A 56,439-nucleotide genomic window follows, 5' to 3' on the forward strand; every position below is an offset into this window, starting at 1 on the left:
GGATGATGGCGTCGGCCTGGCCGGCGACGGCGGCCGGGCCGGTGGCGGCCAGCATCCCCTCCGCCGCCAGCTCGGCGACCGGGCCGGGGCTGCGGCTGGTCACCACCGGTTCGGCACCGGCGCGGGCCAGGGCGCGGACCATCGGCTTGCCCATCAGGCCGAGGCCGATGAAGCCGACGCGCCGGCCCGTAAGGTCGGGCCGGGCGGTCGTGTCGGGGGTGGTCTGGTCAGACATGGAACCGCTCACAGGGGCTTGGGTCACTGGCGGGGATCACAGGCGGGCGTGGCGGGCGCGGGCACCGCGCTCGATGGCGGCGGCGCACAGCCGGTCGACGCCCAGCCGGTGCCGGATCAGCTCCAGCATGCGCAGTTCCTCCTGCGACGCCTTGGGGTCGGCGGCGGCGATGTCGCAGGCGACGGCGTAGCCGGTTTCGCGCAGCTTGGGCGGCAGCGCCTGTTCGATGATGGTCAGGACGGTGTCCAGCCCGTCGTTGTCGGTCAGCATGGCCGTGCATTCGCGGGTCGCCGCCATCACCTGGTCGCTGCTGAAGTCGCGGAAGATCGGCAGGTAACGGACATTCTCGCCGATCGCTTCGAGTTCCGCGTCGGTCATGTCGCCATCGCAGGCCGACACCAGGACCATGACGTAGATGAGCGCGCTGTGGTGGTCGATCATGGGCTTTCTCGTTGGGCGGGATCGCGTGGCTCCGGAACCGGACCGTCCCCCCGTTGCGCCAATCTCGAACGACGCCCGTCCGGCGTCAAGGGTGCCATGCCCTGAGCGGAGGGGTCGGCGGCTCGACGGAACGGTTGGCACCCCCTATTGTCGCGCGCCATGAACGTCGTCCTCAACGTCGCCTTTCCCGTTTTCGCCATCATCCTGGCCGGTTTCCTGTCGGGAAAGTCGAAGCTGCTGGGACCGGCCTCCTCGGAAGCGCTGAACAAGTTCGTCTACTGGATGGCGCTGCCGCCGGTGCTGTTCCTGGGCACCGCGCGGCGGTCGATCCCGGAGATCTTCAACGGCCCCTTCATCGGCGCCTTCCTGGGCTCGATGCTGGCGGTCTACGCGCTGGGCGCCGTCCTCGGCCGCCTGCTGCACCGCGAGCGCACGCAGATCCAGTGCATGCAGGGGCTGAACGCCAGCTTCTCCAACACCGGCTACATGGGCATCCCGCTGTTCCTGGCCGCCTTCGGTCCCGACCATCTGGCCCCCACCATCCTGGCGACCGTCATCATGAGCGCCATCATGGTCGGCATCGCGGTGATCTGGCTGGAGTTCGCCAACAGCCACGGCAACGGGCTGGCCAAGGCGTTGCGCGACGTCGGCCGGGCGCTGGCGAAGAATCCGCTGATCCTGTCGACGGCGGCCGGCATCGCCTGGTCGGCGCTGCTGCCCGGCGTCGCGGTGCCCAAGCCGATCGCCACCTTCTGCGAGCTGATGGGCTCCCCCGCCGGTCCCTGCGCGCTGTTCGCCATCGGCCTGTTCCTGGCGACGCAACGCCTGACGGCCGGACTGGCCGAGGCGGGATGGATCAGCGCGCTGAAACTGCTGCTCCAACCGGCGCTGGCCTGGGCGCTGACGCAGACCCTGTTCCCGATGGACCCGTTCTGGACCGGCAGCGCCGTGATCCTGGCGGCGCTGCCGACCGGGGCGCTGACCTTCGTGGTGGCGACCCAGTACCAGACCTATGTCGAGCGCACCTCGTCCGCCATCCTGGTGTCGACGGTGCTGAGCGTGGTGACGCTGTCGGGGCTGCTGGCGGTGTATGCGCCGGGGGGGTAATGAGAAATTACGAAATAGCTTCTTGGAACGCCTCTTTAAATGAGATTTCGCTAGTTTGAAGAAGTGCTGTTGCTATCATTTTTTTCTTCTCCATCACTCGGAGAGAATTCATGTAGTCTTCAGCTGTGTCAATATACCAACTTACAAGTGGTGACTCGATTTTGTGCATTTCAATTGCTTTGTCAAAGCTATTCCGGGCGTTTGCCTCGTAATCTTTTCCTCCGAAGTTTAGATAGGTCCGGCCGAGCATCACGTAAGCATATGAAGGAACTTGCAGAGTTGGCGATTTAGATGGATCCGACCGGATTTCGATAAGAGTGTTGATCCACTCAATTAGTTCTCCGAATAATGCGAGTCTCTGGCATATGTTGTATGCTTCTGAAAGAACCACCTCGGGATGGTCAGCGTTGAGATTGATAACTAGGCGTCTAACATCCGCTATGTCTATTGGGGTACCAGAGGTAACTCGGGCTCTAAGTAAACGGGCTTCATTGGATGGTGATGGACTTTTTTTGAAAGAAATTTCGATCAGATCTTTTGACAAACCTGGAAGGGATAGCTTCGACGCCATTGCTGATGCGTTAAAATAAAAATTTGCATCGTAAAGATCTGTATAAGGAATTTCTTTTGCCTTTCTGAGTATAGTAATGAAGTTTCTTCTTGATTTTTCATCAATATTATCAATATCTTCTTCAAAGTCCAAGCGTCCGGCTAGATCGAATTCATCAATCTCGTAGCTTGTATATTCTTTTATCTTTTCGCCGAACACGTCCTCAAATTTTTTGATCGACTGCTCTGCCTGAGCGGCTTGCTCAAGGATCGCATCTAGCCTCTTGGCCCCGCTTCCAGACTCCTGCAGGCTCTTGGCTATCAACTCATCAACCCTTGAAGATATGGTTTCTTTGATATTTCCTGTAATGTCGGCAATGGTCTTATAGCCGAGGAAGCCCGCTGCTGCGGCAAAAGCAAGGAACAAGAAAGCTGCAATTTGTAGTGAGAAAAAAACGTCATCAGTCTTTTTTTGTTTTGCTTCGAATAATTCTTTTGTATCGGAAAATCTATCAGAAATTGATTTATTTATTATATTCAACTGATTAGTAACCTCTGAAATCCTGGAATTGACGTAAGGCTCGCTTGCAAAGATATTTTTTTCTGCCGCCGCCGGCTGTGGTATTTCTTTGGAGACGGTTATAGGCGCATCGGCGCTAGAAAATGCTACATTTATTGGAGAAAGAAGCGTTAGTGCTGCGATAAGAGAAAGTTGGCATATACGTTTGATTTGACTTGTGTTCAGGAAGACGAGCATTTTTCTCTCCAATGCAACACAACTTTAAAGAGTGGGTTGTTCAAACTTAATTATATGCAAACTCAGAGAGAAAAAAAATGCCGAACGCATCTTCTAAGATAAAAAGTTAGCCGTCTCCTCCACCGCCTGCTTCAGCCCGACCCGGCGCATTTCCACCCCCTCCGGGAAGGCGCCGGCCAGGCGGCTCGGCATCATCGGGTCGAGCAGGACGAAGACGCCGGTGTCGTCGGCGCGGCGGACCAGACGGCCGAACGCCTGCTTCAGCCGCAGCCGCGTGATCATGTCCTCGTAGCGGCGGCGGCCGAAGGCGTCGCGGCGGGCCCGGTGCAGGATGTCGGGGCGCGGCCACGGCACGCGGTCGAAGACGATCAGGCGCAAGCTACGGCCCGGCACGTCCACCCCGTCGCGCACCGCGTCGGTGCCGAGCAGGCAGGCGTGCTCCTCGCCGCGGAAGATGTCGATCAGGGTGGAGACGTCGAGCGGGTCGACATGCTGGGCGTAGAGCGGGATGCCGACCGCGTCCAGCGGCTCGGCGATGCGGTCGCGCACGGCGCGCAGGCGGCTGATCGCGGTGAACAGGCCGAGCCCGCCGCCGCCCGCCGCCAGGAACAGCGATTTGTAGGCCGCCGACACCTGCCCCAGATCGTCCTTGCGCACGTCGTTGACGACGAAGACGCGGGTGCGGTTCGGGTAGTCGAAGGGGGAGGGGACCTGCGCCCGGATCGCCGGGGCCGGCAGGTGGCTGGCGCCGCAGCGGTCCTCCGCCGCGCGCCAGTCCTGGCCGACGTCGCCGGTGCCGTCGGTCAGCGTGGCGGAGGTCACCACCATGCCGTGGGCCGGCCCGGCCAGCGCCTCGGCGAAGGGAACGGTCGGGTCGACCCAGTGGCGGTACAGCCCGACATCGACGTCGCGGCCGTCGATGCGCTCCACCGCGAACCAGTCGACGAAGTGCGACGGCGTCTCGGTCGGCAGGGTGCGCAGCATGGCGCGCCACGCCTCCACCGTCAGGGTGCCGCGGCGGTGCAGGCTGCGCGACATCGCGTCGATGCGGCGGCGCTGGTCGGAGTCGAGTTCGGCCGCCTCGTCCTCCAGCCGCTGGCCCAGCCGGCGGGCCAGCGCCGCCAGCGGTTCGGACAGGCGGACCAGCGCCTGCTCCAGCTCGGTCGCGGCGTCGAGCAGCCCGTCCACCGGATAGGCCCGGTCGGCCTCCAGGCTGTAGGGGCCGCCCTGGCCGGCGGTGCGGGCGTAGACCTGCTGGCGCGCCAGCAGCAGGAAGCGTTCGGTCGGCCCCTGCGGGTTGTCGGCGGCCAGCCGGGCCGACCAGCCGTCGCCGGGCAGCACGCGGGCGCCGATCAGCACGTCGTCGAGGTGGCGCAACGCCTCCTCGTCGTTGGCGACGATGTCCTCCAGCCGGCGCTTCAGGCCGCGGGCGCGGCTGCGCCCGGTTTCCTCGGCGCCGAGCAGCCAGCGCCGCAGCTCCTGCGTCTCGCGGCCGGTCAGATGGCCGGCGAAGGCGCTGTCAGCGGCGTCGAAGACATGGTGGCCCTCGTCGAAGACGTAGCGGCTGGGCAGCGTCGGTTCCTCGCCGCCGCCCAGCGCCGCCTGCACCATCACCAGCGCGTGGTTGGCGATGACGATGTCGGCCTTGCGGGCGCGGCGCACGCTCTTCTCGATGTAGCAGCGGGCGTAATGGTCGCAGGCGGAATAGATGCACTCGCCGCGGCGGTCGGCGAGGCCCAGCGTCGGCCCGCGCCCGGCGATGTCGACCAGCCAGCCGGGGAAGTCGCCGCCGGTCATGTCGCCGTCGCGCGTCGCCGCCGCCCAGCGCGCCATCAGCCCGACGCCGACGGCGTTGTGCGGCTGGAACGGCATGGCGCGCACCGCCTCCTCCAGGTTCAGCAGGCAGAGGTAGTTCTCGCGCCCCTTGCGCAGCACCACCTTGCGCGTCTTGGTCGCCGGGTCGGGATAGAGCCGGTCCAGCTCCGCGTCGATCTGGTGCTGGAGGTTGCGGGTGTAGGTGGAGATCCACACCGTGCCGCCGTTCTTCTCCGCCCACACCGTCGCCGGGGCGAGGTAGCCCAGCGTCTTGCCGACGCCGGTCCCCGCCTCCGCCAGCACGACATTCGGCGTGTCGGGCAACTGGCGCGGCGCGAAGGCGGCCGACACGGCGCTGGAATAGTCCGCCTGCTGCGGCCGCGGTTCCGCCACCTTGCCCGGCACGCTGGTCGACAGCATGACGGCCAAGCGGCGGCGCGCCTCGTCCGGATCGACCGGGTTCTGGGCCGGGGGCGGCAGCGGCGCGCCCTCCTCCCACTCCTTGATGCGGGTCCAGACGCGCAGGCCGGAGCGGGCGGCGCCCTTGTCCGGCCCCTCGGGCTTGCCGAGCGCGGCCAGCACCGCCGGCGCCCACAGCCAGCCGGCGCGCCCCATCTCCCAGGCGAAGGCGACCGGGTCGGAGGCTTCCTCCCGCCCGCCGGGGGTCGGGGGGGCGCCAAGGTCGCCCAGCAGCCGGCGCACCGCGCGTTGCAGCGCCAGCGCGTCGGCCTCGTGGCCGTCGGGGATGGGCAGGTCCAGCGCCTCGGCCAGCCCGCGCGGGGTGGGGACGCAGAAGCGGGCGGGGTGGACGAAGGCGAACAGCTCCAGCACGTCGAAGGCCGGGAAGCTCTCGATCCCCAGCCGGCGGGCGAAGGCGCGGGCGTGGCAGACCAGCGGCGGCTGGCGGCGCACCTTCGATGCGGCGGCGGCCAGCGACAGCTCCTCTACCTCGCCGTCCAGCGTCAGGGCCACGACCCGGCGTGCGCCGGCCACCATGGCGGGCGCGTCGTCGAGGCGGTGGAGCGGCGAGGGGGCGGCGGTCGTGTCCATCGGCCGCACTATAGGATGGCGGCCGGTGGCAAAGCGAGCGCCGCTTGTTGACGGAAAAGGCCGGCACCCCCATTGAGGGGCATCGGGGAAGCGCGGCGGAGGCGGGACGGTGCGAGGGGTGACTGTGCGGACGCTGTTGCGGTGGGCGCTGGTCGGGGCGGCGGCGCTGGTCGCCGTCACGGTGCTGTGGGCGGCGCTCTACCGGTTCGTGCCGCCGCCGGCGACGCCGCTGATGCTGATCCGCGCCGCTGCCGGCTCCGGGCTGGAGCGCGACTGGACGCCGCTGGACCGCATCGCGCCGGCCCTGGTCGACGCGGTGATCGCTTCGGAGGACACCGGATTCTGCGGGCATGGCGGCTTCGACTGGGCCGCCATCGAGGACGCCTTCGACGAGAACGAGGAGGGCAAGCGCCTGCGCGGCGGCAGCACCATCAGCCAGCAGACCGCCAAGAACGCCTTCCTGTGGCCCGATCGCAGCTGGACCCGCAAGGGGGCGGAAACCTGGTTCACCCTGCTGATCGAAAGCCTGTGGTCGAAGCGCCGCATCCTGGAGGTCTATCTGAACATCGTCGAGTGGGACGACGGCGTCTATGGCGCCGAGGCGGCGGCCCGCCACCACTTCCACAAATCGGCCGCCGCCCTGACCCGGCGCGAGGCGGCGTTGCTGGCGGTGGTGCTGCCCAGCCCGCGCCGCTGGTCGCCGACCCGGCCGGGCAGCTACGTCGCCCGCCGCGCCGGGGTGATCGAGCAGCGCATGGCGGTGGTGCGGCGCGACCGGCTGGACGACTGCGTGCGCTGAGCCGGGAACCCTGGAGGCGGCAGGGGGGCGCGGCATCGCGCTGCACGGATTCTTAACGGCCGTGAGCGTACACTGGTCCCGAGCCCCCGCCGGTTCGGAGGAGTCCGACCATGGCCCTGCACCGCACCCTCTATGGCGCACCGCCGCCTCCCGACCCGCTGCGCGAAGCGCTGGCGCCGCACCACGCGCCCCATCCCGAACCCGCGCACCCGACCCGCCTGCTGGTCATCGTCCTGATCGCGCTGCTCACCCTGGCCGGGCTGGCCTATGGCGGCGGCATCGCCGTCGACCGCATCCTGGAGCAGCGGCGGGTCGTCGCGCTGATGGGGCCGAAGGCGCGTCTGGCGACCCTGCCGGAGCTGGAGGTGCCGCTGGGCGGGGCCCGCGCCGTGGAGATGCGGGTGTCGCTGGTGCTGGCGCCGAAGGTGGAGGCCGACCGGATCCTGCGCTACCAGGACCGCATCGCCGACCGCCTGTTCCAGACCGTGTCCGAGGCGGGGACGGAGCGGCTGACCGGCACCGGCTCCGCCGCCTTCCTGAAGCAGACGGTCCGCGACGCGGTGCGGCGCGAGGCCGGCGACGGGCTGATCCGCGACATTTACATCGAACGCATGGTCGTCAAGTGAGGAACGCGGGGCTCGCTTGGCGAAGGTCCTTGTGTTGTGCGGCGCAATAGCCTATCTAAGGCGTCTTGTTCGCTGGAGGCTCGCGCGTCTCTTGAGCGAGACGCGCTGATTGCGCAACGACGACCGCCCCGAATGTTCAGGGGTGGCACTAGTCGCTGCATCGGATAGACGCCTCTCCCTCTATCGACCTCCTCCCGGCGAGTCCGCCGGTGTAACCCACGCTCGCCATCCGGGCGCGCGGGGCTATGCCGTCCTGCTTTGAGAAGGTTGATCCGCTTGTCGTTTTCCGAACTCGGTCTGCACCCGCTCCTCCTGAAGGCCCTCGAGGCGTTCGAATACACCACCCCGACCCCGGTCCAGCTCGCCGCGATTCCGCCGGCGCTGCAGGGCCGCGACATCCTCGCCACCGCCGAAACCGGCACCGGCAAGACCGCGGCCTTCATGCTGCCGGCCCTGACCCGCACCGCCGAGATGCCGCTGGAAGGCTCCGCCACCCCGCGCGTCCTGGTGCTGGCCCCGACCCGCGAACTGGCCAAGCAGGTCACCGACGCCGCCCGCAAGTACGCGAAGTTCATGAAGCTGAACATCGTGGACGTGGTCGGCGGCATGCCCTACCGCGAGCAGCTCCGCCTGCTGTCGCGTCCGGTCGACGTGCTGGTCGCCACCCCCGGCCGCCTGCTCGACCATGTGTCGCGCCGCCGCATCGATCTGGATTCGGTCGAGGTTCTGATCCTCGACGAGGCCGACCGCATGCTGGACATGGGCTTCCTCGACGACGTCGAGACCATCGCCAAGTGCTGCCCGCCGACCCGCCAGACGCTGCTGTTCACCGCGACGCTCGACCGTCGCATGACCGGTCTGGCCAACAACCTGCTGCGCAATCCGGAGCGTGTGGCCGTCGAAAGCCAGGCGACCGCGATCAACGTGGAGCAGCGTCTGCATCACACCGACGACATGGACCACAAGCGTCGCCTGCTGATGCACTTCGCCCAGCAGGAAGAAGTCGGCAAGGCGATCATCTTCGCCGCCACCAAGCGTGATGCCGACACGCTGGCCGAGGAGCTGAGCGCCGCCGGCCATTCCGCCGCCGCCCTGCACGGCGACATGGACCAGACCAAGCGCAACCGCACGCTCCAGCGTCTGCGCACCGGCCAGGTCCGCCTGCTGGTGGCGACCGACGTCGCCGCCCGCGGCATCGACGTGCGTGACATCACCCACGTCATCAACTTCGACCTGCCGCGCTCGGCGGAGGACTATGTCCACCGCATCGGCCGCACCGGCCGCGCCGGCGCCTCGGGCATCGCGATCTCCTTCGCCGCCCGCGCCGACCGCGAGACGCTGTTCCGCATCGAGCGTTACACGAAGGCGACGCTGGAGATCCACGTGATCCCCGGCCTGGAGCCGCAGCGCCCGTTCACCAGTGGCGGCGCCCGTCCGCCGAGCCGCAACGGTGGCCGTCCCACCGGCAACGGTCCCAAGCCGTGGCACCGCAACGCCGGTGGCGAGAGCAAGGGCCCGCACGCTCCCCGCGGTCCGCGGCCGGAGTACAGCCGTGGCGAGGGCCGTCCGGACCATGGCCACGCCCGCCGCGACTCCCAGGGCGGCAAGCCCGCCGCCCGCGCCAAGAGCTGGTAAGGGCAACCCATAGGGCGCGCCGACAGGCTCGCCCGCCCGGGGTTTGAGGTTTGAACGAAAAACGCCCTCCCTCATCGGCCTTGCGGCCGGTGGGGGAGGGCGTTTTTCGTTCCGCGTCTCTGGAGTGAAGGGGCGGAGTGAAGGGGCGGAGTGAAGGGGCGCGGCTTACTGGAACGCGATCTTCGCGTTGTCGCCGGGATCGGGCGCCTGGCCGGTCAGCTTGGCCTTCACATAGCCGTAGGCGTAGACCATCGTGCTCGACGGGCTGTCCCAATATTCGGCCTGATCGACGACGACCTTCAGCAGGGCGATCTCCGGATCGTCGGGCCCCTGGGGGAACCACGTCGTCATGATGTCGCGCCACAGGAAGCGGATCTTGTCCCTGTCGCGCACGACCTCCGCCACGCCGGAGGCGGAGACGTAATCCTGCTTGTCCGGGTTGGCGTAGGCGAGGTTGACCCGCCAGTGGCGGTCGATCTCCGCCACCTTTTCGGAATGGGCGCGGGTGAAGAACCACAGGGTTCCGTCCTCGAACCCCGCGTGGGACAGGGTCGCCATCGGACGGGAGTTCAGCCGGCCGTTGTCGTCCAGCGTCGTCATCATCGCGACCTGGACCGACTTCATCATGTCCCAAAGTTTCTTGACGTCCTCGTGCCCCGGGGGCGTCGTTCCGGTGTCTTGCTTGCCGGTGCTGCTGGCCATGGCCTGCCTCTCGTTCGGTAGCCCAACGGAGACTGGGGAACGCAATCGGCGGTCAGAAAGTTCCGGGCCGCGCGTTCATTCCCCCAACAGACCAGGATCCGGTCCCGCCATCCCCGTCGCCGCCGTAATGGTCGATCCGGGTCAGCGACCACGGGTCGATGCGCAGCCGCAGGGCGGCTTCCGGCGTCAAATCCAGCGCCAGCGCCAGCGCCGCCCGGATCGGGCCGGCGTGGATCACCGCCACCAGATCGCGGCCGGCGTGCGTGGCGCTCAGGCGGCGCAGCGCCGCCGCCGTCCGCTCCATCACCGTGGCGAAGCTCTCGCCGCCGGGCGGGGCGTTGCGCGCCGGGTTGCGCCAGAACCGCGCCGCGCCGTCGGGGTCCTCGGTGGCGACGGCGTCGTGCGACAGCCCCTCCCAACCACCGAAATCCTGCTCGGCCAGCGCCGTCTCGACCACCGCGGTGCCGGCCAGCGCCGGGAGCCGGCGCCACAGCGCCTGCGCCGTCTGCCGGCTGCGGCGCAGCGGGCTGGTCAGCCACAGCGCGTCGGCGGGCAGGGCGGCGGCCAGCGCGGCGGCGGTCGCCCGGTCGCTGGTGTCGGCCTCGCGGTCGCTCGACCCGCAGATGACGCCGTTCGGGTTGTGGGCCGGGGCGTGGCGGATCAGCCACCAGCGGGTGACGCGGACCGGCGAGCGGCTGAGAGCGCGGCCGCTCATCGCAGCGCCGCCACGGTCAACAGCACCGCGGTCTCCGCCACCTGCTGGGCGGTGCCGAACACGTCGCCGGTGTGCCCGCCAAGCTGCCGCCGGGCCAGCGCCGCCACCAGCCACACCGCCACCGCCGCGGCCAGGATGCTTGGCAGAAGGGCGGGCAGGACGGTCGTCGTCAGCGCCGCCGCGGCAACGGCGATGCCGAGCACCGCCGCCAGCAGCACCGTCGCCGGTGCCGGCTTGCCCTGCGCCGCCCCCAGCCCGTCGCGGCGCGCCGGCGTCAGGCCCCAGGCCATCGCCGCCAATCCGCAGCGTGACAGCGCTCCCGCCGCGACCAGCGCCGCCACCGCCATCGGTGCCGTCAGGGCGGCCAGGGCCGCGGCGCGGATCGTCACCGAGAAGACCAGGGCGAGCACGCCGTAGCTGCCGACCCGGCTGTCGCGCATGATCTCCAGCTTGCGCGCGATGTCGCGCCCGCCGCCGAAACCGTCGGCGACGTCGGCCGCCCCGTCCTCGTGCAGGCCGCCGGTCAGCCGCACCGTCGCCGCCAGCGCCAGCAGCGCCGCCACCAGCGGCGGCAGGTTCAGCGCGGACGCCAGCGCGAAGACGGCGCCGCCCGCCAGCCCGACCAGCGCCCCGACCAGCGGAAACCACCCCATCGCCCGCGCCGCCGCGCCTTCGGCGAGGGGAATGGTCAGCGGCAGGGGAACGCGCGTCAGGAACACCAGCGCCAGGGCGGCGTCATCCGCCCAGCGGAGAGGAATTCCGCGTGGCGGCTGGGGAATGGTGCGGGCGGTCGTATCGGGCATCACGTCGGGCATGGCATCGACCTACGCCCAAGCCGCGGCCGGCGCAACCCTGTCGGCGCCGGCGCCGATCGGTCCGATTCCTTGACCAAAACACTTGGTCCACCTACTTTGTCGGTTTGAACTCCCCCTGATCACCGTTGAGCACCCATGGCCCGTCTTCCGATCCTCGTCGCCCCGCATCCGGTCCTGAAGCGCAAGGCGCAACCCGTCGCCGCGGTGGATGCGCGCGTCGCCACGCTGATGGACGACATGGTCGAAACCATGTACGACGCCGCCGGCATCGGGCTGGCCGCCCCGCAGGTCGGTGTGCTCGACCGCGTCATCGTGGTCGACGTCCATGAAAAGGGTGACCCGCCCAACCCGATTCGCCTCGCCAACCCGGAGATCGTCTGGTCGTCGGAGGAGAAGTCGGTGTGCGAGGAAGGCTGCCTGTCGGTGCCGGAGCAGTACGCCGAAGTGACGCGCCCGCAGCGCATCCGCGTCCGCTACCTCGATGAAAAGAACCAGCCGCAGGAACTGGAGGCCGACGGCATGCTGGCCACCTGCATCCAGCACGAGATCGACCATCTCGACGGCGTGCTGTTCGTCGATTACCTGTCGATGCTGAAGCGCAACATGATCCTGCGCAAGGTGCAGAAGCTGAAGGGCCAGAAGGCGACGGCCTGACCCTCGCCTGATTTACGGATAAAGGCTTCGCATCCATGACCCCGCTCCGTCTCGTCTTCATGGGCACGCCCGACTTCGCCGTGCCCAGCCTCGCCGCGCTGATCGAGGCGGGGCACCGGGTCGTCTGCGTCTACAGCCAGCCGCCGCGCCCGGCCGGCCGCGGACAGCAGGTGCAGGCCTCGCCGGTCCAGCGCTTCGCCGAGCAGCACGGCATCCCGGTGCGCCATCCCAAGAGCCTGCGCAACGCCGAGGCGCAGGCGGAGTTCGCCGCGCTGGACGCCGATGTCGCGGTGGTCGCTGCCTATGGCCTGATCCTGCCGCAGCCGGTGCTGGACGCGCCGCGCCTGGGCTGCGTCAACGTCCATGGCTCGCTGCTGCCGCGCTGGCGCGGGGCGGCGCCGATCCAGCGCGCCATCCTGGCCGGCGACGCCGAAACCGGGATCACCATCATGCAGATGGACGTCGGGCTCGACACCGGCGCCATGCTGTCGAAAGAAGCGGTGGCGATCACCCCCGCCACCACCGCCACCAGCCTGCACGACGAGTTGGCGGCGCTCGGCGCCCGCATGGTCGTCCCGGCGCTGGCGGGGCTGGCCGCCGGCACGCTCACCGCGGTGCCGCAGCCGGAGGAGGGCGTGACCTACGCCGCCAAGCTGACGCGCGAGGACGGCCGGCTCGACTGGACCCAGCCGGCGGCCTTCGTCGAGCGGCAGGTGCGGGCGCTGACCCCCTGGCCCGGCTGCTGGTTTGATGCGGCGGCCGGTGAGCGCATCAAGGTGCTGGCGGCGGAGCCGGTGCCCGGCCGGTCCGGCGTGCCCGGCACGCTGCTGGACGGCGGCGACCTGACCGTGGCCTGCGCCGATGGCGCGGTGCGGCTGACCCGGGTGCAGCGGCCAGGCAAGGCGCCGGTCGACGGCGCCGCCTTCCTGCGCGGCTTCGCGCTCGGCGTCGGCCAGCCGGTGTCGGCCGAAGCCGTCGCGGACTGACCGCCGTGCAGCGCTGGAAACTGACCGTCGAGTATGACGGCCGTCCCTTCGTCGGCTGGCAGCGCCAGGACAACGGCCCCTCGGTGCAGCAGAACTTGGAGGAGGCGGTGCAGCGCCTGTCGGGCGAAACCGTGCGCGTCCATGGCTCCGGCCGGACCGACGCCGGGGTGCACGCGCTGGGGCAGGTCTGCCATTTCGACCTGGAGCGGCCCTTCACCGGGCTGAAGCTGCGCGACGCCCTGAACTTCCACCTGAAGCCGGCCCCCATCGCCGTGCTGGAGGTGGAGCCGGCGGCGGACGATTTCCACGCCCGCCTGACCTCGACCGGCCGCGCCTATGTCTACCGCATCGTCAACCGGCGGGCGCCGCTGGCGCTGGAATCCGGCCGGGCGTGGCACGTCACCCGGCCGCTGAACGCCGAGGCGATGCACGAGGCGGCGCAGCTGCTGGTCGGCCAGCATGATTTCACCAGTTTCCGCGCCTCACTCTGTCAGGCGAAATCGCCGGTGAAGACGCTCGACCGGCTCGACGTGGAGCGCGAGGGCGAGGAGATCCGCGTCCACGCCGCCGCGCGCTCCTTCCTGCACCACCAGGTCCGCAACATGGTCGGCACGCTGGAACTGGTCGGCGCCGGAAAATGGACCGCCGACGACCTGCGCCGCGCGCTGGACGCCCGCGACCGCGCCAAGGCCGGCCCGACCTGCCCGCCGGACGGGCTCTATTTCGTCGCGGCGCGTTACTGAGCGGTTCCCTCCAGCAGCGCCCGTTCCGCCGCGAAGACCGCCACCAGATGGTCGATGACCACCCGCACCCGCGGCACCGCGCGGCGGTCGCGGTGGACCAGCAGCCACGCCTCGCGCGACAGCGGCGGCCCGATCAGCGGGCGGCGCTCCAGCCCGGCGATGCCGTCCGCCAGCAGGCAGGGCAGCAGCGCGAGACCGAAACCCGCCACCGCCGCGGCGGCCTGACCCTGGACGCTGTTGGAGCGGAAGGCGACCCGCCGGCCGCCGCCATGGCGGGCCAGCCACAGCGCCTCCGGCAGTTCCGCCATCGATTCGTCGTAGGCGATCAGCGTGTCGGGGGCGTCCGGCGCGCCGTAGAGGCCATAACCCAGCGTGGCGAGCCGTCGCCCGACCAGATCGCCACGCTGCGGCCGGGCCAGCCGGATCGCCAGGTCGGCCTCGCGCCGGGCGAGGCTGAGCGCGCGGTTGTCGGCGATGACCTCCAGCTCCAACCCGGGATGGGCGGCGCGCAGCGGGCCCAGCCGCGGGATGACGAAGCGGTCGGCCAGCGCCTGGGTCATGGTCAGCCGCAAATTGCCGGTCAGCCCGGTGTCGGCGCCCGCGCGGCGGCGGATCGCCTGGGCGCGGTCGTCCATCGCCTCGGCCAGCGCGCGGACGCTCTCGCCCTCCTCGGTCAGGGCGTAGCCGTCGGGCCGGCGTTCCATCAGCGTGCGGCCGAGCGTCTGTTCCAGCGCCGCCAGCCGCCGCCCGACGGTGGCGTGGCTCAGCCGCAGGGCGCGGGCCGCCGCCGACAGGCTGCCGGCGCGCGCCAGCTCCAGGAAGACGCGGAGGTCGTCCCAGTCCAGTGGGGTGGAGCCTGTGAAATTCTGAACAGTCATGGTGCAAGGATAGCGAATGGCCGTCCATCGGTGAACCGGGCAGGATCACCGCATCGACACCACCGACCGGAGCGTTCCGCCATGACCGACCACCCGCCCCAAACGCTGCGCCAGATCGTCGGCGCGCCGCAGCACCCGAGCCCGCTCGACAAGGCGGTGCTGGTGCTGATCGACCTTCAGCGCGAATACACCGACGGTGCCCTGCGCCTGTCGGGCGTCGACGCGGCGGTGGAGCGGGCGGCGGCCTTGCTGGACCTCGCGCGGGCCAACCGCGTGCCGGTGATCCACATCGTGCATCACACCGCGCCCGGCGCGCCGCTGTTCGACCCGGCCGGCCCGCTGGCGGCGATCGTCCCGGCGGTGGCGCCGCGCGAGGGCGAGCCGGTCATCGTCAAGCGCCTCGCCAACGCCTTCGCCGGCACCGACCTGGAGGCGGTGGCGCGCGACACCGGTCGGACCGAGATGATCATCGCCGGCTTCATGACCCACAACTGTGTCAGCAGCACCGCGCGCTCCGCCGTCGATCACGGCTGGCGGGTGACGGTGGTGGCGTCGGCGACCGCGACCCGCGACCTGCCCGACGGCCGGGGCGGGGTGGTGCCGGCGGCCGACATCCAGCGCGGCGTGCTGACCGGCCTGTCCGACAGCCTCGCCGTGGTGGTGGAGGATGCCGCGGCCTGGGGGTGAGGGAGGGGAGGGGGCGCGCGCCGCACGCCCCCTGCATCCTTACTTCTTCTCGGCCTTCCAGTAGTAGTTGGTGTCGAAGCTCGGCCCCCAGACCAGACCCGAGACGGTCTTGCGCTCCGCGATCATCTCGGTCTGCTGGAACATGATGACGAAGGGCGAATCGGCCAGGACCGAGCGTTGCAGCTCCTCGTACATCTGGGCGCGCTTGGCGCTGTCGCGCTCCTCCACCGCGGCGGCGGTCTTCTTCGTCAGTTCCGGGATGTCCCAGGCGTTGCGCCAAGCCAGCGGCTTGGACTTGGCGTTGTCGCTGTTGTCGGGGTTGGAGGCGAAGGTGTCGGCGTTGGAGTTCGGGTCCTGGTAGTCGGCGCCCCACTGCTGGATCATCAGTTCGTGGTTGCGGGCGCGGTATTTGGTCAGGACCTGCTTGCCGTCGCCGGGGATGATCTCGATCTTCACGCCGGCCTTGGCGGCGCTGGCCTGGATCGCTTGGGCCATGTCCTGGGTCGGGTTGGTGTTGCGGACGTCCATCGACACGGTGAAGCCGTCGGGATAGCCGGCCTTGGTCAGCAGTTCCTTCGCCTTGGCGGGATCGTACTTGTAGGGGTTCTCGTTCACCGCGCCCAGGAAGCCCTTGGGCAGGAAGGCCTGGTGGACGGCACCGATGCCGTTCATGATCGTGCTGGCCATGCCGTCGTAATCGACGAGGTACTTGAACGCCTCGCGCACCTCCGGCTTGGCCAGCGCCGGGACCTTCTGGTTCAGGCTGACATACCACAGCGTGCCCTTGGGCGCCTGGACCAGCCGGATGACGTCGCTGGCCTTCAGCGGCTCGAACTGCTCGGGCTTCAGGTTGCGCGCAACGTCGACGTCGCCCTTCTCCAGCAGCAGGCGCTGGGTCGCCGGTTCGGGGATGTGGCGGATCAGCACCCGCTTCATCTTGGGCGCGCCGCGCCAGTATTTCGGGTTGGCGTCGAAGGACAGCAGCTCGCTCGCCTTCCACTGCTTCAGAACGAACGGGCCGGAGCCGGCGGAGTTGGTCTTCAGCCAGCTGGTGCCGAAATCGCCGTCCTTCTCCTTGGTCTTCACCAGCTTGGCATCGACGATCGACGCCACGTCGGCGGTCAGGCAGTAGAGCACGAAGGTCGGGGCGTAGGCCTTGTCGGTGGTGAAGACCAGCGTGCGAGGGTCGGTCGCCCGCACCATCTGGTCGACGTTCTCCGGCGTCAGGCCGAACTGGGTCAGGATGAAGGCCGGCCCCTTGTTCAGCTTGACGGCGCGGGCAAAGGACCACGCCACGTCCTCGGCGGTCAGCGGGTTCCCGGAATGGAAGGCGATGCCGTCGCGGATCTTGAAGGTGAAGGTCTTGCCGTCGGGCGAGACGGTCCAGCTTTCGGCGACCTCGCCCTCGATCTTGCTGACGTCCTCGACGTCGAAATGGATCAGGCGGTCATAGACCTGGGCGCTGTATTCGGCGCCCGACAGCTCGAAGATCTCCGCCGGGTCGAGGCTGACGATGTCGTCGAACTGCCACGCCATCACCAGCGAGTCCTTCGGCGTTTCGGCGGCGGCCGGCGTCACGGTCATCAGGCCGGCGAGTGCGAGAGCGGCGGCGCCGAGGATCGTGTGTCCGATCAGGCCGCGCTTGAAGCTGGTCATCCCTGTGATCTCCCTGGAGGCCCGTTCGGGCGCTGTTCCCGGCCGGAATCATCCCGCCGTATTCAGCGGCCTGTCAAGCCGGCCAGGGGTCGGGGAGGCAAAAGGAAGGCGGCGGAGACGCGGGCGCTGCGGGTTGCATTTCGCCGGGAAAGCGCCTAGCTCCTAACCTCTTTCGGCATCATCCTTGCTTCAATCGGTTTTCGGCAGAAGGACACCCCGTCATGGGCTACACCGTCGCGGTCATCGGCGCCACCGGCAATGTCGGGCGTGAGATCCTGCAAACGCTGGCCGAGCGGAAGTTCCCGGCCGACAAGGTCATCGCCCTGGCCTCCGAGAAATCGATCGGCCAGGAGGTGTCCTATGGCGAGGACGACATCCTCAAGGTCCAGGACATCGCCAAGTTCGACTTCAAGGGCGTCGACATCGCGCTGTTCTCATCCGGCTCCAAGGTCTCGGCCGCCCATGTTCCGCGCGCCGCGGCGGCCGGCTGTGTGGTGATCGACAACAGCTCGCAGTTCCGCATGGACCCCGATGTGCCGCTGGTGGTGCCGGAGGTGAACCCGCAGGCGCTGGCCGGATTCCGCCAGCGCAACATCGTCGCCAACCCCAGCGGCCCGACCATCCAGATGGTGATGGCGCTGAAGCCGCTGCACGACCGTTTCGCGATTCGCCGGGTCGTGGTGTCGACCTACCAGGCGGTGTCGAGCGTCGGCGTCGGCAAGGAGGCGATGGACGAGCTGTTCACCCAGACCCGCGCCATCTTCGTCAACGATCCCATCGTCAAGAGCGTCTTCCCCAAGCAGATCGCCTTCAACGTCATCCCGCAGATCGACAGCGTCATGGAAGACGGCTCGACCCGCGAGGAGTGGAAGATGATGGTGGAGACCAAGAAGATCCTGGATCCCAAGATCAAGCTGTCCGCCACCTGCGTCCGCGTCCCGGTCTTCATCGGCAACGCCGAATCGGTCACCATCGAGACCGACGAGCCGATCACCGCCGAGGAGGCCCGCGATCTCCTGCGCGTGTTCCCCGGCCTGCAGGTGGTCGACCAGCAGACCAACGACGGTTACATCACCCCGGTCGAGGTCGCCGGCGACAACCCGGTCTTCATCAGCCGCATCCGCGAGGATTTCTCGGTCGAGAACGGCCTGTCCTTCTGGTCCGTCGCCGACAACCTGCGCAAGGGGTCCGCCCTGAACGCCGTGCAGATCGCCGAGCGGCTGGTGCGGGACCATCTGGAGGGCTGACGGCACGTGCCGGTTTGATCGGACCGCGCCCCACCTTCCCACCCGCCCGAATTGTCGGTAGGCTGAACAATCCCTCCTGACCGGGCGGTTCCGTGCTCCTCCGCGTCCTGCCGCTGTTGGCCGCTCTCCTGTTGCTGCTCACCGGGTGCGGCGTCGACGCCGACCAGGACACGCTGTGCCGCAAGCTGATCCCCGCCTTCGAGTCCGATCCGGTCACCGACGTGGCCGCGCGGACCGATCCGCAGGACAAGCGCGTCGTCCGCGTCGACTACCGCAGCGGCGGCCAGCCCCACTGGGTCGCCTGCCGCTTCGCCGGCACCGCGATGGAGGAGGGGCGGCGGACGCTGACCGCGGTGGCCACCGACCGCACCGGTTGGCTGCGCGAGATGCGCTTCGCCATGCTGCTGCAATGGGCCCGCATCAAGCCGCCCCATCTCTTTGCCGTACCGGCCGCGGAGGTGGCGCGGCCGGCGGCGACGCGCTGGACGCCGCTGCTGTTCCTGCTGCAGCAGATCGTCAACGCGGCGACGGTCGCCTGCGTCTATGGGCTGCTGGCGCTGGGCTACACGCTGGTCTACGCCATCCTCGGCCAGATCAACCTGGCGCTGGGCGAGCTGACCATGCTGGGCGCCATGCAGACCGCCATCGCCGCCGCCGGGCTGGGCATGGCCGGCTGGGCGAGCTGGCCGCCGGCGGTGCTGGCCGCCGTGCTGCTGGTGATGGGCTTCACCGCGGTGCAGGGCTGGACGATGGACCGGCTGGTGTTCCGCCGCCTGCGCGGGGTGCGCAGCCACACGCCGCTGATCGTCGCGGTCGGGCTGTCGGTCACCTACCAGGAGGGGGTGCGGCTGCTGCACGGCGCCCGCGACTGGTGGCCGGCGCCGGTGCTGGCCGATCGCCACACGCTGTTCAACGACGGCGCCTTCACCGTCACGGCGCTGTCCTCGCAACTGGCGATCCTGATGCTGACCGGCGGGCTGTACGCCTTGCTGTGGGGGATCATGCAGCGAACGGCGTTCGGCCGGGCGCACCGCGCCTGCACCGACGACGTCGCGGCGGCGGAGCTGGTCGGGGTCGACGTCAACCGCACGGTGGCGACGACCTTCGCCATCGGCGGCGGGCTGGCGGCGGCGGCCGGGGCGGTGATCGCGCTCTATTACGGTGGGGTGAACTTCTTCACCGGCTATCTCATCGGCTTCAAGGCGCTGGCCGCGGCGGTGGTCGGCGGCATCGGCTCGGTGCCGGGGGCGATGCTGGGCGGCGCCCTGCTGGGGCTGGTCGAGACCTTCTGGTCGGCCTATTTCGCCATCGCCTACAAGGACATCGTCGCCTTCGGCCTGCTGGCGCTGTTCCTGATCTACCGCCCGCAGGGCCTGATGGGGCAGCCGCGCGGCCGGGGCGACTGAACCGCCGGGAAAAGCCGCCGGGGAAAAGGACAATTCCTATTAATCCCTGCGTCGACTAGGGTGTTGCTCCCACGCGACGAGGAACAGTGATGAGCGACGGATTGAAGTGCCCGCAGTGCGGCTCCGAACATGTCTATCAGGACGGCAGCCTGTGGATCTGCCCGGAATGCGCCCATGAATGGAACCCGGAGGCCGCCGCGGGCGATGCCGGGACCGAGGGAGAGGGCGTGGTGAAGGACGCCAACGGCAACGTGCTGGCCGACGGCGACACCGTGACCGTCATCAAGGATTTGAAGGTCAAGGGCTCGTCGTTGGTCATCAAGGGCGGGACCAAGGTCAAGGGCATCCGCCTGACCGACGGCGCCAACGGCCACAACATCGCCTGCAAGATCGACGGCATCGGCGCGATGGACCTGAAGTCGGAGTTCGTGAAGAAGGCCTGACGGCATGACTGGGAAGGTCAAATTCCCAGTCATTCCCTTCGAGCCACCGTCGAAGCTCCAAGATTGCGGCAAAAAGACGCACCGACGAACTCCTCTGTATAGGAAGAGCAGGCGGGCTGTCGTTACAAACAGTTACACTGTCACCTTTTGCCGACATGCTTCCGTTACGGTTCGGGTGTCTAATTGTGACGTCGGACAGATGCTTCACAGACCCCGATGGAGGCAATGATGAAAGCGATGACGATGGCGGTGTTGGCCGCAACGATCCTGATGTCGGGCGGCGTTGCCGCCTTCGCGCAAGGCCAGGGCCAAGGCCAAGGGCCGGGAGCCGGGCTGGGAATGGCGCAGGGCCAAGGCCCGGCCAACCGGGCGGCTCGACATGAGGCGATGATGAAGGCGCTCGACGCGGATGGTGACGGCAAGGTCACGCTGGAGGAATTCCTGAACGCACCGCGTGGCAATTCCAAACAGTCGGCCGAAACCCTCAAGCAACGGCGGACGGCCCACTTCAAGCAACTCGACCGCAACGGTGACGGTGTTCTTTCGCTCGACGAACTTCCGTCGAAGCGGCCGTGAGGCAAAAGAAAAGCCGGGAGCGGATCATCTCCACCCCCGGCTTTTCCGTGCAGACCCGTTCGATCAGGCCAGATCGCGCACGTCGGCCAGATGGCCGGTCACCGCCGCCGCCACCGCCATGCCGGGGCTGACGAGGTGGGTGCGGCCGCCGCGGCCCTGGCGGCCTTCGAAGTTGCGGTTGGAGGTCGAGGCGCTGCGCTCGCCCGGAGCCAGACGGTCGGCGTTCATCGCCAGGCACATGGAGCAGCCCGGCTCGCGCCACTCGAAGCCGGCCTCGACGAAGATCTTGTCCAGACCCTCTTCCTCGGCCTGCTCCTTGACCAGCCCGGAGCCGGGGACCACCAGCGCACGCACGCCCTCGGCCACCTTGCGGCCCTTGGCGAGGTCGGCGGCGGCGCGCAGGTCTTCGATGCGGCCGTTGGTGCAGGAACCGATGAACACGGTGTCGACCTTGACGCTCGACAGCGGCTGGCCGGGGGTCAGGCCCATGTAGGCCAGCGAGCGCTCGACGGCGGCGCGCTTGCCCTCGTCGGCGATGTCGGCCGGGTTCGGCACCGTCGCGGTGATCGGCAGCACGTCTTCCGGGCTGGTGCCCCAGGTGACCTGCGGCGCGATGTCGGCGGCGTTCAGCACGACGGTGGCGTCGTAGACCGCGCCCTCGTCCGACGGCAGCGTCTTCCAGTAGGCGACGGCCTGCTCGAAGGCGCCGGCCTTCGGCGCCAGCGCGCGGCCCTGGACATAGGCGAAGGTCTTCTCGTCCGGGGCGATCAGGCCGGCGCGGGCGCCGCCTTCGATCGCCATGTTGCAGACGGTCATGCGGCCTTCCATCGACAGCTCGCGGATCGCCTGGCCGGCGAACTCGATGACGTAGCCGGTGCCGCCGGCGGTGCCGATCTTGCCGATGATCGCCAGCACGATGTCCTTGGCGGTGACGCCCGGGTTCAGCGTGCCGTCGACGCGGACCAGCATGTTCTTGGCCGGCTTCTGCAGCAGGGTCTGGGTGGCCAGCACATGCTCGACCTCCGACGTGCCGATGCCGAAGGCCAGCGCGCCGAAGGCGCCGTGGGTCGCGGTGTGGCTGTCGCCGCAGACGATGGTCGCGCCCGGCAGGGTGAAGCCCTGCTCCGGACCGACGATGTGGACGATGCCCTGGCGGACGTCGTCCATCGGGAAATAGCGGACGCCGAAGTCGCGGGCGTTCTTGTCCAGCGTCTCCACCTGGATCCGGCTCTCCTCCTCGACGATGCCCTTGGAGCGGTCGGTGGTGGGGACGTTGTGATCCGGCACGGCGAGAGTGGCTTCCGGACGCCGCACCTTGCGGCCGGCGACGCGCAGTCCCTCGAACGCCTGCGGGCTGGTCACTTCGTGGACCAGATGGCGGTCGATGTAGAGAATGCAGGTGCCGTCGTCCTGGCGATGCACGACGTGGCTGTCCCAGATCTTGTCGAACAGAGTGCGCGGCTTGGACATCGGAAAACTCTCTCTCACAGTACGGCAGGCGCAGAACAATCGGAGGCCGCACCATAGCCTTGTGTCGTCCCGGGGACAAGCATGGCGCTCCATCGGTCGCCGCAAGCCTGTCCCCCGCAATTTTGTGACCCGCTAACCCCTTACGGCAGCATCTTCCCCGGGTTCAGCAGGCCGTCGGGGTCGAGCGTCGCCTTGATGGCGCGCAACAGATCGAACTCCACCGGCCCCTTGATGACCGGCATCTCGTCCTTCTTGAAGCGGCCGACGCCGTGCTCGGCGGAGATCGAGCCGTCGAGCGCGAAGATCACCTCGTTGACGACGTGGCAGATCTCGTCCCAGCGGTCGAGGTAGGCCTTGGTGTCGGCCCCCACCGGCTGGCTGAGGTTGAAGTGGATGTTGCCGTCGCCGACATGGCCGAACGGCGTCGGGCGGATGCCGGGGCAGGCGGCCAGCACCGCCGCCTCCGCCCGCTCGATGAACTCGGCGACGCGGGAGACGGGGATGGAGACGTCGTTCTTGATCGAGCCGCCCTCGAACTTCTGCGCCTCGACGATCGCCTCGCGGATGAACCAGAGCTGCTTGGACTGGGCGTCCGACTGGGCCAGCGTGGCGTCGGTCGCCAGCTCCGCCTCGAACGCCTCGCCCAGCGCGGTTTCCACCGCCTCCTGGAAGGCGTCGGACTTGGTGCCGGCGGTCAGCTCGGTCAGGACGTACCAGGGCGACGGCTCCGACAGCGGGTCGATGGTGCCGGCGACGTGCTTCAGCGCGAACTCCAGGCAGCGGCGCGACATCAGCTCGAAGGCCGACACGGCGTCGCCCGAGGCGGAGCGCAGCCGGGCCAGCAGCTCGATCGCGGCGGCCGGGCTGGGCACGGCGACGAAGGCGGTGACCGACTGGCGCGGCCGCGGGAACAGCTTCAGCACCGCGGCGGTGACGATGCCGAGCGTGCCCTCCGCCCCGATGAACAGGTCCTTCAGGTCGTAGCCGGTGTTGTTCTTGCGCAGCCGGCGCATGCCGTCCCAGACGCGGCCGTCGGCCAGCACGACCTCGAGCCCCAGCACCAGATCGCGGGTGTTGCCGTAGCGCAGCACGTTGATGCCGCCGGCGTTGGTGGAGATCAGGCCGCCGATCTGCGCCGTGCCCTCCGCCCCCAGGCTCAACGGGAACAGCCGGTCGGCCTCGGCGGCGGCGTCCTGGACGGCGGTCAGCACGACGCCGGCGTCCACCGTCATGGTGTAGTTCAGCGTGTCGACGTCGCGGATGCGGTTCATGCGCGACAGGCTGAGCACGATCTCGCGCCCTTCCTCGTAGGGGATCGAGCCGCCGACGAGGCTGGTGTTGCCGCCCTGCGGCACGATCGGGATGCCGGCCGCGGCGCAGATTTTGACGACGGCCGCGACTTCCTCGGTGTTGGCCGGGCGGACGACCGCCGGGCTGTTGCCCTTGAAGCGCCCGCGCCATTCCGACAGGTAGGGCGCCATGTCGGCGGCGTCGGTCAGGATGCCGGACGGGCCGACGATGGCGCGGATCTGGTCGAGAGCGGCGGCGATGTTGGTCATGGCGCGGGGTCCGGCGGATGGTGTCGTGCAAGCGCGACACTTCTACAATCTCGCGGCCCCCATTTCCATGCACCTGTTGCGCAGGGCAGCCGTCGCGCGGTGGTTTATCCCCGCGGCGCCGCCGCCCGGCGCAGGCGGTCGTTGATCGCCAGGCCCAGCCCGACCTCCGGGATTGGCATCACCGCGATGCGCGTGGCGCCGCTGTGGTCGAGCTGGCGCAGGTGGGCGAACAGGTTGGCGGCGGCCTCGTTCAGGTCGCCTTCCAGGCTCAGGTTCAGCCGCGTCGTGCCGCCGAAGACGAAGCGGTCGGGGCCGAAGGTCAGGAACGCCTCGTCCGCCTCGGCCGACGTGGCGTTCAGCCGCACGGCGGCGCTGGGGGCGTAGTGGCTTTCCAGCTGGCCCGGCGATTTCGGCGCGGTCGGGTCGCCGGCCGACAGGCGGATCGGGCCGATCAGCCGCTCCATCTCGTCGGGCAGCACGGCGCCGGGGCGCAGCAGCACCGCCTCCGGCCCGGTCAGGTCGATGACGGTGGACTCCAGCCCGACCGGGCACTTGCCGCCGGTGACGATGGCGTCGACGCGGTCGCCCAGGCTTTCCAGCACATGCTGCGGCGTGGTCGGGCTGACGGCGCCGGAACGGTTGGCGCTGGGCGCGGCGATCGGCGTCCCGGCGGCGCGCAGGATCGCCTGGGCGATGGGGTGGCCAGGCACGCGGATGGCGATGCTGTCCAGCCCGGCGCTGACCAGCAGCGACAGGGCGGAGTTCGCCGGGCGCGGCAGCACCATGGTCAGCGGGCCGGGCCAGAACTGCTGCGCCAGTTCAAAGGCACGGTCGTCGAAGCGACCCCAGGACTGCGCGGTGGCCAGATCGGGGACGTGGGCGATCAGCGGGTTGAACTGCGGCCGGCCCTTGGCGGCGAAGATGGCGGCCACCGCGCGGTCGTCGGTGGCGTCGGCGCCCAGCCCATAGACCGTCTCGGTCGGGAAGGCGACCAGACGGCCGGCGCGCAGCAGCTCGCCCGCGCGGGCGATGCCGGCGGGGGTGGTCGGGATCAGCGCCGGGCGCTTCTCACCGGTATCGGGTGCGGAATGGTCGGTCACGGCGTCTTTCTAGAGCCTGCGGAACAAGTGTCAATTCGCGCGGTTGCACCGGTGCCATGCCGAAGGTTATGAGGGGATGCGCAAATCGCCAACGACAACATGATGGGTGCGGGCATGACGGGCAAGGTCTTCACCGTGGCGCAGCAGAAGGGCGGCGCCGGCAAGACCACGCTGGCCGCCCATCTCGCCATCGCCTGGGCGCAGTTGGGGCACCGCGTCGCCACCGTCGACATCGACCCGCAGGGCAGCCTGACCCGCTGGCACGCCGTCCGGAACGAGGCGACGCAGGGCAACCCCGGCTTCACCCATGTCCAGATCAACGGCTGGCGCACCCAGGCCGAGGTGGAGAAGCTGACGCGCAGCCACGACATCGTGGTGATCGACAGCCCGCCGCACGCCCAGACCGAAGCGCGCATCGCCGTCCGCGCCGCCACGCTGGTGGTCGCCCCGGTGCAGCCGAGCCCGATGGACCTGTGGGCGGTCCACCCGACCATCGACCTCGCCGCCCAGGAAAAGCGCCGGCTGCTGCTGGTGCTGAACCGCGTGCCGCCGCGCGCCCGCATCGCCGACGAGCTGATCGCCAAGGTGCATGAGCTGGTCGCCCCGCCGGCGGTCGAGCTGGCCACCGCCCAGGTCGGCAACCGCACCGCCTACGCCGGCACCCTGATGACCGGCCTGTCGGTGACCGAGGCCGCGCGCAAGTCCCAGGCGGCGGTGGAGATGCAGGCGCTGGCCGAGGAGATCCTGGCGCGGTCGTAATGGCGGCGGCACCGGTCATTGGCCGGCGCCGCTGGAGGGCCGCGACGGCGGCCCCGCGGGCCCATGCCCGCGAAGCGAAGCGGGCGGACGCCCGCGCCGGCGATTGAGGCGGCGGCTTTTGATGAGTCACCATCAAAAGCCGTCAGTATAAAGCCTAGGCCAGCGGCAGGAACAGGTCGGTGATCGCCTCGTGCTCCGGCACGTCGGGGAAGAAGGCGATGCGCTGGGCGTAGAGCGGGAAGTCCCGCCGCGTTTCCCCGCTCTGTGGGAACCACACCCGGCAGAGCTGGTCGGCGGCGCGGGCAAGGCCCTCCTGGGTACCGGTGTGGCGCAGCCGGGCGCAGCGGCCGGCCGGGATCACGGCAACCACCAGGCCGGCCTCCGCCAGACCGAGCCGCGCCGGATCGGCGTCCTCGCCGATGGCGGCGCCGAGGCCCAGCCGGAAGGCGTTGGGCGGCGTGGTGGCCGGATCGTCGTGGAAGAGGTTGAAGGTCGCGCTGAGGCGCGGCGGCAGCCCGGCCGCCTTGCGCCAGGCGATGAAGCGCCGCAGGCTGTCGCCGATGGTGGCGGGGTCGCCGCGGTGTTCCAGCACGGCGACGCGGGTTGCCGGGACCGTCACGATGGTGACGGCGTCGGCCGGAACGTCGGTGGGCATGTGGGTGGTCCTGATCCTGGCCAGCGGTTGGAGGGCGTCCTGCCACGATGTCCAGCGCGGCCGTTGCCGGAAGCCGCTCGGCGACTGGCCGAGATGCCGGCGGAACGCCCGCGCGAAGGCCTCCGGCCCCTCGTAGCCGCAGTCGAGCGCGATCTCCAGGACCGGGCTGTCGCGGAAGGCGAGGCGGTAGGACGCCCGCTTCAGCCGCATCAGTTGAACGTAGCGGTGGACGGTGATGCCGAACAGCGCGGCGAAGCGGCGGTGGAAATGGTGCTTGGAGAAGGCGGCGACCCCGCTCAGCCGGTCGAGATCGAGGTCGTCGTCGAGATGGCCGTCGATGTGCCGCAGCACCCGCAGCAGCCGGGGGAGCGAGCGGGCCTGCCCCGGTGGCCGGCCGGTCGGTCGCGTCGATCGGGGTTTCACCGCTGCTCTCCCTGCCGTTGCGTTCCTGTCGCCGCACCGCCAAGGCTACCCGTCGCGGCTGGCGGGCGCCTGACCGAAATTGCTCATCATGTGGGGCGCCGGTACGAAAAAGCCCAGCGTCCGCATGGGCGCCGGGCTTTCTGGTCGATCGCCTTCCGGCCGATCCGAACGGGCAGGATCAGTCCTTAATCTCGCCCATCGCCGACTGCAGGTAGTTCGCCAGACCGATGTCGTTGATCAGGCTGAGCTGGGTTTCGAAGAAGTCGATGCGCTCCTCCGATTCCTCCAGCAGTTCGCTGAGCTCGTCGCGCGACACGTAGTCCGCCTTCTGCTCGCACACCGTGATGGCGGCGGCGATGCGGTCGCGGGCCTCGCGCTCGGCGCCCAGGTCGCTGCTCAGGATCTCCGGCACGTCCTCGCCGATGCGCAGCTTGCCGAGGTCCTGCAGGTTGGGGATCGCCTCGATGAACAGGATGCGCTCGATCACCTCGTCGGCGCTTTTCATCACCTCGATCGAGGCGTGGTATTCCCACTTGCCGAGCGCCTTCAGGCCCCAGTTCTTCAGCATGCGGGCATGCAGGAAATACTGGTTGATCAGCGTGAGCTGGTCCTTGAGGACGATCTGAAGCTGGAGGATGACGTCGCTGTTGCCCTTCATGATCGTCTCCTCAGTTCGAAATACTGCCCATGGCCGATTGCAGGTAATTCTGCAGGCCGAGGAGGTCGATCAGGCGAAGCTGCTGCTCCAGCCAGTGGGCGTGGTCTTCCTCGGTGTCGAACAGGAGTTCGACCAGGATGCGGCGGGTGTCGTAGTCGTGCACCTGCTCGCAGTAGGCGATGGCTTCCTTCAGCGCGGCCACGACCTCGTATTCCAGCGTCAGGTCGTTGCGCAGCATCTCCGGCACGGTCTTGCCGATGCGCAGCGGGTCGCGGCTGGCGACGTTCGGCGTGCCTTCCAGGAACAGGATGCGGCGGATCAGCTTGTCGGCGTGCTCCAGCTCTTCCATCCGCTCATGCGCGATGCGTTCGTACAGGGCCTTCAGCCCCATGTCCTCCATCGCCCGCGAATGGGCCAGATATTGGTCGGCCGCGCTCAATTCGCCGGTCAGCAGCGTGTTGAGGCGGTCCAGGACTCCTTGATCCCCTTGCATGATCGGCGCTCCGAAACAGTTCATTGGAGGGCACAATGTCACAGGGGCAGGACTCGGACAATAAAAAATTCCTCCGAAGCGACTAAAACTATTGATAATGACTATCAATCCCGGCGGAGTCTGTCGGCTGTTCAAAATAGAGGCAGACGCTTTACAGCAATTGAGAATCACAGTCAGTAGCATTGGCCGCCAATACCGGAAATCTCCCGCGCCGGAATGTGGGAATTCTCTTCGCGTGGGCGCGGCATGACTGAATGGAGCGTCAGGCCAACCGGCGCGGGCCGGCGCCGGCGCCGGGAACGACCATCGTTCGATCGACCCCGTGGATTGAGGCGGTCGGCGTTCCGTGCTAACAGACGCCTCTGTTTTCTTCGCCCTTTGCTCTCAACGATAGCCGGATTGCGGCCGCCATGACGACGACTCCCTCCTCGGATTTCCTGCGCACGCTTCAGGAGCGCGGATTCATCCACCAGTGCACCGACCTCGCCACGCTGGACGAGCGGGCGCGGAAGGGGCCGATCGTCGCTTATATCGGCTTCGACTGCACGGCCGACAGCCTGCATGTCGGCAGCCTGCTGCCGATCATGATGCTGCGCTGGCTGCAGAAGACCGGCCACAAGCCGGTCGTCCTGATGGGCGGCGGCACCACCAAGATCGGCGACCCGTCCGGCAAGGACGAGGCGCGGCAACTGCTGACCGACGCGGTCATCGCCAGCAACATGGCGGGCATCAAGCGCATCTTCGGCCGCTACCTGACCTTCGGCGACGGCCCGACCGACGCGGTGATGGTCAACAACGGCGACTGGCTGGACGAGCTGAAATACATCCCGCTGCTGCGCGACATCGGCCGGCATTTCACCATCAACCGCATGCTGAGCTTCGAATCGGTCAAGCTGCGGCTGGAGCGTGAGCAGCCGCTGACCTTTCTGGAATTCAACTACATGATCCTCCAGGCCTACGATTTCGTGGAGCTGAAGCGGCGTCTGGGCTGCAGCCTGCAGATGGGCGGGTCGGACCAGTGGGGCAACATCGTCAACGGCGTCGAGCTGGGCCGCCGCACCGATGGGGCGGAGCTGTTCGGCCTGACCACGCCGCTGCTGACCACCGCGTCCGGCGCCAAGATGGGCAAGACCGCGGCCGGCGCCATCTGGCTGACCGCCGACAAGCTCAGCAGCTATGATTTCTGGCAGTATTGGCGCAACACCGAGGACGCCGACGTCGGCCGCTTCCTGCGCCTCTACACCGAACTGCCGCTGGACGAGGTCGCCCGGCTGGAAAGCCTGCAGGGCGCCGAGATCAACGAGGCGAAGAAGATCCTCGCCAACGCGGTGACCGCGCTCGCCCATGGCGAAGCGGCCGCGCTGGAGGCCGCCGAAACCGCCCGCCGCGCCTTCGAGGAGGGTGCCGCCGCCGAGGGGCTGCCCAGCATCGCGGTCGCCCGTGCCGACCTGGAAGCCGGCCTGCCGGTGGTCGACCTGCTGGTGTCGGCCGGCCTCGCCGCGTCGAAGGGCGAGGCGCGCCGGCTGATCAAGGGCGGCGGCGCCAAGCTGAACGACGGCGCCATCGCCGACGAGACGGTCAAGGCCACCGCCGCCGACCTGAACGCCGACGGCGTGGTGAAGCTCAGCGCCGGCAAGAAGCGCCACGCGCTGGTCAAGGTGGGGTGAGGCGCCGGCCACACAGCCGCGCTTCGACACCAGAACGAGGGCATTTCCCGGTCCACGGCATGCCGCACCCGGGGGATGCCCTTTTCCCTTGTCCGTGAGCGTGACTTGCGGAGCGTTATTCCGCCAGTTCGGACAGGATGTCGGCCACAAACTCGCCGACCTCGATGATCTTCACGGTGGTGCTGTTCAGCAGGTGGGCCGAGCCGCCGTCGTCGCCGCTGTATGTGATGGTGACGCTGGACGGGTTTGCCTGCCCACCGACGTAGGGATCAATGCCGAAGGTGATCGTGCTGCCGTCCGACACCTCGTATTCCTTGCCGGGGCTGCCGAGAAGATCGCACAGCACATATTTCTCCCCGTCGCCCTGGAACAGCACGCCGCCGACCCAATAGTCCTCGAAATCCGTCATCAGTTGCGCGGTGCCCGTCAGACTCTGGCCGTTCGCGACGTCCTTTGCAGCGATGACTCGGGGGAGGGCCTTAATCGCTTCTGCGGGCGGGACTATGCTTCCCGTGTACCACAGCACGACGGAGTCGAGCGTTCGGCCGGAATTGTTTTGAAGAATGACGGTGCAAGTTCCAGACATGTGATCCTCTTTCAAAAAGGAGTATTGGACTGGATTTTTGCGCACGGGCACGGCTCAGGCGACACTGGAAGCGTGTCTCGCCTGTTGTACGGGTGCATTGGATGGGCTGGTCAGGAAACGTTGCTGTTCGCTTGACCACGACAAACACATGAGTTGCATGCCGGGGAGGGTCAACCGCCCCTCGGTAACAAAATCCCAGTTTGCATACTGTAGTATTATCAATATTTTATTATTTTTTCATTGCTGGGTTGCGGGCTTGTCCGCCTCGCGGCCCACGTCACCGCGTGTGCGCCTCCGGCGGCGGCCGTGTGTCGGGGGTCGGGGTGCCGTCGCCGCCCAGGAAGAACAGGTTGCGCAGGAAACCCGGCGCCAGCACCGCCAGCGGGTTGACCGACACGTCGGGGTCGGACAGCGGGCCCTGGACGTGCCAGGTGGCCGAAAAGATGCCCTGGCCCTCGCCGCCGCTCAGCGCGTCGCCCAACAGCGGGATCTGGCCGATCAGCCGGTTCAGGCCATAGATCGGCACGATGGTGCCCTGGAGGTTGGCGGTGTCGGTCTCCAGGTCGATCTGGCCCTCCAGCGTCAGCCCCAGCGCCGAGCCCGAGGTGCGCAGGTCCTTCAGCGTCAGCAGGCGGCCTTCCTTGCGGAAGTCGGCCGACATGTGGCCGAAATTGACGCCCTTGCCGCCGCCCAGCAGCTCGGCGAAGCCCGATGGCGAGATGGCGTTCAGCAGGCGGGCCAGCACCGGCACGTCGACCAGCGTGTAGTCGCGGATATCGACCTTGCCGGTGATCGACGCGTCGGCGCGGGCCTGGGCCGACCGGCCGGTCAGGCGCAGCCGGCCGCCGCGCACACGGTCGTTGAGGTCCATCGCCTGCAAGGCGGCGCCGAGATCGTCGGCGTTGATGGCGAGGTCGTAGAAGCCCTGGGCGCCCGGCCGCCAGCTGATCGACACGCCGTTCTTCGCGTCGCCGGCCGGGCCGCTGCGGCCGGTGACGTCCAGCAGGGTCCAGGCGGCGGTGTCGCGCCGCAGCTTTCCCGCCACCTGCCGCAGCCGCCGGTTCTCGCCGAACACCACCGAGTCGAAGGTGATGGCGAGGTCCAGCGGCGTCTTGCGGCCGTCGCCCGCCGGCGCCGGGGCCGGGTGGGGATCGCCGGGCTTCGGCTTGGCCATCAGGGCGCGGACGTCCAGGCTGGCGCCGGAGACGGTGCCGGCGTAGCCACCCGGCGGACCGCCCGGCGTGGCCGGCGGCAGGACGGTCAGGTCGGCGCGCAGGTCGGTCTGCCCGACCTTCAGCGACGGTGTCTGCACCCGCGCCACCCGCTTGCCGCCGTCGGCCAGTTCCAGGTTGGTGACGCTGCGCAGCCCGCCGGCGTCGACGGTCAGGTTGCTGACGCGGGTCGGGCGGTCCTTGTCGAACTCCAGCGTCAGCTTGCCGGTGCCCGGCCTGCCCGGCGGCTTGGTCCAGCCCAGCTCCTCGATCGACAGCCGGGTCTTCTCCAGGTTCAGCGCCGCGGTCAGCGCCAGCTTGTGGGCGCGGTCGACGGTGAACAGGACGTCGGCGCCGAACGGCCCCTGCACCCGGTCCTCCAGGTCGATGCCATGGCTGCGCAGGTCGTCGGCGGTGGCGTCGCCCTTCACCGCGATGCGGGTGCGCGGGCCCTTGGCCGCGCTGTCGAAGGCCTCCTTCCACTCCAGGGCGACGGGAATGCCGTCCAGCTTGGTGGCGCCCTTGATCGTCATCGCCTTGAGGTCGAGCGCCAACGACAGTTCGCCGTCGGTGGCGTTCAGCCCGGCCGCCACCTTCTCCACCCCGACCTTGTGCAGCTTGCCGGTGACGTCGAGGTTCAGATCCTCGATCTTCAGATCGGCGAGCAGCGGGAAGGCGAAGTGCAACTGCGCCTCCGCCGTGCCCTGGGTGCGCTTTGGGTCCAGCTCCAGCTTGGACGGGTAGCCCAGCGGCGGCATGTCGATTAAGGTCAGGATGGAGCGCACCGGCCCCTGGACCGGCACGCGGATGTCCATCGTCTCCTTGCCGATGTCCAGCCCGCCGATCAGCACCTTGCCGTCGCCGACCTCGATGTCGCCGACCCGGCCGCCCTTGGTCTGGATGCTGAAGGTCTTGCCGTCGGTCGTCGCCTCCATCGCCGCGCCGGTCACCGGCGTCAGGTCGTGGAAATAGCGCACGGCGATGTCCTCGCCGGCCATGGAGGCGTCGAAGCGCGACAGCTCCAGCGCGGCCGGGGCGTCGAGCGGCAGCGACAGCGCCGCCTCCGCCCGCGCCTCCGTCACCGTGCCGTGCGACAGGTTCTGGGTCACCCAGTCCCGCGCGTTCGGGCTGGCGACCTTGGGCCAGTAGCGGTGCAGGTCGTCCAGCGGCACGCCGCGCGCGGTCGCCCGCGCCTCCACCGCCACCCGGCCATCCCGGCGCTGCGCGGTCGCGCCGGCCTCGATGCGCGGTTGCGGGCCGCTGCCATCACCGAGCACGAGGCTGAGCCCGTCGAGGTCGACGCGGTCGCCGCCGCCATGCAGGCGCAGACTGCCGGACGCGATCGCCAGCGGCGCGTCGAACAGGGCGGGGCTGTGCAGCAGGCCGCTGCCGGCGGTCAGGTCGGCGCTGCCGGCGGTCGGGCGCAGCGTCGGGTCGAAGGCGACTTCGGCCGTGCCCGACAGCGGCAACGCCGCGGCGGCGAGCGGCGCCAGCGCCGGGGCCAGACCGGCGACCGCGGCGGGGGTGAAGCCGGTCAGCCGCGCCGTCGCCCGGCCGCCGCCGTCGCTCCGCTGCTCCGCCGTCAGGTCGAGGCCGGCGGTGTGCCCGCCCGCGGTCAGCGACAGGCTGGCCTGGCCGCGGCGGCCATCGTCGGTCTCGCCGAGATCGCCCTTGGCGCTGAGGGCGAGCGGTTCGCCGCCGCCGGGGGCCCCTCCGGGCACCATGGCCCGCAGCGACAGCGCGTCGATCCGTGCCCGCCGCGCCGGCACATCCAGGCTGCCGCGCAGGCCGACGCCGAGCACGGCGACCGGCTCCGGCCGCAGGGCGGGCAGCTCGAGCGTGCCGGCGCCGCCGCGCAGGTCGAGGTCGATGCGCGACGGTTCGAAGCGCGGGTCGAGCCGGGCGCCGACCGTGCCGCTGACCGGCAGCTTCACCGCCGCCAGCGGCGCCAGCGCCGGGCCGATCGCCGCCAGCGCCGCCGGCTCCAGCCCGTCGACCGACAGCGACAGGTCGGTGGTGGCGTCGGCGTTGTTGTAGTGGCCGACCGCCGCGACCGTCACGGCCGGCGCCCGGGGAACCGCGCCGCCCTGGTCGAGATCGAGCGTCAGCCGCGCCTGCGCCTGGGCGCCCTGGGCGTCGCGGGTCAGCACGATGTCGGCGCGCGTGGCGTGCCAGGAAAGGTCGAGCATGCGGTTCTCGACCGTCAGGTCGGCGCCGACCACCGACAGCCGGCGCAGCAGCCCCAGCGGCCGGTCGATGTCCGGCGGGTTGCGCAGGCTGGTCAGCGCCTCGTCCAGCAGGTCGGGGCGGCTGGCGTCATCGGTCGATGCGGCGGCGTCCGCGTTTTCACTCCGTGTGCCGGACCGGACGTCGAACGCCAGCCGGCCGTCGGCGCGACGCAGCACGGTCAGGCGCGGCCGCACCAGATCGAGCCGGGTCGGCGACAGGGTGCCGCGGAACAGCGCCGGGATCGAGAAGCCGATGCCCATTTCCGGCACGGCACCCAGCTCGGCGCCGTCGGCGTTCAGCGCCTGCACCCGCCGTGCCCGCAGGTCGAGCCGGCGCGCGCCACCGGTTTCCCCGCCGTTGGTGGCATCCTCGGCCTCCAGCGACAGCACCAGCTCGCCGACGTCGACGCGGAATCGCCCGTCGGGATCGCCCAGCGCGCGCTCGACGTAGGGGATCAGCGGGTCGAGCGCGATCGGTCCCTGCGACAGCCGCCACGCGAACAGCCCGCCGGCCGCCAGCGCCACCGCCGCCACGCCGGTCAGCGTTACGGCGAGAGCTTTCGCGGTCCGGCGGATCATGCGGCACCCCGGTGCGGGGTAACGGCGCGCACATTCCCCGCATTGACCTTGCCGCAAGACGCGTGCAGCTTTCTGCCCATGTTTTGAGCAGCGTTTCGAGCAGGAAAGACCGTCGCCATGCCCACCAGCCCCATCCCGTTCTCCGCCCCGCTGCCGAAGCCGTTCGATCCCGCCCAGGCGGCGCTGGGGGTGGAGCGCTGGCGCCAGCAGGCGGCCACGATGGCAGGAGCGGCGGAAGGCGGCGCGGAGACGCGCGACTGGGCCGAGGCGTTCGCCGCCTCCGGACCCGGTCGGGCGCTGATCGAGGCGGTGTGCGGCAACAGCCCGTATCTCGGCCACAGCCTGACGCGCGAGCTGCCCTTCGTCCGCCAAGTGATGGAGGAGGGGTTCGACGCCAGCTTCGCCGCGCTGATCGAGGGGCTGCGCGCCGACCATGGCGAGGAGCGGTCGATGGACCGGCTGATGGCCGGGCTGCGCGTCGCCAAGCGCCGGGCGGCGCTGCTGATCGCGCTGGCCGACGTCACCGGCGTCTGGCCGCTGGCGCGGGTGACCGGCGCCCTGTCGGAACTGGCCGAGACCGGGGTGCAACTGGCCGCGGCTTTCCTGCTGCGCCGCGCCGGGGAGGCGGGGACGCTGACGCTGCCGGATCCGCAGCGACCGTGGATCGGTTCGGGCCTTATCGTGTTGGGCATGGGCAAGCTTGGCGGGCGCGAACTCAACTATTCCAGCGACATCGACCTGATCATCCTGTACGACGACGCCGTTGTGCGGACGCCCCAGCCGGACAACCTCGCACGGACCTTCATCAGGCTCGCACGCGATCTGGTCCGCATTATGGATGAACGGACCAAGGACGGCTACGTCTTCCGCACCGACCTTCGGCTTAGGCCGGATCCGGGAGCCACGCCGCTGGCGGTTTCGGTGTCGGCGGCCGAAATTTATTACGGCAGCGTCGGCCAGAACTGGGAGCGCGCGGCCATGATCAAGGCCCGCCCGATCGCCGGCGATCCCGACGCCGGATCCTCCTTCCTGCGCTTCCTGGAGCCGTTCGTCTGGCGCCGCAACCTCGACTTCGCGGCCATCCAGGACATCCATTCGATCAAGCGCCAGATCAACGCCCACAAGGGCCACCGCGAGGTCACCGTCAACGGCCACGACATCAAGGTCGGCCGCGGCGGCATCCGCGAGATCGAGTTCTTCGCCCAGACCCAGCAGTTGATCTTCGGCGGCCGCGACCCGCGCGTCCGCGTTGCGCCGACCCTGCGCGCCAACGAGGCGCTGCGCGACGTCGGCCGCGTGCCGCCGCAGACGGTGGAGGAACTGGCGGAGGCCTACGACTTCCTGCGCCGGGTCGAGCACCGCATCCAGATGATCGACGACCAGCAGACCCACCGCATCCCGTCCGACGACGCCGGGGTGGCGCATCTGGCGACCTTCCTCGGCTATGACGACCCGGCCGACTTCCGCGCCGCGCTGCTGGCCAGGCTGGGGCAGGTCGAGGACCGCTACGCCGAGCTGTTCGAGGAGGCGCCGTCGCTCTCCGGCCCCGGCAACCTCGTCTTCACCGGCACCGATCCCGACCCCGGCACGGTGGAGACGCTCGACGGCATGGGCTACGCCGATCCGGGCCGCGTCATCGCCGTGGTGTCGGGCTGGCACCGCGGCCGCTACCGCGCCACCCGGTCGGCCCGCGCGCGCGAGCTGCTGACCGAGCTGACCCCGGCGCTGCTCAGCGCGCTGGCCAAGACCCCGGCGCCCGACACCGCGCTGATGAACTTCGACGACTTCCTGGGCAAGCTGCCGGCCGGGGTCGGGCTGTTCTCGCTGTTCGTCGCCAACCCCTGGCTGCTGGAGCTGGTGGCCGAGATCATGGGCACGGCGCCGCAACTGGCCGCCACCCTGTCGCGCAACCCGTCGCTGCTCGACGCGGTGCTGTCGCCCGACTTCTTCGACCCGCTGCCGGGCAGGGCGGACGGGCTGGCCGCTGACCACGCCCGGATCATGGCGGCGGTCCGCGACTTCGAGGACGCGCTGACGCTGTCCCGGCGCTGGACCAACGACCAGCGCTTTCGGGCCGGGGTGCACATCCTGCGCGGCATCACCGATGGCGACCGCTGCGGCGCCTTCCTGGCCGACCTCGCCGACATCGTCGTCCCCGACCTCGCCGCCCGGGTGGAGGCGGAGTTCATCCAGCGCCACGGCCGCATCCCCGGCGGGTCCTGGGTGGTTGTGGCGATGGGCAAGCTGGGCAGCCGCCAACTGACCGTCACCTCCGACATCGACCTGATCGTCATCTACGACGTGGCGCCGGGACCGGGGGCATTGGGAGCAGGGGAGGGGCCGCGCCTGTCGGACGGCGCCAAGCCGCTGTCGCCCAACGAGTACTACATCAAGCTGACCCAGCGCCTGACCAACGCCATCACCGCGCCGATGGCCGACGGCCGGCTGTACGAGGTCGACATGCGGCTGCGCCCATCCGGCAACGCCGGGCCGCTGGCGACCGCGCTCGACAGCTTCGTCAAGTATCAGGCGACCGACGCCTGGACCTGGGAGCACATGGCGCTGACCCGCGCCCGCGTCATCGGCGCCGGAGGGGAGGCCGATTCGGGGCTGGCGGAGCGGGTGTCGGCGGCGGTCCGCGCCGTGCTGACCGCGCCGCGCGACCCCGACCGGCTGCTGCGCGACGTCGCCGACATGCGCCGCCGGATCGACAAGGAGTTCGGCACGCCCAACCCCTGGAACGTCAAATACGCCCGCGGCGGCCTGATCGACATCGAGTTCATCGCCCAGTACCTGCAACTGCGCCATGGCCATGACCGGCCGGACATCCTGCACATCGGCACCGCCAAGGCGCTGCGCTGCGCCGCGGTGACCGGCGCGCTGGCGCCCGAGGTGGCGGAGGAGCTGGAGTCGACGCTGCGGCTGTGGCGGCGGGTCCAGGGCTTCCTGCGGCTGACCACCGCCGGCGTGCTCGATCCGAAGCAGGTGTCGCCCAGCTTGCTGGCCGGGCTGGTCCGTGCCGCCTTTCCCGATGAAGCGGACGCCGCCGCGATTGACTTCCCTGAGCTTGACCACAGAATCCGTGCCATCGCCGCCCGCGCCCATGGCCATTACGTGGCCCTGGTCGAGGAGCCGGCCTCCCATCTGGCGCCCGTCGCCGAGAACGAGGACCTGAAGCTGCCATGACGACCGCTGCTCCCGCCACCACCGCCCCCGTCGAGGTCGGATCGCCCGCTCCGGACTTCACCATGCCGACCGACGGCGGCGGCAGCGTCACGCTGTCGGCCCTGCGCGGCAAGCCGGTGGTGCTGTATTTCTACCCGAAGGACGACACCTCGGGCTGCACGTCGGAGGCCTGTGGCTTCCGCGACCAGCTCCCCGACTTCTCCGCCATCGACGCGGTGGTGATCGGCGTGTCCAAGGACAGCGTCGCCAGCCACGACAAGTTCAAGGCCAAGCACGCGCTGACCTTCTCGCTGGCCGCCGACACCGACGGCAGCGTCTGCGAGGCCTACGGCACCTGGGTCGAAAAGAGCATGTACGGCCGCAAATACATGGGCATCGACCGCGCCACCTTCCTGATCGACAAGGACGGCGTCGTCCGCAACGTCTGGCGCAAGGTGAAGGTCACCGGCCATGTCGCCGCCGTGCTGAAGGCGGTGCAGGCGCTGTGATCCGGGGACGTCCCGACCGGGGAGGCCATCGACGCGGTTGAAGCCGGCGCGCGAGGGCGGGGCACCTTTTTCTCCGGATACGGTCCGGAGGGATGGGCGTCACCGCCACCTCGGCTATTCCCCCGGCGGGATGGTTTACGCCCGAAGTTCATTTTTAGAATCATCGTAAACCTGCCTACACTCCATGCATTCCCGAACCAGAGTCCGCGCAACCCACCGCGGTTTTCGGTCCCACGGTTTCGCCAAGGGATGCACCGTCCATGAACGTCGCGACCATTGCCCGGCGTCTCGTCGCCGGAGACCTGCACTATGCGCTCGGCCGGTTCGAATCGGTCCGGCGCGGCTACAGCGCCCTGCGCCGCCTGTCCCCCCGTTCACGCCAGCGGCCGCCGGCCGGCCCGCCGGTGGCGCTTCCCACCTTGCCCGTCAGCCTGTTCCCCGACCAGACGGTCGAGCGGGCGCTGGCCGACCTGCGGCGGGACTCGATCGCGCTCGGCTTCGATCTGCCCTGGTCGATGGTGGAGGAGATGGTGGAGTTCGCCACCCACTCCCCCCTTCAACGCCGGTTGGGCGACGACCGGATGTTCTACCGCCACGAGGTCCGCAACGGCCGGCTGGATGACGGCCGGCCGGCGGTGATGGGCATCGTCCCCGACCCGCTGGATTGCGCCGCGGCGCGCCGGGTCTGCCGCGATCCGCTGCTGATGGACTGCGCCGCCGCCTTCCTGGGCTTTCGCCCGGCCAAGATCATCCCGCGGCTGTTCTGGAGCTTCGTCACCGACGCGACCGACGACGAGCGCCGGAAACTGGGCCAGACCATCGACTGGCATTACGACGTCCACGACTTCCACTTCTGCTCGGCGCAGTTCTACCTGACCGACGTCGGTCCCGGCGGCGGCGAGCACGCGCTGGTCCGCGGCAGCCACCATGGCAAGTCGCTGCGCATGCTGCTCGGCTCCGCCAACGCCCGCGACGAGGAGCTGTTCACCCGCTTCGCCCGCGACCGCACCCTGGTGGTGGAGGGGCCGGCCGGCACCGGCTTCCTGGAGGACACCTCCTGCTACCACCGCGCCATGCCGCCGACCCGGCGCGAGCGGCTGATGCTGCAACTCTGGATCAGCTGAACTAGACTGCGCCGCATCGCCACCCCACCATGGCGCCATTGGGGCGCCATTGGGGCACATGCGGAGCGGATCATGACAGAAGGCGCCTTGCGCACCGTCGTCGGGCTGATGAGCGGCACCTCGATGGACGGCATCGACGCCGCCCTGCTGCGGACCGACGGGCTGGACCGGGTCGAGCCCGTCGCCTTCCTGACCATCCCCTATGACGACGGCTTCCGCGCCGCCCTGCGCGGCTGCCTGGGCGGCGTCGGACCGGTGCCGGCGGTGGAGCGCGCCCTGACCGACGCCCACGCCGACGCGGTGCGGCGCCTGCTGGCGGAAGCCGGGGTGGCCGCGGCTGCGGTCGACCTGATCGGCTTCCACGGCCACACCATCCTCCACGCGCCGGACCACCCCGACCCGGGGCAGCGGCGGACCTGGCAGATCGGCGACGGCGCCCGGCTGGCGGCGGCGACCGGCATCGCCGTGGTCGACGACTTCCGCAGCGCCGACGTCGCCGCCGGCGGGCAGGGGGCGCCGCTGGTGCCGCTGTTCCACCGCGCGCTGGCCCATGGGTTGCCGCGCCCGCTCGGCATCCTCAACGTCGGCGGCGTCGCCAACGTCAGCTGGATCGGCCCCGAACCGGCCGAAGCGGGGGGCGAGGCCGAGGTGGTGGCCTGCGACACCGGGCCGGGCAACGCGCTGATCGACGACTGGGTTTTGCGCCACGGCCTGGGCCGTTTCGACGCCGGCGGGGCGCTGGCGGCGACCGGGCGGGTGGACGGCCCGGCGCTGGCCGCGCTGCTGGCCCATCCCTATTTCGACCGGCCGGCGCCCAAGTCGCTCGACCGCGACGCCTTCGACCCGGCGCCGGTCGCCGGCCTGTCGCCCGCCGACGGGGCGGCGACGCTGACCGCCTTCACCGCCGATTCGGTCCTGCGGGTGGTTCCCCATCTGCCGGCCCCGCCGGTGCGCTGGCTGGTCTGCGGCGGCGGCCGGCACAACGCGACGCTGATGGCGATGCTGGCCGACCGGCTCGGCGTTCCGGTCGTGCCGGCCGACCGTGTCGGCTGGGACGGTGACGCGCTGGAGGCGCAGGCGTTCGGCTATCTGGCGGTGCGCAGCCGGCTTGGGCTGCCGTTGAGCGTCCCCTCGACGACCGGCGTGCCGGCGCCGACCTGCGGCGGCAGGTTCCACCCGCTGCCATAGCGGCGCCGGCCGGCGGCCGAGGCGTCGCGGCTGCGCGCCGTCGCCAGGACGACCATGGCGGCGAAGGGAATCAGCCAGATGACGCGGTTCTGATAGCGGTCGTGCACCGCCGACAGCCCGCCGGTGACGGCGGCGTTCAGCATCAGGCCCAGGCCGATGACCGACAGCAGCGCCTTCACCCGTTCGTCGATCCGGCCGCGGCGGCGCACGGCTCCGGTCAGCAAGGCCGCGATGGCGACGGCCAGCGCGATGTCCTGGACCAGGTCGAGCACATCGCGCGGGAAGGCCTGCCGCGTCTGCAGCGAGCGGTCGAACGCGTCGTAATCGCCGCTGGGGAAGCGGCTGAACAGGCGTCGCGTCAGCGGCTTCACCGGATCGGTCAGCGTGTCGTCCAACTGGACGTGGAAGAGCTGCGCCGCCGTGTTGTACAGGCCATGGCTGACGACCTCCAGCGGGCGGGTCGCGATGGTCTGGTGGGCGATCTCGGCGGCCTCCTCGACGAAGCGCGGGGTGTCGCCGAAGTGGCGGCGCGCGCCGTCCGGATGCCAGAGGAAATAGTCGGAGGTCGGGTAGCCCGGCGCGCTGCGGTCCAGCGTGTCCAGCCGGTCGCACAGCAGGTAGGCGTGGGTCGGGCAGGCGTCCTTCAGATAGTCGCGCGCCGGGCCGTCGCCGATCAGGCGGGCGAGCAGGAACACCGGCGAGCTTTCCGACACCACCGGGCGCCCGGCGGTCAGCAGGTTCGATGTCATCAGCAGGCCGACGGCCAGGACCAGCGGCAGCAGGACGCCGCCGGCGATCGGCAGCAGGCGCCCGCGGTCCTTCCAGGCCGACCACAGGCCCAGCGCGGCGACCATCCCGGCGAGGATCGCCAGATGGCTCAGATGGATGGTGGCCAGCGCCGTCAGCGTCGCAACGCCGATCAGGCGGGCCGGGATCGGCAGGGCCCGCCACTGGAAGACATTCACGTAGACCAGCAGGATCACCAGCCCGGTGAACACGTCCGGCATGATCGTGGCGACGTGCAGCGGCAGGCTGGTCGTCAGGGCCAGCACCGCGACGATGCCGAAGAACAGCGCCCAGTGCCGTGGCGCGCGGGCGGTGACCAGGGCGGCGTGGATGATCAGCGCGGCCAGGACACCCTGGGCCAGCGGGATGAGCCACAGCCCGAGGGCGCTGGCGAAGGGAACCAGCAGCACCATGTACCCGAAGGGGCGCAGGAAGAAGATGTTGGGCGAGGCGGGACCGTGGGACGCCGGATCGGACGCCAGATCGGCGGGCGGCATCCAGGCCGGCGGGACCGCGCGGTGCAGGATGTTGTAGGCCGGCTCGAGATAGCCGGGCGTGTCGTCGAAGGTCAGCGGAAACCCGTTCAGCGCCAGGACCGGTGCGCTGATCAGCAGGCCGGCCAGCAGTATTTTCAAGGCGAAGCGGAACCAGGACGATGGTTCGGTGCCAGGGACCAGCACGTGCATCGGGACCATCCAACCAAAGCGCGAGGAAGGCCAGAGGATGTCGTCTTTTACTGCGGCGCACAATCCACCGGGCGAGGTAGTCTGCTGGCTCAGACAGCGCGTTCCGTCTGGCTCTTGCGTGGAAGGGGCCGCTTCCGTTCGGCCATGATCGGCCGGATGGGGGTCAGGGCCGGGGGGCGGGCGCCGCCTCCAGCAGCGCCGCCACCGCCGCGTCCTGGTCGACGCCGCGGAAGTCGGTCTTGCGCTCCAGCGCGGCGGCCAGCCGGCGGCGGTAGTCGTTGCGCGGGATCTCGATCGCCCCGAACCGGCTCAGATGCTCGGTCACGAACTGGGTGTCGAGCAGGGCAAAGCCGGCCGCGCGCAGGCGGGCGACCAGATGGACCAGCGCCACCTTGCTGGCCCCGGTTTCGCGGCTGAACATGCTCTCGCCGAAATAGGCGCCGCCGATCGCCACGCCGTACAGCCCGCCGACCAGCCCGCCATCGCGCCAGCATTCGACGCTGTGGGCAAAGCCGGCGTCGAACAGCTCGGTGTAGAGGCGGACGATGTCGTCGTTGATCCAGGTCTTCGGCCGGTCCTCCGTCGATTCGGCGCAGCCCTCGATCACCGCGCGGAAGGCGGTGTCGAATCGCAGCTCGAACGGGCCGCGCCGCACCGCCTTGCGCAGGCTGCGCGGCACATGGAAGTCGTCCAGCGGCAGGATGCCGCGGCGTTCCGGATCGAACCAGTGAAGCTCTTGCGATTCGGCGCTTTCGGCCATCGGGAAGATCCCGGCGGCGTAGGCGCGCAGCAGCATGGGGGCGGAGATCGTGAACATGCCGATCAGTATAGCCGCGGACGGGACGCCCGGCGACCGGGCGCAGAAATACTGGTGTCGAGACCCCGCGACAGCAACCTCCTTCCATGGTATGCAACGCTGGGAAGCATCGCCGTGGAGAAGATCGTCATGCGCAGCGCCATTCTCGCCGCCCTGTCCGTCCTGGTTGCCGGACTGCTCGCATCGTCGCCGTCCTGGGCGCAGCGGCGGGCGGAGCCGGGGGCCTTCGATTACTACGTCCTGTCGCTGTCCTGGTCGCCGACCTACTGCGCGCGCGACAAGTACGGCCCCGACCCCGACCAGTGCGGCGCCACCAAGCACGGCTTCGTCGTCCACGGCCTGTGGCCGCAGTACAACGACGGCAGCTATCCGGCCACCTGCACCCGCGACCGCAACCTGCCGAAGGCGGTGCTGGACCAGACCATGGCCGTCATGCCCAGCGTCGGGCTGATGATGCATGAGTGGACCAGGCACGGCACCTGCTCCGGCCTGAACGCCACCGACTATTTCGCCCGGCTGCGCGACGCTGCCGCCAAGGTGGCGATCCCCGCCACGCTGAAGACCCCCGGCCCGACCGTGCCGGCCACCCAGGTGGAGCGGCTGTTCCTGGAGGCGAACCCCGGCCTGACGGCCGAAGGGGTGGCGGTCGTCTGCTCCCGCCGCGACGTGGCGGAGGTGCGGATCTGCCTGAACAAGGAACTGGGCTTCATCGCCTGCGGCCAGAAGGTGGTCGACCGCTGCCGCGACCGCGACGCCGCGCTGTCGGCGGAGGTGGCGCCGCTGCAGGCCGGACGCCCGGCCCGCACGCCCGCCGCTCCGCCGGCCATCCCGCCGGCGCCGGCCTCCGCCGCCGCTCCCGTGCGCTGACGCGCAACCGGTGCGGCGCCTACTCCGCCGGGGGCGACAGGGCCGCCATCGCCGCCGGGATCTCCGCCAGCAGTTCGCGGGCGAGGAAGCCGAGCGGGCCGATCCGGCGGCTCAGCCGGTTGCCGGCCTCGCCGTGCAGGAAGACGCCCCAGATGGCGGCCTGCAGCGGGCTGGCCCCGCGCGCCAGCAGGCCGGCGACGATGCCGGCCAGCGTGTCGCCGGAGCCGGAGGTCGCCAGTCCGATCGTGCCGTCGCGGTAGGCCCAGGCCTCGCCCTCCGGCGTGACGATGCGGGTGCAACCGCCTTTCAGCGCCACCACCACCCGCAGCCATGCGGCGGCTTGCCGCGCGGCGCCCAGCGGGTCGGCGTCCACCGCCTTGCGGTCGCAACCCAGCAGCGCCGCCATCTCGCCGGCGTGCGGCGTGATGATGACCCGGCCCCCGTGGCGGTGCAGCGGCGTCGGGTCCCGTCCCAGGCCGGTCAGCGCCGCGGCGTCGAGGACGAAGCGCGGCCCGTCGCCGGCCGGGTCCCCGTCCAAGTCGGCGGGGGCAAGGCGTGTCAGCAGTTCCGCGGTCAGCGCCGCCACCGCCGGCTCGTCCATCATGCCGGGGCCGATCAGCACGGTGTCGCAGCGGCTGGCGCGGTCGGCCAGCGACTCGGCCGAGTCCGCCGCGATGCCGCCGTCGGGCGTCTCGGCCAGGCCGGCGACCAGCGCTTCGGGCAGGGCGAGCGCCAAGTGCGGCGCGACGCTGGCCGCGGTGGCGACCTGCAGCTTGCCGGCCCCGGCCCGCAGGGCGCCGATGCCGGCGAGCAGCGCGCCGCCCGGCACGGTGGCGCTGCCGGCGATCACCAGCACGCGGCCGCGGGTTTCCTTGTCGCCGTCGCCGTCCGGCTGGGGCAGCGGCATGCGGCGCAGCCGATCGGCGGTGATGGGGGTTTCCTCGCTCATCGCCGCGCCGTCACCGGACGCCGGCGGCTTGGCTGGGCTCGGCCGCATCCGGCTCCACGGTAACCGGGGCGCCGGCCTCCGTCAGCGGGGCGACCATGTTGTAGCGATGCAGGACCAGCGCGCCACGCGGGCCGGCGTCGGCGTCGAACCGGTACTCGGTGACGGCGCAGTTGGCGACGTCGCCGGCCGCGTCGATCGCCAGGATCTCGGCCTCCGTCAGGTTCTCCAGCAGGTAGCGCAGGCACAGCACCACCACCTGATGCCCGACCACCAGCACCCGCCGCCCGCCATGGTGCAGGCTGATGGTGTCGAGCGCGCTGCGCAGCCGCAGGATCACGTCGCACCAGCTCTCGCCCCCCGGCGGCCGGTGGTAGAACTTGCCCAGCAGCCGGCGGAACTCGGCCTGGTCGGGGAACTCCGCCCGGATGCCGTTGGTGGTCAGCCCGTCGAGCACGCCGAACTCCTTCTCGCGCAGCCGCTCGTCCACGACGAAGTCGCCGGGGTCGACCGGCAGCCCGCCCGCCCGGTGCAGCCGCTGCGCGGTGCACAGCGCTCGCTGGTAGGGCGAGGTGAGGACGACGTCCGGCCGCTCCGCCGCCGGCATCGCCGCGAACCAGCGGCCGAGCGCCTCGGACTGCCGCTCCCCCTGCGGGCTGAGCGGCACGTCGACGTCGCGCCCGGCGATGTCGATCCGGCCGAGCCCGGCGGCGTGCGCCGCGTCGCGCGCGACGTTTCCGGCGCTCTCGCCGTGGCGGACGATCCAAAGGCGGTCGGGCCAGCGTTGCTGCATCGGGGATCCCGTGGCTGGTGAGGGTGGGCTGTCTGGAATAACCGCCGGACGCCGCGAAAGGTCCCGCAGGGAGCCGGGGCGGCCGAGCCCCCGGTATGGCTGCCATGCCGGCGGATCGGATGGTGCGTCGGAGCGCGCCATTGCCGGACGGCGGCGCGGGCCCACACTCTTCACCTTGCGTTTTTCACCATTCGAATGGATCGGACATGACGGACAGCCAGGACGCGGCCCCCCTGTTTCAGCCGGTGACGATCGGCCGTTACACCCTGCCCAACCGCATCGCCATGGCGCCGCTGACGCGCAGCCGCACCGACAACACCACCGGCGTTCCGACCGCGATGAACGCCGAATACTACGCCCAGCGCGCCAGCGCCGGCCTGATCATCGCCGAGGCCACCCAGATCTCGCCGCAGGGCAAGGGCTACGCCTACACCCCCGGCATCCACAGCGCCGAGCAGGTCGCCGGCTGGCGGCTGGTGACCGACGCGGTCCATGCCAAGGGCGGCCACATGTGCCTTCAGCTCTGGCACGTCGGCCGCATTTCCCACCCCGACCTGCAGCCCGGCGGCGCGCTGCCGGTGGCGCCGTCGGCGGTCAAGCCCGACATGAAGGCCTTCACGGTCGACGGCTTCAAGGACATCCCGGCGCCGCGGGCGCTCGACGTTTCGGAGCTGCCGGGCATCGTCGAGGATTACCGGAGGGCCACCCGCAACGCGCTGGCCGCCGGCTTCGATCTGGTCGAGGTCCACGCCGCCAACGGCTACCTGATCGACCAGTTCCTGCGCGACGGCACCAACCACCGCACCGACCAGTATGGCGGCAGCGTGGAGAACCGCGCCCGCTTCCTGTTCGAGGTGCTGGACGCCGTGGTGGCGGAGGCCGGGGCCGACCGCGTCGGCATCCGCCTGTCGCCGCTCAGCCCGGCCAACGACGCGCAGGAAAGCGACCCGCGCGGCACCTTCAGCCCGGTGATCGAGCGGCTGAACGGCTACAACCTCGCCTACCTGCACATGATCGAAGGCGTCACCCGCGGCCCGCATCCGGGTTTCGGCGGGCTGCTCAGCGAAATGCGCGCGCTCTACAAGGGCCGCTACATGGCCAACAACGTCTACACCCGCGCGATGGCGATCGAGGCGACCGCAAGCGGCCACGCCGACATGATCGCCTTCGGCCGCCCCTTCATCGCCAACCCCGATCTGGTGGAGCGGCTGCGCATCGACGCCCCGCTGGCGGAGCCGGACACCAAGACCTTCTACGGCGGTGACCGGCACGGCTACACCGACTACCCGACGTTGAAGTCGTCGGCGGCCTGACCGCCGGTCACCCGGCGCGCGTGCGAAAGCCCCCCGAGTCGCGCCGTGCAGAGCGAGTCGGGGGTGCCGGGCCCCGGCACTTCGGTGCCGCCCGGGTGCCGCAGGGGCGCTCGCCGGGGGGCGCCGGCCGGCCGCACGGGGGCCAAGCGTCAGCCAGGGGTGAGGCAATAAGGGGCGATTCGGCCATCTTTCCTTTGGAAGGCTTGACGAGGGGCTGGATCCCTGTGACAAAAGACATTCGGCACACTCTATGAGCTTGAAGACACATGTTCGACCGCCCGCCCCGCCAGGGCTTCCGCGCTCCCGAGATCACCAAGTCCAACGTCACCGCCACCGTGAAGTGGTTCAACCCCACCAAGGGGTTCGGCTTCGTGTCGCCTGAGGACGGTTCGCCCGACGCCTTCCTGCACGTCTCTGCGGTTCAGGCCGCCGGCTACGACGCGCTCGACGAAGGCACCACCATCGTCTGCGATCTGGCCCGCGGTCCCAAGGGGCCCCAGGTCGCTTCCATTCAATCGGTCGACGCGTCCACCGCGCAGCGTTCGGCCCGCCCGCGCACTGGTGGCGCCGGCGGCGGTTTTGATCGTGGCGGTTTCGACCGCGGCGGTTACGACGCCGGCGGCAGCACCGGCGGCGAGGAAGTCGACGGCACCGTGAAGTGGTTCAACGCCGACAAGGGCTTTGGCTTCATCACGCCGAGCACCGGTGGCAAGGACGTCTTCGTCCATGTCAACGTGCTGCGCCGTTCGGGCATGCAGACCCTTCAGGAAGGCGATCAGGTGCGCGTCACCGTTCGCCAGGGCCAGAAGGGTCCCGAGGCGGGCAAGGTCGAGTACCTCTAAGGCACGGGTTTCCCGCGCCTCGTCCGGCCGGCGTCCTCCCCACGGGGTGCACGCCGCGTCGGTCGGCCCAGCGTTACGAAGGCGTGCATCGCGGGTCTCCCGCGACCGCGTGTTTGGTCTCCCGACCGTCTCGGCTTGGGGGCCTCCGGTGTCATGCCGGATTTTTATCGCACGGTGCCTCCTCCGGGGGCGCCGTGCCTTCTTTTGTTCCATGCCCTGGGCGTTATGCCCCATTCCCGGGCGTGTGATCTCTCGATGCGTGCGATCCTGGCTTGTTGAGTGACCCGGCCCTGGTCCGTTCCGGCCGGCCCGTTTTCCGCGTGTGTTCTTCGCTCCGACTGTTGTGCCGCCCCTGGGCGGTGTCTCCTGGCGCCGCCCGTGGGCGGCCAGCCGCAAGGCCGATCCGGCATGATCGAGATGCTGACCGACGCGTTGCCCGCGTCCCTGTTCCCCGGCTTTCCGGCCGGGGGGCACCCGTCGATGGCCCAGATGATCGGCTTTTGCGGCGCGGCGGGGGGCATGCTGTGGCCCTTCTTCCGCGGCCGTGTCGGCATGCTGCTGGTCCAACTGGTGCCCTGCGTCTGCTTCGCCCTGCATTTCTGGCTGGTCGGGGCGCCGACCGGGGCGGCGCTGAACGTGCTGGCCGGGGTGCAGGTCCTGGCGGCGCTGGCGCTCGGCGCCAACCCGGCCTTCCGCATCGTCTACCTGCTGATCTTGCCGGTGATCGCCGCGCTGATGGCGGCGACCTGGACCGGTCTGCCGTCGGTCTTCGCCGCCGCCGGCATGGCGTTGCTCAGCCTTGCCCGCTACCAGACCGGGGTTCGCGCCTTCCGTGCCGTCATGCTGCTGGCGCTGCCCTGCTGGTTGGTGCACAACATGCTGGTCGGATCGGTTCCGGCGATGCTGTCGGACATGACGGGGATCGTCGTCAATCTGTGGATCCTGCTGCGCAGCCGCCCGTTGTCCGCGCGCCCGCAGCCGGTCCCGCTGGCGCCGGTCCAACCGTCCCCGCACGTGGCAAGGGAAGCGAAGGTCTCATGAGCGTCACCACCCACAGCAACCTGCCCCACAGCAACCTGTCCGCGGAAGACGCCGCGGCTCTGCGCGCCATCCCGCTGTTCGCCAAGCTGTCCGACCGGGCGGTGGCGCTGCTGGGCGGGGTGGCGATCGTGCGCCCGGTGACCCGCGGCACCACGCTGTTCCTCCAGGACGAGCCGGCGGACCGCTTCTTCGTGCTGCTCGACGGCTGGGTGAAGCTGTTCCGCCTGACCCGCGACGGGGCGGAAGCGGTGGTGCACGTCATCGGCCCGGCCGAGAGCTTCGCCGAGGCCGCCATGTTCGCCGACGGCAAGTTCCCGGTCTGCGCCGAGGCGGTGACCGACGCCCGCGTCATGACCCTGACCGCCGAGGGGTTCGCCCGCTGCCTGCGCGAGGACGACCGCATCGCCTTCGGCATGCTGGGGTCGCTGTCGGTCCGCCTGCGCCATCTGGTGACGCAGATCGAACAACTCCAGGTCCAGCCGGCGCCGCAGCGCGTCGCCGCCTTCCTGCTGCGCGTCTGTCCGCCGGGGGAGGGGGGCGCCAGCTTCCAGCTTCCCTTCGACAAGGCGCTGATCGCCCGCCGTCTGGGCATGCAGCCGGAAACCCTGTCGCGGGCGCTGGCCAAGCTGCGCGCCGCCGGGGTCGACACCCAGGGGCTGACGGTGACGGTGGCCGACCGCGCCGCCCTGCGCGAGCTGGCCGAGGCCGCCGACGACGAGTGAACGTTGCGAGTGACCTCTGCGGGCGCTGTGACAGCGGGAGCGGGGCGTTGAGCGACGGTTGACGGCGGTGCCCCCCCGTGCGAGTTTGCACCCCTTCGACGGCCCCCTTTCGGTGTGGCGACGGCCGTCGGATGCTTCCGGTTCCAGGGATTTTCGAGGCGGTGATGGGCGACAGCAACACGGTGGCGGCGGCATCGGATCCGGTGCGGGATCTGGTGGCGTTCGCCGGGGACCGCCGCTTCGCCACCGTGATGGCGGACCCGCCCTGGCGTTTCGTCAACCGCACCGGCAAGATGGCGCCGGAGCATCGCCGCCTGTCGCGCTACGGCACCATGACGGTGGAGGACATCTGCGCCCTGCCGGTCGCCGACATCGCCGCCCCGACCGCGCACCTCTATCTGTGGGTGCCCAACGCGCTGCTGCCGGAAGGGCTCCAGGTGCTGCGCAGCTGGGGGTTCGAGTACAAGACCAACCTGATCTGGCACAAGGTGCGCAAGGATGGCGGGTCGGACGGGCGCGGCGTCGGCTTCTATTTCCGCAACGTGACCGAACTGATCCTGTTCGGCGTCCGCGGCAAGAAGGCCCGCACGCTGCCGCCGGGCCGCACCCAGGTCAACCTGATCGAAAGCCGCAAGCGCGAGCACAGCCGCAAGCCCGACGAGCAGTATGAACTGATCGAGGCGTGCAGCCCCGGCCCCTATCTGGAGATGTTCGCCCGCGGCGCCCGCCCCAACTGGGCGGTGTGGGGCAACCAGGCCGACGACGGCTATGAGCCGACCTGGAAGACCTACGCCTACAACTCCGCCACCGACCGCGAGGCGACGGCGGAGTAGGGGAGCGGCGGGGCCGAACGCTACAGCAGCCCCAGCTCCGTCAGATCCCGCCGCAGCGCCTCGGCGCCCAGGAACAGGTGGGCCGACATGCCGACCGACCGCGCGCTTTCCACGTTGTCGGGGTTGTCGTCGATGAAGAAGCAGTGCTTCGCGTCGAGTCCGTAACGATCCAGCAGCAGCCGGTAGATCGCCGGGTCCGGCTTCACCAGCCGTTCCTCTCCCGACACGATGATGCCGTCGAAGCCGTTCAGGAAGTCGAAGCGCTTGCGGGTCAGCGCGAACTTGTCGGCGGAGAAGTTGGTGATGGCGTAGACCGGCACGCCGCGCGCCTTCAACTCCGCCAGGATCTCCGGCGTGCCGGGGATCGGTCCCGGCACCATGCGTTCCCACATGTCGTCATAGGCGCGGATCAGTTCGGCGCAGTCCGGATGCTCCTCCGTCAGCAGGGCGACCGCGTCGCGCCAGGGCCGGCCGCGGTCCTGCTCCAGGTTCCAGGCGGCGGTGCAGACCCGCTCCAGGAAATCCTCCATCAGGTCCTCGTAGCCGTCGAACAGCTCGCGGTAGAGGTGCCGCGGGTCCCATTCGATCAGCACCTGCCCGATGTCGAAGACGACGACGGTGGGCGTGATGGTGGCGGGCGCAACGCCCGTCTCGTTCATTCCGGTCATGGAACGGTCCGCCTCAGCCCTTGGCGCGGGCGGCTTCGACCAGCCGCTTCATGTCGTCGAGCTTGATCGCGCCGGGCACCAGCTCGTCGCCGAAGACGAAGCCGGGCGTGCCGTGGATGTTCAGCTTTTCGGCCAGCGCCTGGTTGCTGGCGATGACCTTCAGCACGTCGGGCGATTCCATGTCCTTCTTCAGCCGGTCGGTGTCCAGCCCGACCGACTTGGCGAGGCGCATGATGACGGCCTCGTCCAACTGGCCGCGCTGGGCCATCAGGGCGGTGTGGAGTTCCATGTACTTGCCCTGCGCGCGGGCGGCGAGCGCCGCCTTCGACGCGACGACCGACGCCGGGCCCAGGATCGGGAATTCCTTCAGGACGAAGCGCAGCTTGGGATCGTCCTTGATCAGCTTCTGGGTGTCGGCCTGCACCGCCTTGCAGTAGCCGCACTGGTAATCGAAGAACTCGACCACCGTGACGTCGCCCTGCGGGTTGCCGGCGACCGGGTCGGCCGGGTTGCGGGTCAGGTCCTGCCGGTTCTCGGTCAGCGCCTGACGGGCGCGTTCGGCCTCCGCCGTCTTCTGGCGCTCCTGCATGGCGTCGACCGCCTGGAGGATGACCTCCGGATGCTCCATCAGATAGTCGCGGACGATCTTTTCGATGGCCGACTTCTGGCTGCTGTCGAAGCTGGCCGACTGCGCCCGGGCCGGGGTGACGGCGGACAGCGCCAGCGCCGCGACGGGCAGCGCCAGCAGGGCGGAACGCAGGAACGGCAGGGCGGGGCGCAGATGCGGACGCATGGGTGGGCGGTCTCCGGCACGGGAAAAAGATCAACGAAGGCCGCCCACACTGGACCGACAATCAGGCCCGGACAAGCGCAAAGCGCACGCCCAGACTGCACAAGAGCGTGATCGCCGGGCGTGCCGTCACCGCGCCCGCAGCAGTTCGCCCACCGACAGCAGCGCCATCTCGTCGCCGTCGGCCTTGCCGATGGTCCGGCCGGTCGAGTAGGGCAGGTTGTTGTCGTTGACGACGACGATGTGGTCGGCATCGACGACGGCCACGCCCTCCGGGCCGAGGTGGGGCATGACGAAGCGGCCTTCCGGCGCCTCGCCGGCGCGGGCCTTGTGGTCGGGATCGGCGATGTCGGTCAGGTCGATGTAGCCGACCTTGCGGACGAAGCCGTCGGCGTCGGCCCCGGCGATGTCGATCTTGTAGACCCGCTTGAAGGCGGCCGGCGCGTTGAAGCAGTCGGGCTTCGCCTCTCCCTTGCAGGCCTGGGTCTTCGCCCCTTCGGTGGTGTCGTCGCGCTCGATCACCACGGCGCTGCCGGCGTCGATCATCGCCATGTCGGCGACGACGTTGGCGTTGTCCTCCAGCCGGTACTTCCACGACCGGCCGGTGTAGGTGCGGGTGGCGACGTCGAACTCCAGGATGCGGGTGTAGAAGCGGCCGTCCTTGTTCTCGAAGGCGTTGGCGGCGGCGTTCCACAGCGGGCCTTCCAGCGACGGGTACAGCGTCTTGCCGTCGGGCGAGACGCCCATCGGCTCTAACCCGCGGGAGCGGCGGACCTCGAAGGCGACGGTGCCGGGCACCGCCGGCAGGGCGTTGTTGCGGTAATGGTCGGGCGAGCGGGCCGGCTTGCCGTCGATCACCGTCTCATGCACCGCCTGGACGACGCCGTCGCGGCTCAGTTCCAGGATGTAGGGGCCGAACTCGTCGCCGATGAACAGGCGGTCGCCCTGCACCACCAGCGATTCCGGGTCGAAATCGGCGCCGGTCAGATAGCGCGCGGTGCTGTTCTCGTTGACGATGGCGAAGGGGACCTTGCGGTCGGGATCGCGCAGGAAAATGGTGTCGAGCCGCTGCATCGCACCGCTCTGCCAGTCCGGCTTGACCCGATGGACCATCAGCAGCGCGTCGACCGAGTTCACCTTGCTGCCGAAGCCGTTGTCGGTCAGCGCCAGGAACTCGCCGTTGGCCTGCGGCACCACGGCGGAGAAGCCCTGCACCGCCTGGCCGGCGACCGGCAGCGCGATTTCGGTTTCGCGCGGCGCCTTGGGGTCGGCGGCGAAGGAGGTGGCGCGCAGGCTGCCGACCGCGTCGACCCGCTTGCGGTCGGCGGCGGTGAACTTGCCGGCGGTGGCGAACAGCGGCCCGGCATCGGCCGGCGGCGCGACCAGCGTCGCCGCCGGCAGCAGGGCGTGGCCGGCGAGGGTGGCGGTGAAGCGCTGGACCGGCCGGTCCTCGGCACGGGCGGCGGTGGTGACGAGGCCGAAGCAGAGCAGGGCGGCGGTGGCGAGCAGGGCGCCGCGGCGCGGTGACGGCATGACGGGTGCACTCCGGATCAGGACCGCGCGCCGGCCGGACGGCGGGCGCGCTCTCCCTATGCGGAATAGCAAGCGGCGATGACGCGGCGGGGACGGTTCGATGACCGTTGCGTTACCGGAAGGATGCTTTCGTCATAGGCGGTCATGCCGGATGGATCAGCGCGGCGGCCTGTCCTTGTCGCCGTCGGCACCGCTGCCGGTCTGGCCGCGGATGTCCTGGGCGCGGATCCAGCCGGGCGACCCGGCGGGCAGCAGCTTTTCCGCCCGTTCGGCCTGCGCCTTCGCCATCGGCAGGTCGCCGCGGGCCAGCGCCTCTTCCGCCGTGGTGTAGGCCACCATGCCGTCGTTCTTCTTCATGCTCCAGGCCTGCGCGCTCAGCCGCCACAGGAAGGACGACTGCGCCTTGCCCTTGGACGCGATCTGCAGATTCTTCAGCGCCTCGTCCGCCAGACGGGGATCGTGCTGCTCCAGCAGGGCGTGGGCGAGGGAGACGCGGATCGTTCCGGCTTCGGAACCAGCCAGTTCCACCGCCTTTCGATACGGGGCCACCGCGTCCGGCGCGCGTCCGGTCTGCAGCATCAGGTCCCCTTTCATCTCGTGCAGGTAGGGGTTCTTCGGCTCCTCCGCGATCAGCCCGTCGACCAGCGGGGCGGCCTGCTTCACGTCGCCCTGGCGGAAATAGGCGTAGGCCCGGCCATAGCGCGCCACCGGCGACGGGTCGTTCGCCTTGTAGCGCAGCAGGGCGCCGCGCGGGTCGAGATAGCCGTACAGCTTGGCCTGGATGCGCTGCAGGTCGGCTTCCGTCGCGCTGGGCAGCTTGGCGTTGGTGTAGCGCGAGTGGGCGACGAAGGCCTTCACCGCGTCGATGCGCTCGCGCGTCAGCGGGTGGGTCAGGCGATAGCCGGCGTCGCGGTCGTTCATCAGCGGCTCGCCGACGCCCAGCTTCTCCAGGAAGGTCTCCATCCCCATGGCCGAGATGCCGGACTGTTCCAGGAAGGACAGGCCGGCCTGATCCGCCGACGCCTCCTGGCTGCGGGAGAAGGACAGGTAGTTCCGCTCCGCCAGATGCTGGCCCAGCATGAGGCCGGCGGCGCCCGCCCCGGCGTTGCGCGAGGCGATGCCGCCGACGATGCCCAGCCCCATGCCGATCAGCGAGGACAGGAAGGCGTTCTCCATCGCGTCCGCGCCGCGGACCAGATGGCCGCCGGCGATGTGGCCGGTTTCGTGGGCGATCACGCCCAGCAGCTGGTCGGCGTTGTCGACGGTCAGCAGCAGGCCGGTGTGCAGGAAGATGTTCTGCCCGCCGGCGACGAAGGCGTTGACCGTGGAATCGTTGATCAGGAGGATCTGGACCGAGTCGGGATCGATCCCCGCCGCCTGGAAGATTGGCCGGGCCATCTTCCGGATGATATGGTCCGTCTCGGCGTCGCTCAGGATCTGCATCTCCTGGCGGCGCTGCGCGCTCGCCGGTGGCGCTCCCCACACCAGCGACACCAGACACATGGACATGATGGCGACGACCGAAACCAGCCTGCTGGGCTTGCGCACCGTGACGACCTCCGGCTTGGAACAGCGGGACCCCGCGCGTGACCGGCGGAACTCCGGACCGCGACACTCTCGCCTGACAATCTGGCGACGGTTGGGCGCGGTTGCCATAGTGGCAGCACTGCTTCCGGGCTGCGTCAACACCAAGTTCAAGACCAACGCCACGGTGCAGAGCTTCGTCGCCGCCGACGAGCCCTACGCCGCCGGCATCGGCCGCGACATGCTGACCCAGGGCGGCAAGGCCGGCGACGCCGTCGCGGCGATGGCGCTGGCGATGACCGCCAGCCTGCCGTCGCGCGTCGGGCTGACCGGCGGCGGCGTCTGCGTGCTGTTCGACGCCGCGTCGAAGAAGGCCCGCACCATCGACTTCCTGCCGCGTCCGGCCGGCGCGGGCGGCGTCGCCACCCCCGGCATGCTGCGCGGGCTGTACGCCGTCCAGGCGTCGACCGGCGGCCTGCGCTGGGAGCAGGTGGTCGCCCCGGCCGAGCAGTTGGCGCAATTCTCTCCCGGCCTCAGCCGGGCGCTGGTCCAGGATCTCGGCAGCTTCGGCGGCCGGTTGGCTCCCGACTCCGACGCGCGCCGCCGCTTCCTCGCCGGCGGGACACCGGCGGTCGGCACGACGGTCGCCCAGCCGGAGCTGGCGGCGACCCTGTCGATCATCCGCCGCCAGGGCGTCGGCGCCTTCTACAGCGGGCCGCTGGCCACCACGGTGGCGCAGGGCATGGGGATCGACCCGGCGCAACTGCGCGCCTACCAGCCGCGCGTCGCAGGCACGCTGACGGTGCCCTTCGACATCACCGACCTGCACGTCGCCGACCTGAACGAGCCGGAAGCCGGCGCCGCGCTGGTCCAGGCCTGGAAGGCGGTCGCCGGCCTGCCGCCGGCCGAGCGCGCCACCCGCGCCGCGCAGCTGCTGGGCGCCACCGGGGCCGGCGCGACTGCGGCCGGCGCCGGGGTGATGGTGATCGACGCGGAGGAGAACGGGGCGGCCTGCGCCTTCACCCAGGGCGCGCCGTTCGGCACCGGCCGCGGCATCCCCGGCACCGGCATGCTGGTGGCCCAGGGGGTCGACCGCGGCGGCTTCGGCACGCCGGCGCTGATCGCGAACTCCATCGTCGGTCGCACGATGTTCGCCGGTGTCGGCACCGCCGCCGGCAACGACGGCCCGGCCGCCGGCCCGGCGGCGCTGCTGTCGGCCGCGCTGCCGGCGGCGCTCGACGCCAAGGCGACGGCGTCGGAGATCCAGGCGTCGCGTCCGCAGAGCGTGCCGGGACGCGTCACCTTCGTCGGCTGCCGGGTGTCGTTCGAGGACGGCATCCGCTATTGCCAGGCGGCCAACGACCCGCGCGCCAACAGCCTGGCGCTGACGGTTGAAAGCGAACGCCCGCGCGAATGACGGCGCCGCCGGCCGCGGGCATCCGGACGTTTTCCAAGGTTCAGAGACCGAAAATCATGAGCAAGCAGCCCAAAGTGTCGAAGCGGGGCGCGATCCCGCCCTTTTTCGTGATGGAAGTGATGCGCGCCGCCGCCGAGCGCGAGGCCGCCGGGCTCGAGGTCCTGCATATGGAGGTCGGCCAGCCCTCCAGCGGGGCGCCCCGGGGCGTGGTGGAGGCCGCCGCCGCCGCGGTGGTCGGGACCGACCCGCTGGGCTACACCGGGGCGCTCGGCATCCCGCCGCTGCGCGCGGCGATCGCCAAATGGTACAAGGATCGTTACGGGGTCGATGTGCCGGAGCGGCGGGTGGTCGTCACCACCGGCTCGTCGGGGGCGTTCCAGTTGGGCTTCCTCGCCGCCTTCGACCCGGGCGACCGGGTGGCGATGGCCTCGCCCAGCTATCCCGCCTACCGCCACACCCTGACAGCCATCGGCGTCGAGCCGGTGGAACTGCCGACCGGTCCGGAGCACCGCTTCCAGCCGACGGTGGAGCTGCTGGAGGCGCTGGATGAGCCGGTGCAGGGGCTGATCGTCGCCAGCCCGGCCAACCCGACCGGCACCATGCTGAGCCGGGAGGAGCTGACCGCCCTGTCCGACTGGTGCCGCGCCAACGGCGTGCGCATGGTGTCGGACGAGATCTACCACGGCCTGACCTACGGCACCGCCGCCGTCACCGCGGCCGAGGTGAACGAGCAGGCGCTGGTGGTCAACAGCTTCTCCAAGTATTTCTCGATGACCGGCTGGCGGCTGGGCTGGATGATCGTGCCGGACGACCTGCTGCGGTCGGTCGAGTGCCTGGCGCAGAACCTGTTCATCTCGGCCCCGACGCTGAGCCAGGTGTCGGCGGTCGCCGCCTTCGACTGCACCGCGGAACTGGACGGCCACGTCGCCCGCTACGCCCGCAACCGCGCGCTGCTGCTGGAGGAG

At 69.9% G+C, this 56,439-nt stretch carries 51 protein-coding genes (2 of these 51 only partly in view); 26 read left to right on the forward strand and 25 right to left on the reverse strand.

The genetic code is table 11. The annotated features are described in order from the left end of the window. Both TSO352_RS29010 and TSO352_RS29015 read right to left on the reverse strand, forming a co-directional pair. Window positions 1–235: the start of an NAD(P)-dependent oxidoreductase gene (locus tag TSO352_RS29010; RefSeq protein WP_109110516.1), read on the reverse strand. It extends 668 nt beyond the left edge of the window; only the first 235 of its 903 coding nucleotides appear in the window; it begins with the start codon at window positions 233–235; its stop codon lies off the left edge, out of view. Between the two features lie 36 nt (window positions 236–271). Beyond that, window positions 272–676 (reverse strand): tellurite resistance TerB family protein, encoded by a 405-nt coding sequence (locus tag TSO352_RS29015; protein ID WP_247872492.1) that lies wholly within the window; start codon window positions 674–676, stop codon window positions 272–274. A 159-nt stretch (window positions 677–835) separates the two neighbouring features. Between TSO352_RS29015 and TSO352_RS29020 the strand changes: the two genes are divergently transcribed. Next, window positions 836–1,783 (forward strand): AEC family transporter, encoded by a 948-nt coding sequence (locus TSO352_RS29020; protein WP_109110517.1) that lies wholly within the window; start codon window positions 836–838, stop codon window positions 1,781–1,783. A gap of 7 nt (window positions 1,784–1,790) precedes the next feature. Here the strand turns inward: TSO352_RS29020 and TSO352_RS33020 are convergent, their stop codons facing one another. After that, window positions 1,791–3,089, reverse strand: a complete 1,299-nt coding sequence (locus tag TSO352_RS33020; RefSeq protein ID WP_146210807.1) for a hypothetical protein — start codon at window positions 3,087–3,089, stop codon at window positions 1,791–1,793. Between the two features lie 93 nt (window positions 3,090–3,182). Beyond that, a complete protein-coding gene (locus tag TSO352_RS29025; protein ID WP_109110518.1) occupies window positions 3,183–5,954 on the reverse strand; it encodes an ATP-dependent DNA helicase in 2,772 nt (923 codons plus the stop codon). 124 nt (window positions 5,955–6,078) lie between these two features. Between TSO352_RS29025 and mtgA the strand changes: the two genes are divergently transcribed. The 3 genes from mtgA (at window position 6,079) to TSO352_RS29040 (ending at window position 9,014) form a co-directional block, all read left to right on the forward strand. After that, window positions 6,079–6,753 (forward strand): monofunctional biosynthetic peptidoglycan transglycosylase, encoded by a 675-nt coding sequence (gene mtgA / locus TSO352_RS29030; RefSeq protein ID WP_109110519.1) that lies wholly within the window; start codon window positions 6,079–6,081, stop codon window positions 6,751–6,753. Between the two features lie 110 nt (window positions 6,754–6,863). Beyond that, the gene (locus tag TSO352_RS29035; RefSeq protein ID WP_109110520.1) at window positions 6,864–7,379 is read left to right on the forward strand and encodes a flagellar basal body-associated FliL family protein; all 516 of its coding nucleotides are present in this window, start codon (window positions 6,864–6,866) and stop codon (window positions 7,377–7,379) included. A 276-nt stretch (window positions 7,380–7,655) separates the two neighbouring features. Beyond that, entirely contained in the window at window positions 7,656–9,014 is a 1,359-nt protein-coding gene (locus TSO352_RS29040; RefSeq protein WP_109110934.1) for a DEAD/DEAH box helicase, read from the forward strand. 165 nt (window positions 9,015–9,179) lie between these two features. Here the strand turns inward: TSO352_RS29040 and TSO352_RS29045 are convergent, their stop codons facing one another. From TSO352_RS29045 to cobS, 3 genes are read right to left on the reverse strand one after another with little or no spacing between them, the layout of a single operon-like run. After that, entirely contained in the window at window positions 9,180–9,716 is a 537-nt protein-coding gene (locus TSO352_RS29045; protein WP_109110521.1) for a pyridoxamine 5'-phosphate oxidase family protein, read from the reverse strand. A 52-nt stretch (window positions 9,717–9,768) separates the two neighbouring features. Then, window positions 9,769–10,431, reverse strand: coding sequence for a histidine phosphatase family protein (locus TSO352_RS29050; RefSeq protein WP_109110522.1), 663 nt, complete (start codon window positions 10,429–10,431; stop codon window positions 9,769–9,771). Further along, a complete protein-coding gene (gene cobS, locus TSO352_RS29055; protein ID WP_109110523.1) occupies window positions 10,428–11,246 on the reverse strand; it encodes an adenosylcobinamide-GDP ribazoletransferase in 819 nt (272 codons plus the stop codon). Before cobS ends, TSO352_RS29050 begins: the two co-directional genes overlap by 4 nt. A 135-nt stretch (window positions 11,247–11,381) precedes the next feature. On the opposite strand from cobS, the gene def reads away from it, so the two are divergent. From def to truA, 3 genes are read left to right on the forward strand one after another with little or no spacing between them, the layout of a single operon-like run. After that, a complete protein-coding gene (gene def, locus TSO352_RS29060; RefSeq protein WP_109110524.1) occupies window positions 11,382–11,900 on the forward strand; it encodes a peptide deformylase in 519 nt (172 codons plus the stop codon). Between the two features lie 35 nt (window positions 11,901–11,935). Further along, window positions 11,936–12,886, forward strand: coding sequence for a methionyl-tRNA formyltransferase (fmt, locus tag TSO352_RS29065; RefSeq protein WP_109110525.1), 951 nt, complete (start codon window positions 11,936–11,938; stop codon window positions 12,884–12,886). Window positions 12,887–12,891: 5 nt separating this feature from the next. Beyond that, a complete protein-coding gene (gene truA, locus TSO352_RS29070; protein WP_109110526.1) occupies window positions 12,892–13,629 on the forward strand; it encodes a tRNA pseudouridine(38-40) synthase TruA in 738 nt (245 codons plus the stop codon). Here the strand turns inward: truA and TSO352_RS29075 are convergent. Beyond that, window positions 13,623–14,507, reverse strand: a complete 885-nt coding sequence (locus TSO352_RS29075; protein WP_109110527.1) for a LysR family transcriptional regulator — start codon at window positions 14,505–14,507, stop codon at window positions 13,623–13,625. The two genes, truA and TSO352_RS29075, sit on opposite strands and share 7 nt — an antisense overlap. An 81-nt stretch (window positions 14,508–14,588) precedes the next feature. Between TSO352_RS29075 and TSO352_RS29080 the strand changes: the two genes are divergently transcribed. Further along, window positions 14,589–15,194 (forward strand): cysteine hydrolase family protein, encoded by a 606-nt coding sequence (locus tag TSO352_RS29080; protein WP_109110528.1) that lies wholly within the window; start codon window positions 14,589–14,591, stop codon window positions 15,192–15,194. 39 nt (window positions 15,195–15,233) lie between these two features. Here the strand turns inward: TSO352_RS29080 and TSO352_RS29085 are convergent, their stop codons facing one another. Next, window positions 15,234–16,850: an ABC transporter substrate-binding protein gene (locus TSO352_RS29085; RefSeq protein ID WP_109110529.1), complete on the reverse strand. Its 1,617-nt coding sequence runs from the start codon at window positions 16,848–16,850 to the stop codon at window positions 15,234–15,236. Window positions 16,851–17,071: 221 nt separating this feature from the next. Here TSO352_RS29085 and TSO352_RS29090 point away from each other — a divergent pair, with 221 nt between their 5' ends. The 4 genes from TSO352_RS29090 to TSO352_RS29105 all read left to right on the forward strand — a co-directional run bounded on the left by TSO352_RS29090 (window position 17,072) and on the right by TSO352_RS29105 (window position 20,522). Beyond that, entirely contained in the window at window positions 17,072–18,097 is a 1,026-nt protein-coding gene (locus TSO352_RS29090; protein WP_109110530.1) for an aspartate-semialdehyde dehydrogenase, read from the forward strand. Window positions 18,098–18,189: 92 nt separating this feature from the next. Continuing rightward, window positions 18,190–19,503: a branched-chain amino acid ABC transporter permease gene (locus TSO352_RS29095; RefSeq protein ID WP_109110531.1), complete on the forward strand. Its 1,314-nt coding sequence runs from the start codon at window positions 18,190–18,192 to the stop codon at window positions 19,501–19,503. A gap of 89 nt (window positions 19,504–19,592) precedes the next feature. Further along, window positions 19,593–19,946: a zinc ribbon domain-containing protein YjdM gene (locus TSO352_RS29100; RefSeq protein ID WP_109110532.1), complete on the forward strand. Its 354-nt coding sequence runs from the start codon at window positions 19,593–19,595 to the stop codon at window positions 19,944–19,946. Window positions 19,947–20,183: 237 nt separating this feature from the next. Next, window positions 20,184–20,522: an EF-hand domain-containing protein gene (locus tag TSO352_RS29105; protein WP_109110533.1), complete on the forward strand. Its 339-nt coding sequence runs from the start codon at window positions 20,184–20,186 to the stop codon at window positions 20,520–20,522. A 63-nt stretch (window positions 20,523–20,585) separates the two neighbouring features. Here the strand turns inward: TSO352_RS29105 and leuC are convergent, their stop codons facing one another. The 3 genes from leuC to TSO352_RS29120 form a co-directional block, all read right to left on the reverse strand. Then, entirely contained in the window at window positions 20,586–21,992 is a 1,407-nt protein-coding gene (gene leuC, locus TSO352_RS29110) for a 3-isopropylmalate dehydratase large subunit (protein ID WP_109110534.1), read from the reverse strand. Window positions 21,993–22,132: 140 nt separating this feature from the next. Next, entirely contained in the window at window positions 22,133–23,551 is a 1,419-nt protein-coding gene (locus tag TSO352_RS29115; protein ID WP_109110535.1) for an FAD-binding oxidoreductase, read from the reverse strand. A 104-nt stretch (window positions 23,552–23,655) separates the two neighbouring features. Next, the gene (locus TSO352_RS29120; protein ID WP_109110536.1) at window positions 23,656–24,651 is read right to left on the reverse strand and encodes an L-threonylcarbamoyladenylate synthase; all 996 of its coding nucleotides are present in this window, start codon (window positions 24,649–24,651) and stop codon (window positions 23,656–23,658) included. Window positions 24,652–24,765: 114 nt separating this feature from the next. Between TSO352_RS29120 and parA the strand changes: the two genes are divergently transcribed. Further along, on the forward strand, window positions 24,766–25,410 hold the full coding sequence (gene parA, locus TSO352_RS29125) for a ParA family partition ATPase (RefSeq protein ID WP_109110537.1): 645 nt from the start codon (window positions 24,766–24,768) through the stop codon (window positions 25,408–25,410). Window positions 25,411–25,564: 154 nt separating this feature from the next. Here the strand turns inward: parA and TSO352_RS29130 are convergent, their stop codons facing one another. The 3 genes from TSO352_RS29130 to bfr (TSO352_RS29140) form a co-directional block, all read right to left on the reverse strand. Then, window positions 25,565–26,488, reverse strand: coding sequence for an AraC family transcriptional regulator (locus TSO352_RS29130; RefSeq protein ID WP_109110538.1), 924 nt, complete (start codon window positions 26,486–26,488; stop codon window positions 25,565–25,567). Window positions 26,489–26,666: 178 nt separating this feature from the next. Continuing rightward, window positions 26,667–27,146: a bacterioferritin gene (gene bfr / locus TSO352_RS29135; RefSeq protein WP_109110539.1), complete on the reverse strand. Its 480-nt coding sequence runs from the start codon at window positions 27,144–27,146 to the stop codon at window positions 26,667–26,669. A gap of 10 nt (window positions 27,147–27,156) precedes the next feature. Then, the gene (gene bfr, locus TSO352_RS29140; protein WP_109110540.1) at window positions 27,157–27,639 is read right to left on the reverse strand and encodes a bacterioferritin; all 483 of its coding nucleotides are present in this window, start codon (window positions 27,637–27,639) and stop codon (window positions 27,157–27,159) included. A 410-nt stretch (window positions 27,640–28,049) separates the two neighbouring features. Between bfr (TSO352_RS29140) and tyrS the strand changes: the two genes are divergently transcribed. Further along, window positions 28,050–29,306 (forward strand): tyrosine--tRNA ligase, encoded by a 1,257-nt coding sequence (gene tyrS, locus TSO352_RS29145; RefSeq protein ID WP_109110541.1) that lies wholly within the window; start codon window positions 28,050–28,052, stop codon window positions 29,304–29,306. A 115-nt stretch (window positions 29,307–29,421) separates the two neighbouring features. Here the strand turns inward: tyrS and TSO352_RS29150 are convergent, their stop codons facing one another. Then, window positions 29,422–29,715 (reverse strand): hypothetical protein, encoded by a 294-nt coding sequence (locus tag TSO352_RS29150; RefSeq protein WP_109110542.1) that lies wholly within the window; start codon window positions 29,713–29,715, stop codon window positions 29,422–29,424. A gap of 454 nt (window positions 29,716–30,169) precedes the next feature. Then, window positions 30,170–33,910 (reverse strand): DUF3971 domain-containing protein, encoded by a 3,741-nt coding sequence (locus TSO352_RS29155; RefSeq protein WP_109110543.1) that lies wholly within the window; start codon window positions 33,908–33,910, stop codon window positions 30,170–30,172. Window positions 33,911–34,027: 117 nt separating this feature from the next. Between TSO352_RS29155 and TSO352_RS29160 the strand changes: the two genes are divergently transcribed. The 4 genes from TSO352_RS29160 (at window position 34,028) to TSO352_RS29175 (ending at window position 39,896) form a co-directional block, all read left to right on the forward strand. After that, window positions 34,028–37,096 carry a bifunctional [glutamine synthetase] adenylyltransferase/[glutamine synthetase]-adenylyl-L-tyrosine phosphorylase gene (locus TSO352_RS29160; RefSeq protein WP_109110544.1) on the forward strand — a complete coding sequence of 1,023 codons (3,069 nt, stop codon included), beginning with the start codon at window positions 34,028–34,030 and terminating at the stop codon, window positions 37,094–37,096. Beyond that, window positions 37,093–37,584, forward strand: a complete 492-nt coding sequence (gene bcp, locus TSO352_RS29165) for a thioredoxin-dependent thiol peroxidase (protein WP_109110545.1) — start codon at window positions 37,093–37,095, stop codon at window positions 37,582–37,584. The genes TSO352_RS29160 and bcp overlap by 4 nt, the downstream gene beginning before the upstream one ends. A gap of 260 nt (window positions 37,585–37,844) precedes the next feature. Further along, window positions 37,845–38,708 carry a hypothetical protein gene (locus tag TSO352_RS29170; RefSeq protein WP_109110546.1) on the forward strand — a complete coding sequence of 288 codons (864 nt, stop codon included), beginning with the start codon at window positions 37,845–37,847 and terminating at the stop codon, window positions 38,706–38,708. Window positions 38,709–38,780: 72 nt separating this feature from the next. Further along, on the forward strand, window positions 38,781–39,896 hold the full coding sequence (locus TSO352_RS29175; RefSeq protein WP_109110547.1) for an anhydro-N-acetylmuramic acid kinase: 1,116 nt from the start codon (window positions 38,781–38,783) through the stop codon (window positions 39,894–39,896). Here TSO352_RS29175 and TSO352_RS33340 read toward each other — a convergent pair. Next, complete coding sequence (locus TSO352_RS33340; RefSeq protein WP_158284639.1) at window positions 39,794–41,368, reverse strand: hypothetical protein; 1,575 nt, start codon at window positions 41,366–41,368, stop codon at window positions 39,794–39,796. The genes TSO352_RS29175 and TSO352_RS33340 overlap by 103 nt on opposite strands. A gap of 163 nt (window positions 41,369–41,531) precedes the next feature. Beyond that, window positions 41,532–42,185: a leucyl/phenylalanyl-tRNA--protein transferase gene (gene aat / locus TSO352_RS29185; RefSeq protein WP_109110548.1), complete on the reverse strand. Its 654-nt coding sequence runs from the start codon at window positions 42,183–42,185 to the stop codon at window positions 41,532–41,534. Between the two features lie 114 nt (window positions 42,186–42,299). Between aat and TSO352_RS29190 the strand changes: the two genes are divergently transcribed. Next, window positions 42,300–43,052 carry a ribonuclease T2 gene (locus TSO352_RS29190; RefSeq protein WP_247872493.1) on the forward strand — a complete coding sequence of 251 codons (753 nt, stop codon included), beginning with the start codon at window positions 42,300–42,302 and terminating at the stop codon, window positions 43,050–43,052. Between the two features lie 19 nt (window positions 43,053–43,071). Here TSO352_RS29190 and TSO352_RS29195 read toward each other — a convergent pair whose 3' ends face one another. Then, entirely contained in the window at window positions 43,072–44,001 is a 930-nt protein-coding gene (locus TSO352_RS29195; RefSeq protein ID WP_109110936.1) for an NAD(P)H-hydrate dehydratase, read from the reverse strand. A 10-nt stretch (window positions 44,002–44,011) separates the two neighbouring features. After that, on the reverse strand, window positions 44,012–44,791 hold the full coding sequence (locus tag TSO352_RS29200) for a histidine phosphatase family protein (protein WP_109110549.1): 780 nt from the start codon (window positions 44,789–44,791) through the stop codon (window positions 44,012–44,014). A gap of 206 nt (window positions 44,792–44,997) precedes the next feature. Between TSO352_RS29200 and TSO352_RS29205 the strand changes: the two genes are divergently transcribed. The 5 genes from TSO352_RS29205 to TSO352_RS29225 all read left to right on the forward strand — a co-directional run bounded on the left by TSO352_RS29205 (window position 44,998) and on the right by TSO352_RS29225 (window position 49,542). After that, entirely contained in the window at window positions 44,998–46,104 is a 1,107-nt protein-coding gene (locus tag TSO352_RS29205) for an alkene reductase (RefSeq protein WP_109110550.1), read from the forward strand. A gap of 266 nt (window positions 46,105–46,370) precedes the next feature. Beyond that, window positions 46,371–46,946: a cold-shock protein gene (locus tag TSO352_RS34340; protein ID WP_109110551.1), complete on the forward strand. Its 576-nt coding sequence runs from the start codon at window positions 46,371–46,373 to the stop codon at window positions 46,944–46,946. Window positions 46,947–47,354: 408 nt separating this feature from the next. Continuing rightward, complete coding sequence (locus TSO352_RS29215; RefSeq protein ID WP_109110552.1) at window positions 47,355–47,987, forward strand: YgjV family protein; 633 nt, start codon at window positions 47,355–47,357, stop codon at window positions 47,985–47,987. Continuing rightward, the gene (locus TSO352_RS29220; protein ID WP_247872494.1) at window positions 47,984–48,709 is read left to right on the forward strand and encodes a Crp/Fnr family transcriptional regulator; all 726 of its coding nucleotides are present in this window, start codon (window positions 47,984–47,986) and stop codon (window positions 48,707–48,709) included. The genes TSO352_RS29215 and TSO352_RS29220 overlap by 4 nt, the downstream gene beginning before the upstream one ends. Before the next feature lie 131 nt (window positions 48,710–48,840). Then, complete coding sequence (locus tag TSO352_RS29225; protein WP_247872495.1) at window positions 48,841–49,542, forward strand: MT-A70 family methyltransferase; 702 nt, start codon at window positions 48,841–48,843, stop codon at window positions 49,540–49,542. Window positions 49,543–49,562: 20 nt separating this feature from the next. Here TSO352_RS29225 and TSO352_RS29230 read toward each other — a convergent pair whose 3' ends face one another. From TSO352_RS29230 to TSO352_RS29245, 4 genes are all read right to left on the reverse strand, one after another. Further along, on the reverse strand, window positions 49,563–50,210 hold the full coding sequence (locus TSO352_RS29230) for an HAD family phosphatase (protein WP_247872496.1): 648 nt from the start codon (window positions 50,208–50,210) through the stop codon (window positions 49,563–49,565). Between the two features lie 13 nt (window positions 50,211–50,223). Beyond that, window positions 50,224–51,003, reverse strand: a complete 780-nt coding sequence (locus tag TSO352_RS29235) for a DsbA family protein (protein WP_247872497.1) — start codon at window positions 51,001–51,003, stop codon at window positions 50,224–50,226. Between the two features lie 126 nt (window positions 51,004–51,129). Beyond that, complete coding sequence (locus tag TSO352_RS29240; RefSeq protein WP_109110554.1) at window positions 51,130–52,533, reverse strand: esterase-like activity of phytase family protein; 1,404 nt, start codon at window positions 52,531–52,533, stop codon at window positions 51,130–51,132. 156 nt (window positions 52,534–52,689) lie between these two features. Beyond that, a complete protein-coding gene (locus TSO352_RS29245) occupies window positions 52,690–54,081 on the reverse strand; it encodes a M48 family metalloprotease (protein ID WP_247872498.1) in 1,392 nt (463 codons plus the stop codon). 109 nt (window positions 54,082–54,190) lie between these two features. Here TSO352_RS29245 and TSO352_RS29250 point away from each other — a divergent pair, with 109 nt between their 5' ends. Next, window positions 54,191–55,474 (forward strand): gamma-glutamyltransferase, encoded by a 1,284-nt coding sequence (locus TSO352_RS29250; RefSeq protein ID WP_247872499.1) that lies wholly within the window; start codon window positions 54,191–54,193, stop codon window positions 55,472–55,474. A gap of 56 nt (window positions 55,475–55,530) precedes the next feature. Then, window positions 55,531–56,439: the 5' portion of an aminotransferase class I/II-fold pyridoxal phosphate-dependent enzyme gene (locus TSO352_RS29255; RefSeq protein ID WP_109110940.1), read on the forward strand. The gene runs 255 nt beyond the window's last position; the window shows 909 of its 1,164 coding nt (coding positions 1–909); it begins with the start codon at window positions 55,531–55,533; its stop codon lies off the right edge, out of view.

The sequence above is a fragment of the Azospirillum sp. TSO35-2 genome (genome assembly GCF_003116095.1).
GTDB lineage: Bacteria > Pseudomonadota > Alphaproteobacteria > Azospirillales > Azospirillaceae > Azospirillum.

Coding starts and splice junctions, on each gene's coding strand:
- TSO352_RS29195 (WP_109110936.1), bottom strand. CDS start 44,001: ATGAGCGAGGAAACCCCCATCACCGCCGATCGGCTGCGCCGCATGCCG.
- bfr (WP_109110540.1), bottom strand. CDS start 27,639: ATGCAAGGGGATCAAGGAGTCCTGGACCGCCTCAACACGCTGCTGACC.
- TSO352_RS33340 (WP_158284639.1), bottom strand. CDS start 41,368: ATGCACGTGCTGGTCCCTGGCACCGAACCATCGTCCTGGTTCCGCTTC.
- TSO352_RS29235 (WP_247872497.1), bottom strand. CDS start 51,003: ATGCGTCCGCATCTGCGCCCCGCCCTGCCGTTCCTGCGTTCCGCCCTG.
- fmt (WP_109110525.1), top strand. CDS start 11,936: ATGACCCCGCTCCGTCTCGTCTTCATGGGCACGCCCGACTTCGCCGTG.
- TSO352_RS29200 (WP_109110549.1), bottom strand. CDS start 44,791: ATGCAGCAACGCTGGCCCGACCGCCTTTGGATCGTCCGCCACGGCGAG.
- tyrS (WP_109110541.1), top strand. CDS start 28,050: ATGACGACGACTCCCTCCTCGGATTTCCTGCGCACGCTTCAGGAGCGC.
- TSO352_RS29205 (WP_109110550.1), top strand. CDS start 44,998: ATGACGGACAGCCAGGACGCGGCCCCCCTGTTTCAGCCGGTGACGATC.
- parA (WP_109110537.1), top strand. CDS start 24,766: ATGACGGGCAAGGTCTTCACCGTGGCGCAGCAGAAGGGCGGCGCCGGC.
- TSO352_RS29085 (WP_109110529.1), bottom strand. CDS start 16,850: ATGACCAGCTTCAAGCGCGGCCTGATCGGACACACGATCCTCGGCGCC.
- TSO352_RS29115 (WP_109110535.1), bottom strand. CDS start 23,551: ATGACCAACATCGCCGCCGCTCTCGACCAGATCCGCGCCATCGTCGGC.
- TSO352_RS29025 (WP_109110518.1), bottom strand. CDS start 5,954: ATGGACACGACCGCCGCCCCCTCGCCGCTCCACCGCCTCGACGACGCG.
- TSO352_RS29080 (WP_109110528.1), top strand. CDS start 14,589: ATGACCGACCACCCGCCCCAAACGCTGCGCCAGATCGTCGGCGCGCCG.
- TSO352_RS29075 (WP_109110527.1), bottom strand. CDS start 14,507: ATGACTGTTCAGAATTTCACAGGCTCCACCCCACTGGACTGGGACGAC.
- TSO352_RS29090 (WP_109110530.1), top strand. CDS start 17,072: ATGGGCTACACCGTCGCGGTCATCGGCGCCACCGGCAATGTCGGGCGT.
- bcp (WP_109110545.1), top strand. CDS start 37,093: ATGACGACCGCTGCTCCCGCCACCACCGCCCCCGTCGAGGTCGGATCG.
- TSO352_RS34340 (WP_109110551.1), top strand. CDS start 46,371: ATGTTCGACCGCCCGCCCCGCCAGGGCTTCCGCGCTCCCGAGATCACC.
- TSO352_RS29240 (WP_109110554.1), bottom strand. CDS start 52,533: ATGCCGTCACCGCGCCGCGGCGCCCTGCTCGCCACCGCCGCCCTGCTC.
- TSO352_RS29230 (WP_247872496.1), bottom strand. CDS start 50,210: ATGACCGGAATGAACGAGACGGGCGTTGCGCCCGCCACCATCACGCCC.
- TSO352_RS29015 (WP_247872492.1), bottom strand. CDS start 676: ATGATCGACCACCACAGCGCGCTCATCTACGTCATGGTCCTGGTGTCG.
- TSO352_RS29100 (WP_109110532.1), top strand. CDS start 19,593: ATGAGCGACGGATTGAAGTGCCCGCAGTGCGGCTCCGAACATGTCTAT.
- bfr (WP_109110539.1), bottom strand. CDS start 27,146: ATGAAGGGCAACAGCGACGTCATCCTCCAGCTTCAGATCGTCCTCAAG.
- TSO352_RS29050 (WP_109110522.1), bottom strand. CDS start 10,431: ATGAGCGGCCGCGCTCTCAGCCGCTCGCCGGTCCGCGTCACCCGCTGG.
- TSO352_RS29170 (WP_109110546.1), top strand. CDS start 37,845: ATGAACGTCGCGACCATTGCCCGGCGTCTCGTCGCCGGAGACCTGCAC.
- def (WP_109110524.1), top strand. CDS start 11,382: ATGGCCCGTCTTCCGATCCTCGTCGCCCCGCATCCGGTCCTGAAGCGC.
- TSO352_RS29225 (WP_247872495.1), top strand. CDS start 48,841: ATGCTTCCGGTTCCAGGGATTTTCGAGGCGGTGATGGGCGACAGCAAC.
- leuC (WP_109110534.1), bottom strand. CDS start 21,992: ATGTCCAAGCCGCGCACTCTGTTCGACAAGATCTGGGACAGCCACGTC.
- TSO352_RS29150 (WP_109110542.1), bottom strand. CDS start 29,715: ATGACGGATTTCGAGGACTATTGGGTCGGCGGCGTGCTGTTCCAGGGC.
- TSO352_RS33020 (WP_146210807.1), bottom strand. CDS start 3,089: ATGCTCGTCTTCCTGAACACAAGTCAAATCAAACGTATATGCCAACTT.
- TSO352_RS29220 (WP_247872494.1), top strand. CDS start 47,984: ATGAGCGTCACCACCCACAGCAACCTGCCCCACAGCAACCTGTCCGCG.
- TSO352_RS29045 (WP_109110521.1), bottom strand. CDS start 9,716: ATGGCCAGCAGCACCGGCAAGCAAGACACCGGAACGACGCCCCCGGGG.
- cobS (WP_109110523.1), bottom strand. CDS start 11,246: ATGCCCGACGTGATGCCCGATACGACCGCCCGCACCATTCCCCAGCCG.
- TSO352_RS29105 (WP_109110533.1), top strand. CDS start 20,184: ATGACGATGGCGGTGTTGGCCGCAACGATCCTGATGTCGGGCGGCGTT.
- TSO352_RS29035 (WP_109110520.1), top strand. CDS start 6,864: ATGGCCCTGCACCGCACCCTCTATGGCGCACCGCCGCCTCCCGACCCG.
- TSO352_RS29020 (WP_109110517.1), top strand. CDS start 836: ATGAACGTCGTCCTCAACGTCGCCTTTCCCGTTTTCGCCATCATCCTG.
- TSO352_RS29175 (WP_109110547.1), top strand. CDS start 38,781: ATGACAGAAGGCGCCTTGCGCACCGTCGTCGGGCTGATGAGCGGCACC.
- TSO352_RS29215 (WP_109110552.1), top strand. CDS start 47,355: ATGATCGAGATGCTGACCGACGCGTTGCCCGCGTCCCTGTTCCCCGGC.
- TSO352_RS29160 (WP_109110544.1), top strand. CDS start 34,028: ATGCCCACCAGCCCCATCCCGTTCTCCGCCCCGCTGCCGAAGCCGTTC.
- TSO352_RS29155 (WP_109110543.1), bottom strand. CDS start 33,910: ATGATCCGCCGGACCGCGAAAGCTCTCGCCGTAACGCTGACCGGCGTG.
- aat (WP_109110548.1), bottom strand. CDS start 42,185: ATGTTCACGATCTCCGCCCCCATGCTGCTGCGCGCCTACGCCGCCGGG.